This window comes from Streptomyces olindensis (genome assembly GCF_040645895.1).
In the GTDB taxonomy this organism is placed as follows: domain Bacteria; phylum Actinomycetota; class Actinomycetes; order Streptomycetales; family Streptomycetaceae; genus Streptomyces; species Streptomyces olindensis.
Map to the genome: position 1 here is coordinate 1 of NZ_JBEYZD010000057.1, position 57,376 is coordinate 57,376.

Genomic DNA, 57,376 nt, shown 5'->3' on the forward strand with positions numbered 1-57,376 from the left:
AAGGCGATGGGGTAGATGTCCTGGTACTTCTTCGGCGGGTTCTCCGCGTAGGCGATGGTGCCGTCGGGGCGGTGGTGGAACCACTCGGGGTGTTTGTGCACCCAGGGGTGGTCCGGGGAGCACTGCAGGGCGAAGTCCAGGGCGATCTCCAGGCCCAGTTCGCGGGCCCTGCCGACGAACCAGGTGAAGTCCTCCAGGGTGCCCAGGTCGGGGTGGACCGCGTCGTGGCCGCCCTCCGGCGAGCCGATCGCCCAGGGCACGCCGACGTCGTCGGGGCCGGGGGAGAGGGTGTTGTTCCTGCCCTTGCGGAAGGTGGTGCCGATGGGGTGGATCGGCGGCAGGTACACCACGTCGAAACCCATCGCGGCGATCTCCGGCAGCCGCCGGGCGGCGGTGCGGAACGTACCGTGCGGCCGCTCGGGAGTGCCCTCCGAGCGCGGGAAGAACTCGTACCAGGAGCCGTACAGGGCCCGCTCCCGCTCCACCAGCAGGGGCAGTGGCTCGGAGGTGCTGACCAGGTCCCGCAGGGGATGCCGGGCCAGGACCGCGTCCACCTCCGGCGTCAACGCCGCCGCCAGGCGGGACGCCGCCGGGCGGTTCTCGTCCCGCAGGGCGTCGACGGCGGCCAGGACCACGTCCCGCAGGCCCTCCTCCGTGGGCACGCCCTCGGCCGCCCGCTCGTACAGGCGCGCGCCCTCCTCCAGGACGACGTCCGTGTCCATGCCCGCCGGGATCTTGATCTGCGCGTGGTGGCGCCAGGTGCCGACCGGGTCGCCCCACGCCTCCACGGTGAACGTCCACAGGCCGGGCTCACCGGCGGTCACCGTGGCGCCCCAGCGGTCGGTTCCGGGCGCCAGCTCCCGCATCGGCGTCCACGGGCCGGGACGGCCGCCGGGGTCCCTCAGGACGACATTGGCGGCGACCGCGTCGTGCCCCTCCCGGAACACGGTCGCCGAGATCTCGAAGGTCTCGCCGGTCACGGCCTTGGCCGGCCGGCGCCCGTGCTGGACGACCGGGCGGACATCGAGAACGGGTATCCGCCCGACGGCGGTCGCCCCGCCCGCGGGGGATGGTGGGGGGACCGGCGGACCGGTGTCGGCCGGGCGCACGGGGTGTGCTTCGCCGCTGGGGGCGTGCGCCCCGGTGGTGCGGCGGTTGGGGGGTGCTGGCGAATGGTGCTTGGCGGGCATGACCGCTCCTGTCCGCGTCAACGTGGGTAGGCGGATGTGTGTGGGGAGGTGGGTCCTGCTTGGTGCTCCTGAGAGGGGTACCCGGAGGAGCCTTCCCACCCTATTCGGGTGGGCAATCCGGCACTTTGTTAACTACTCACGCGTATGTCGACACACAAGACCGGCCTCGTCCGCGACGGACGAGGCCGGCCCCGGGCGTGGCGGCTCCTTCGCCCTACTCGCGCGGCACCCGCAGTAACTTGTCCGGCGAACCGACTCCCCGCCCGGAGACCTTCCCGGTCGCCGCCGAGGCGACCAGGGCCCTCGTGACCTGGGCCGGAGTCGCCTTCGGATGGTCGGCCAGATGGAGCGCGGCCGCGCCCGCGGCGTGCGGGGACGCCATCGAGGTGCCCGAGAACACGGCCCGCGCGGTGTCGCTCGCGGCGGTCGCGGAGGTGATGCCGACGCCCGGGGCGAACAGATCGAGCGCCGGGCCGTGGTTGGAGAAGGCCGGTTTCGCATCCCCGCGGTCGGTCGCGCCGACCGTGAGCGCCTCCTTGACGCTCCCCGGGGAGTACAGACCGGCCGGCCTGCCGTCGTTGCCCGCGGCGACCGTGTAGGTGACGCCGGAGGCGATGGACGTGCGGACGGCGGCGTCCAGCTGCGCGTTGCGGGGTCCGCCCAGACTGAGGTTGGCGACCGCCGGCTTCTTCGCGTGCCGGGTCACCCAGTCGATCCCGGCGATCACCCGGCCCGTGGTGCCCGCGCCCGCGGCGTCGAGGACCCGCACGGCGACGATCCGCGCCTTCTTCGCGACGCCGTACCTCTCGCCGGCGACCGTGGCGGCGACGTGGGTGCCGTGGCCGTTGGCGTCCGCCGCGGTCCTGTCGTTCCCGACGAAGTCCCAGCCGTGGCCGGCCCGGCCGCCGAAGTCCCGGTGGGTGGTCCGGACGCCGGTGTCGATCACGTACACCGTCACCCCCGCGCCCGCCGAACCGGGCCAGGTGTAGCCGCCGTCCAGGGGCAGTTCCGGCTGGTCGACGCGGTCCAGCCCCCAGGACGGCGGCTTCCGCTGCGTCTCGTCCAGCCGCACACGGGTGTCCTGGACGACCGAGGCCACCCGCGGGTCGGCGGCGAGCCGCCGGGCCCGTCTCTCGTCCGCCCGGACCGCGTAGCCGTTCAGGACGCTGCCGTAGGTGTGGCTGATCTCCACCCCGTACTGCTCGGCGAGGCCCCTTCCGGCCGCCGACGCCGCCCGCGTGCCCTCCTCCAGTGTCACCAGGTAACTGCCGTGCACGGAGCCGGGTCCTCCGGCGCCGAGTATCCGCCCCTCCGGTACGGCGTGCGCGGGCAGGGTGATGGCCGAAAACGCCACGGCGGAGATCGCCGCGGCCAGGCACCCCGTCCGGCGCAGACGCCGCTGTCGCGTCCGTGCCATGGTCCGAGTTCCCCTCCTCGACTCGGCGTACGGCTGCCGCGCTGCACCGCGTGCGGCCGGCGCGGGCCGGTACGCCAGGGGCAGCCTCTCGTGGCGCGTGAAGCACCACAAGGACGCCTATGGGGGCGGAATCGGCCATATCCGCGGACGGTCCTGTTCAGGCCGATCGAGGGCGCGGTGGCGGAGCGTCCGCGGAGGCGGCACCGACGCCGGTACTGTCGTAGGAGACGTCGATGAAGCCCTGCGTCATCCAGCAACGCGCCGAGGTGGAACCCGTGAAGGCGATCCGTCGATTCACCGTCCGACCCGTGCTCCCCGAACCCCTCCGGCCGCTCAGCGATCTGGCCCGCAATCTGCGCTGGTCGTGGCATGCGGAGACCCGTGACCTGTTCCAGTCCGTCGACCCCGGGCGCTGGGCCGCCTCGGGCGGCGACCCGGTCCGGCTGCTGGGCAGCGTGCCGCCCGCGCGGCTCGCCGAGCTGTCCCAGGACCGCCGTTTCCTGCGCCGCCTCGCCGCGGTCGCGGGCGACCTGAACGACTACACGACCGGCGACCGCTGGTACCAGACCCAGCAGGAGGAACTGCCCGCCGCGATCGCCTACTTCTCACCCGAGTTCGGCATCACGGCCGCCCTGCCGCAGTACTCCGGCGGCCTCGGCATCCTCGCCGGCGACCACCTGAAGGCGGCCAGCGACCTCGGCGTCCCGCTGATCGGCGTCGGCCTGCTCTACCGCCACGGCTACTTCCGCCAGACCCTGTCCCGGGACGGCTGGCAGCAGGAGCACTACCCGGTCCTCGACCCCAACGAGCTGCCCGTCGTCCAGCTGGAGGAGCCCGACGGCACGCCCGCCCAGGTCGCCCTCGCCCTGCCCGGCGGCAAACAGCTGCACGCCCGGATCTGGCAGGCGCAGGTCGGCCGCGTCCCGCTGCTGATGCTGGACTCGGACGTCGAGGAGAACGACCTCGGCGAGCGCGGCGTGACCGACCGGCTCTACGGCGGCGGCAGCGAGCACCGGCTGCTCCAGGAGATGCTGCTCGGCATAGGAGGGGTCCGGGCGGTGCGGACGTACTGCCGGCTGACCGGTCACCCCGAGCCGGAGGTGTTCCACACGAACGAGGGACACGCCGGGTTCCTCGGTCTGGAACGCATCGCCGAACTCTGCGCGCAGGGCCTCGACTTCGACTCCGCGCTGGAGGCGGTCCGCGCGGGCACGGTCTTCACCACCCACACCCCCGTCCCGGCCGGCATCGACCGCTTCGACCGCGAGCTGGTCGCCCGGCACTTCGGCCCCGACGCCGAGCTGCCCCGCATCGACGTCGAGCGCGTGCTGCGGCTCGGCATGGAGACCTACCCCGGCGGGGAGCCCAACCTGTTCAACATGGCCGTGATGGGCCTGCGCCTGGCCCAGCGCGCCAACGGCGTCTCCCTGCTGCACGGCAACGTCAGCCGTGAGATGTTCTCCGGCCTGTGGCCGGGCTTCGACGCCGACGAGGTGCCGATCACGTCCGTGACGAACGGCGTGCACGCGCCGACCTGGGTCGCCCCCGAGGTGTTCCGGCTCGGCGCCCGGCAGATCGGCCTGCAGCGCGCCGAGGACGCGCTGACCGTCGGCGGCTCGGACCGCTGGGACACGGTCGCGGACATCCCCGACCAGGACATCTGGGAGCTGCGGCGGGTGCTGCGCGAGCAGCTCGTCGAGGAGGTGCGCGAGCGGCTGCGGGCCTCCTGGCGGCAGCGCGGGGCGGGCACGGCCGAGCTGGGCTGGATCGACGGCGTGCTCGACCCGGACGTCCTCACCATCGGCTTCGCCCGTCGCGTCCCCTCGTACAAGCGCCTGACGCTGATGCTGCGCGACCGCGACCGGCTGATGGAGCTGCTGCTGCACCCCGAGCGGCCGGTCCAGATCGTCGTCGCGGGCAAGGCGCACCCCGCGGACGACGGCGGGAAGCGGCTGGTGCAGGAGCTGGTGCGGTTCGCGGACGACCCGCGGGTACGGCACCGGATCGTGTTCCTGCCCGACTACGGCATGGGCATGGCGCAGAAGCTCTACCCGGGCTGTGACATCTGGCTGAACAACCCGCTCAGGCCGCTGGAGGCCTGCGGCACGTCCGGCATGAAGGCCGCGCTCAACGGCTGCCTCAACCTGTCGGTGCTGGACGGCTGGTGGGACGAGTGGTTCCAGCCCGACTTCGGCTGGGCGATCCCCACGGCCGACGGGGTCGGCACCGACCCGGACCACCGCGACGACATGGAGGCCGCGGCGCTGTACGACCTGCTGGAGCAGCGGGTGACGCCCCGCTTCTACGAGCGGGGGCAGAGCGGACTGCCCGACCGGTGGATCGAGATGGTCCGCCAGACGCTGAGCCTGCTCGGGCCGAAGGTGCTGGCCGGGCGGATGGTCCGGGAGTACGTCGAGCGGCTCTACGCGCCGGCGGCGCTCGCGCACCGCTCGATGGACCCGGACGCGGCGCGGGACCTCGCCGAGTGGAAGGCGCGGGTGCGGGGGGCCTGGCCGGCCGTCACCGTCGACCATGTGGAGACGTCCGCGTCCGAGACTCTGGCGGAGCTGGGTACGACGCTGGGGCTTCGGGTGCGGGTCGGGCTCGGGGACCTCGGGCCGGACGACGTGGAGGTGCAGGTCGTCTCGGGGCGGGTGGACGAGGAGGACCGGATCGGTGACGCGACGGTTGTTCCCCTGAAGCCGGTGGGCTCCGCCGAGCAGGATGGGCGGTGGGTTTACGAAGGGGCCCTGTCCCTGGACCGCACCGGGCCTTTTGGGTATACGGTGCGGATCCTTCCGGCGCATCGGCTGTTGGCTTCCAGCGCGGAGTTGGGGCTTGTGGCCGGGCCGAGCGAGGAGTTGGTGGCGGCTGGGGGGTTGTTGATGCGTTGAGTGTCGGCTGCGGGTGCGTGGGGGTTGCTCGCGCAGTTCCCCGCGCCCCTAGGTACCCGCACCCCCGGGCGTCGCGAGGTTCCGCAGGACGCTGCCGCAGCGTCGTGCGTACGCGTGCTGGAACCCCCTGGTCGCCGGGCCGCCCGCCCTCGCGTACCACTTGGCGGCGCGGCTGAACGCGTTCACCGTCAGCCACACCGTGCCGTCTCCCGTGCGGTCGACCACGAAGGACTCCTCGCCGCTCTCCGGGTGGCCGGGCAGCGTGCCGTAGGCCCAGCCGATGCGGCGGGGTTCCTCGACCGTCCAGACCACGCGGCAGGGGGCCTTGATCATGCCGGCGAGGGTGACGGTGACGTCGACGCCGGGGGCGGCCCGGTCCGCGGTCGCGTCGATGCCGACGCCCATGGCCCGGTGCATCTCCCAGGTGAGCACGGCCTCCGAGGCCCGGCGGAAGACGTCCTCGCCCTCGCCGAGGCGGGTACGGACGTTCATGGGATGGAAGCCCGGCGGGCAGAAGCCCTGGTCGCGGGTGGCGCCGACGTCGGCGTAGGTGAAGTCCTTGGGATCCGGATGAGACACGGTCACCAAGAGTAGGGCGGTACCCGGGTCTGCCTTCGGTCCGGGTACCGCCCTGGGGACGTGCTTCGGTCAGCCGACGTTGACGGCGGACCAGGCGGCCGCGACCGCCTTGTACTCGGTGCTGGACGCGCCGTACAGCGCCGAGGCCGCGTTCAGGGTCGCCGTGCGGGCGGCCGCGTACTTGGTCGTCGACGTCATGTACGTGGTCAGCGCCTTGTACCAGATCTGCAGCGCCTTGGTGCGGCCGATGCCGGTGACCGTGGAGCCGTTGGACGTGGGCGAGTCGTAGGTCACGCCGTTGATCGTCTTCGAGCCGCTGCCCTCCGACAGCAGGTAGAAGAAGTGGTTGGCGGGGCCCGAGGAGTAGTGCACGTCCAGGCCGCCGAGGCTCGCGGACCAGGCGTCCTTGGACGAGCCGTCCTTGCTGGGCTTGTCCATGTAGCGCAGCGGGGAGCCGTCGCCGTTGATGTCGATCTCCTCGCCGATGAGGTAGTCACCGGCGTCGGAGGCGTTGTTCGCGAAGAACTCCGCGCCCGCGCCGAAGATGTCGGAGGTCGCCTCGTTCAGACCGCCCGACTCACCGCTGTAGTTCAGGCCCGCCGTGGCCGACGTCAGGCCGTGGCTCATCTCGTGCGCGGCCACGTCGAGCGAGGTCAGCGGGTGGGTGTTGCCCGAGCCGTCGCCGTAGGTCATGCAGAAGCAGCTGTCGGACCAGAAGGCGTTGACGTAGTTGTTGCCGTAGTGGACGCGCGAGTAGGCCGCCTTGCCGTCGTTGCGGATGCCGCTGCGGCCGAAGGTGCTCTTGTAGAAGTCCCAGGTGACCTGGGCGCCGTAGTGGGCGTCGGCGGCGGCCGTCTCCAGGTTGGAGGGGTTGCCGGTGCCCCAGACGTCGTCGGCGCCGGAGAAGAGGGTGCCCGTGCCGGAGGTGCCGCGGTTGAGGTTGTACGTCTTGTGGCCGCCGCGCGTGCCGTCCGTCAGGGTGTAGGACGATCCGGACTTCGTGGTGGTGAGGTCGACCTTGCCGCTGTACGTGGTGTTGCCGGTGCCGGTCTCGATGCCCTGGTACTCGTAGAGCTTCTCGCCGGTGGCGGCGTTCGTGATCACGTGCAGCTCGTTCGGCGTGCCGTCCTCCTGGAGGCCGCCGACGACCGTCTCGTAGGCGAGGACGGGCTTGCCGTCGGCCGCCCAGATCACCTTGCGGGGCGCGGAGTTCGCCTCGGTCTTCTCCGAGCCGGCCGCCTTGGCGAGCGTCACGGCCTGCTTCTCCGCCTTGGCGGCGGTGACCGCCGGCTTGAGGGAGGCGACCTTGATCGCGGCCTTCGTGGCTCTGGTGACGCCCTGGGGCTCGCCGGACTTCGACTCGTGCACGACGAGGTCGCCGCCGAGGACCGGCAGGCCCGCGTAGGTGCGCTCGTAGCGGGTGTGCACGGCGCCGTCGGCGTCCTTCACGACGTCCTTGACGACCAGCTTCTCCTGCTCGCCGAGGCCTATCTCGTCGGCGGTGGCGGCGGCGTCCGCCTGCTGCTCCTGGATGAGGGCGGTGCGGGCGGGCGCGGTGAGCAGGACGGGGGCGGCGGCGAGCACCGGCTTGCCCGCGGAGTCGGCGGCGACACTGCTGCCGGAGGTCAGGCCGGTGGTGAGCAGGGCGCCGGCCGCGACCGCGGTGGCGATGGCCAGGGTGGTGCGCTTGTGACGCGCGTAGCGTGGGGTGGTCACACGAGCTCCTTGGTGTGGGGGAACTGCTGTGGTGCTGTGCGGCGGGTGGGGGAAGAGTGGCACCTGGGGCGTGTGCATGTCAGGAGCGGGCTGTGATGTTGGCCGGAAATCGACGACCAGGCGGACGTCCGGAACGTGAAACGGGCGCCGCCCCGGGGGATTCGAACCCGCCGGGGCGACGCCCTGCCGTGGGGGCCTACGGGAAGGTGAGCTTCCAGCTGTTGATGTAGCCGGTGTCACGGGCCGCGTTGTCCTGGACCCGCAGCTGCCAGACGCCGTTGGCGGCCTCGGAGGAGGCGTTCACCGTGTAGGTCGTGGCGATGTTGTCCGCGCTGCCGCCGGTGCCGTAGCCCTTCAGCGTGTAGGCCGTGCCGTCGGGGGCCACCAACTGCACCTGGAGGTCGCCGATGTAGGTGTGGACGATGTCCACGGTGACCTGGAGGTTGGACGGCGCGTTGCCCGTCCGCCCGGAGACGGTGACCGGCGAGGTGACCGCCGCGCCCCGGTCCGGGATCGCCACGTCGGCGGTGTTCTCGAAGGAGGTGCCGCCGCCCCCTCCGCCGCCGGAGCGGGTGCCGACGTTCACGCCCGCCCACGCGTCCTGGACCGCCTTGTACTCGGCGCTGTCGGTGCCGTAGAGCTCACCGGTCGCCGCGAGGGTGCCGGTCCGGGCGCCCGCGTAGTTGGTGGTCGAGGTGAACTTCGTGGTCAGCGCGCGGAACCAGATCTTCTCCGCCTTGTCCCGGCCGATGCCGGTGACCGGGAGGCCGTCCGAGGTGGGCGAGTCGTAGCTGACACCGTTGATGGTCTTGGTGCCGCTGCCCTCGCTCAGCAGGTAGAAGAAGTGGTTGGCGGGGCCCGAGGAGTAGTGCACGTCGATCGAGCCGATGCCGGAGTACCAGGCGTCCTTGGAGTCGCCGTCCTTGCTGGGCTTGTCCATGTAGCGCAGCGGCGTGCCGTCGCCGTTGATGTCGATCTCCTCGCCGATGAGGTAGTCACCGACGTCGGAGGAGTTCTTGGCGTGGAACTCGACGGTCGCGCCGAAGATGTCGGAGGTCGCCTCGTTGAGGCCGCCGGACTCGCCGGAGTAGACGAGCTTGGCCGTGTTCGACGTGAGCCCGTGGGTCATCTCGTGGGCGGCCACGTCGATCGACGTCAGCGGGTTGGCGTTGCCGGAGCCGTCGCCGTACGTCATGCAGAAGCAGCTGTCCGACCAGAAGGCGTTGACGTAGTTGTTGCCGTAGTGGACCCGGGAGTACGCGCCCACGCCGTCGCCGCGGATGCCGGAGCGGCCGTGCACGTTCTTGTAGTAGTCCCAGGTGAGCGCCGCGCCGTAGTGGGCGTCGGCGGCGGCCGACTCCAGGTTCGACGGGCTGCCGTTGCCCCAGACGTCGTCGGAGCCGGAGAAGAGGGTGCCGGTGCCGGAGGTGCCGCGGTTGAGGTTGTACGTCTTGTGGTTGCCGCGGGCGCCGTCGGTGAGGTTGTACGTCGACCCGGACTGGGTGGTGGTCAGGTCGACCGTGCCGGAGTACACCGTGTTGCCGGTGCCGGTCTCGATGGCCTCCCACGCGTACAGCTTCGCGCCGCTCGTGGCGTCCGTGATCACGTGCAGTTCCTGCGGGGTGCCGTCGTGCTGGAAGCCGCCGACGACCGTCTCGTACGCCACGACGGGCTTGCCGCTCGCGGCCCAGATCACCTTGCGGGGCTCGCGGTTGACGCCCGGGTTCCTGGCCTCCTCGGCCTTCCCGGCGGCCAGGGCCTGCTGCCGGGCCTTCGCCGCGGGCACCGCCGTCTTCGTCGTGGCCGGCTTGATGGCGGCGCGGGTGGCCTTCACGACGGCGGCGGTCTCGTCCGCCTTCGTGCTCTCCACGACCAGGTCGCCGCCGAGGACCGGCAGGCCGTCGTAGGTGCGCTCGTAGCGGGTGTGCACGGTGCCGTCGCGGTCCTTCAGGACGTCGCGGACGACCAGCTTCTCCTTGGCGCCGAGGCCGAGGTCCTTCGCGGTCTCCGCCTTGGCCGCGTCGGCCTCGCGGATCAGCGCGGCGCGCTGGGCGGGGGTGAGCCTGACCGGCTCGGAGCCGGAGTTCGCCTTGCTCGCGGCCTGCGGTGCCTTCTCCGGGGCTGCGGTGGCGGTGCCGCTCTGCACGGCGGCGGCGATCAGCGCGGCGACGCCGGCGAGGGCCACGGCCGCGGTGCGGCGGGGAGTGCGGGGAGTGCGTCTGTGGGAGGTGCCTCTGTCAGAGGAACTGCTACTCAACACGGACTCCTTCTGCGGGACCGGGGATCGCCCGGCCTGGGGAGGTGGAGGTGTTGCTGTGGGGTTGCTGTGGAGCAGTCGTGGGAAGCGTGGCAGGGGACCGCGCTTTCTGTCAGGGGCGTGTCAATACAATGGCCGGAAACGGTTCGTTGACCGGAAGTTCATGTTCGCTATACGGACGCACAGGAGTCCCTTGAAGATCCGTTTCACGCCCGACAGCAGCCGTGACATCGACTCCGGCTGGGAACGGGCCTGGCAGGCCGGCCGGGTCGACCTGGCGGCTCTTACGGCGACCGACCTGCGCTACGGATTCTTCGACTACCCGGTCGACTTCACCGTGGACGGCCACGCTTTCCTCGCGGGCACGCGGACTCCCCTGGTCGACCTCATGTTCACCGTGGGGCGCTCGCTGCACGGCCTGCGGACCGAGGGGTCGGCGGAGATCGACTTCACGGAGAACACCTACGTCATCCGGCTGGAACGCGCGGGCGATCAGGTGCGGTTCACCGCTTCGTACGGCTCTCCGCCGCCACCTCCCCGCTGCCCGCTCGACGCGTACACCGCCGAGGCCCGGTCCTTCGTCACCGGCGGTGTGGAGTACCTCGAACGTCACCATCCGGCACTGGCCCGGAACCCTGCGATGGCCTCCCTGCGGGAACTGGCGGGCGTCCGGCCTACGCCAGACTGTCCCGCCACGCCCGGTGCAGATCGGCGAACCGGCCCGTGCCCGCGATGAGTTCCGCCGGTCCGCCGTCCTCCACGATCCGGCCGCCCTCCATCACGAGGACGCGGTCCGCGATCTCCACGGTCGACAGGCGGTGCGCGATGACGACCGCCGTACGGCCCCTCAGCACCGTCGCCATCGCCCGCTGCACCGCGCGCTCGCCCGGGATGTCCAGCGAGCTGGTCGCCTCGTCGAGGATCAGCACTGCCGGGTCCGCCAGCAACGCCCGGGCGAACGCGACCAGTTGGCGCTGCCCGGCCGAGATGCGGCCGCCGCGCCTGCGGACGTCCGTGTCGTAGCCGTCGGGCAGGGCGCTGATGAAGTCGTGCGCCCCGATCTCCTTCGCCGCCTGTTCCATCTCCGCACGGGTGGCGTCCGGGCGGCCGATCGCGATGTTGTCGGCGACCGTGCCCGAGAAGAGGAACGCCTCCTGCGTCACCATCACCACCCCGCGCCGCAGCTCCGGCACGGCCAGGTCGCGCAGGTCGACGCCGTCCAGCAGCACCCGGCCGTCGGAGGGGTCGTAGAACCGGGCCAGCAGCTTGGCCAGGGTCGACTTGCCGGCGCCCGTGGAGCCGACGACCGCGACCGTCTGCCCGGCGGGGAGCGTGAGGTCGAAGCGGGGCAGCACCTCGCCGCCGGTGCGGTAGGCGAAGCGGACGCCGTCGAAGACGACCTCGCGGCCCGGGTGCTCGCTCCGGAGCGGCGGGAGCTGCCGCGGACTCGACGGCTCGGGCACGGACGGGGTCTGGGCGAGCAGGCCGGCGATCTTCTCCAGCGAGGCCGCCGCCGACTGGTAGGAGTTGAGGAACACCCCGAGCCGGTCGATGGGGTCGTACAGCCGCCGCAGGTACAGCACGGCCGCCGCCAGCACGCCGAGGGCCAGCGTGCCGTCCGCGACCCGGTAGGCGCCCCACAGCACGATCGCCGCGACCGCCGTGTTGGCGATCAGCCGCGAGCCGGTGACGTAGCGGGCCATCTCCAGCAGCCCGTCGCCGTTGGTCCGTTCGTGCCGCTGGTTCAGCGCCTCGAAGTCCGCGTCGTTGGCGGCTTCGCGGCGGAAGGCGCGCACCGGGCGGATGCCGTTCATGGTCTCGACGAACTTGACGATGACGGCCGCGATCGCGGTGGACCGCGCCCGGTACACCCGCCCGGCCCGCCGCTGGTACAGCCGCACCAGCCCGAAGAGCGGCACCAGGGACGCCACCGCCAGGCCTCCGAGCCCCAGGTCGAGCCAGAGCAGCATCGCCGAGATGTAGACGAAGGACAGGATGACCGTCACGAGTTCCTGGAGGCCCTCGTCCAGCAGTTCGCGCAGCGACTCCACGTCCGCCGTGGAGCGGGAGATGAGTCGGCCCGAGGTGTAGCGCTCGTGGAAGTCGACGCTGAGCGCCTGCGCGTGGCGGAAGATCCGGCCGCGCAGGTCCAGCAGCACGTCCTGGTTGACGCGGGCCGCCGCGGCGATGAACGCCCACTGCAGTCCCCCCGCGGCCAGCGCACACCCCAGATAGCCGGCGCCCACCGCGATCAGCGGCCCGTGGTCCTGCGCCCGGAACGCCGGCACGGCACGGTCGATGGCGTACGCCACGAGCAGCGGGCCCGCCTGCACGACCGCCTGCTGCAGCAGCAGGAGCAGCGTCGTGACCGCGACGCGGGCCTTCATCGGCGCGAGCAGGGAGCGCAGCAGGGCGGCCGTGGCACCCGGCGGTGTGGGCAGGACGTCCCGGTCGAAGGGGTCGCCGGCCTCGCCGGTGCCGGAGGACCGGTCGTCGGGCTTGTCGTCGGCCGGTGCCGTGGTGGCCGCCGTCATCGTGCGTCCTCCTGTTCCCCTGACTCTTCCCCCGGCTGCGCCCCGGACATCAGGTGCGCGTACTCGGCGTTCGTCCGCAGCAGTTCCTGGTGGGTGCCGACCGCGGCGATCCGGCCGCCGGACAGCAGCGCGACCCGGTCGGCGAGCAGCACCGTGGACGGGCGGTGCGCCACGATCAGGGCCGTCGTGTCCGCGAGGACCTGCCGCAGGGCGGCCTCCACGGCGGCCTCGGTGTGCACGTCCAGGGCCGACAGCGGGTCGTCCAGGACGAGGAACTCCGGCTGTCCGACCACGGCCCTGGCGAGGGCGAGGCGCTGCCGCTGTCCCCCGGAGAGGCTGAGGCCCTGCTCGCCCACCTGGGTGTCCGTGCCCTGCGGCAGCGCGTGCGCGAAGTCGGCCTGGGCGACGGCCAGGGCGCGCTCCAGCTCGGCCGGACCGGCCGTCTCTCCGGCGCCCATGGACACGTTGTCGCCGACCGACGCCGAGAAGAGCGTGGGCTCCTCGAACGCGACGGCGACCTTGGCGCGGAGCACCTCACGGGACAGGGCGGTGATGTCGACGCCGTCGAGCGTGATACGTCCCGAGGTCACCTCGTAGAGGCGGGGGATGAGCGCCGTCAGCGTGGTCTTGCCGCTGCCGGTCGCGCCGACCAGGGCCATGGACTCGCCCGGGCGGATGTGCAGGTCGACGTCCCGGAGCACCGGCGGGGTGCCGGGCGGGGCGTCCGGGTAGCGGAAGGTGACGCCGTCGAAGCGAAGTCCCTTGTCCTGGACGGGTGTCGGGGCGGCGCCGGGGGTGGTGGACGCCTCCTCGGTCTTCTCGTCCATCACCTCGAAGTACCGCTCCGTCGCCGTCGCAGCCTCCTGGCTCATCGCCAGCAGGAAACCGATCGACTCCACGGGCCACCGCAACGCCAGCGCCGTCGACAGGAACGCCACCAGGGTCCCCGCCGACAGCGCCCCGTCGGCCACCTGGACGACCCCCACCACCAGCGCCGCCCCGATCGCCACCTCCGGCAGCGTCACGATGACGCCCCAGATCGTCGCCAGCAGCCGCGCCTTGCGCAGTTCCGTGCCGCGCAGCTTCAGCGACAGCTCCCGGAACGCCCGCGCCTGGCTCCGGTGCCGGCCGAAGCCCTTGATGATGCGGATGCCGAGCACGCTCTCCTCGACGACCGTCGTCAGATCGCCGACCTGGTCCTGGGCGCGCCGTGCGGCCTGGGCGTAACGCTTCTCGAAGACCACGCAGGTGACCATGACGGGCACGGCGGGACCGAGGATGACCAGTCCCAGCGTCCAGTCCTGCAGCAGCATGATGACCACGCCGACGACGATCGTCACGCCGTTGACCAGCAGGAACGTCAGCGGGAAGGCGAGGAACATGCGCAGCAGCGACAAATCCGCCGTCCCCCGGGACAGCAGCTGTCCCGAGGCCCACCGGTCGTGGAAGGACACCGGCAGCCGCTGGAGGTGCCGGTACAGGGCCGCCCGCATCGACGCCTCGACGTGCGACAGCGGACGCGCCACCAGCCAGCGCCTGAGGCCGAACAGCAGGGCCTCCGCGAAGCCGAGCAGCAGCAGGTACAGCGCGCCGAGCCACACCCCCGCCGGGTCCCGGTCGGCGACCGGCCCGTCCACCATCCACTTCAGCACGAGCGGGATCACCAGGCCCGTGCAGGAGGCCAGTATCGCCACGAACGCGGCGGTGAACAGCCGCGTCCGCACGGGCCGCACGTAGGGCCACAGGCGCAGCAGCGTACGCACGACGGAACGGTCCTGGGCGGGGGCGGGTGTGGTGGCCATCAGCAGCGAGCCTACGGATCGCCACTGACACTGCCCACCGGGTTTTCGCCCGATCGCGGCTCGGCCGTTGGTCCTACGACTTGCATGTTCGAGCAGTCGTACGGCGGCATCGGCCAGGTCGTACAGCGGCATCAACCGATCGGTCGATGCCCGTTCGAGCGCGACGGCCGATGTGCGCGGACCCGCCGCCCCGGGACCCTTTGTTCATGTCCGTCATCGAAGTCACCGACCTGCGCAAGGCCTATGCGGGCCGCCCAGCCGTGGACGGCGTCTCCTTCGCTGTCGAGGAGGGCGAGATCTTCGGCATCCTCGGCCCGAACGGCGCCGGCAAGACCACCACCGTGGAGTGCGTCGAGGGCCTGCGCGTCCCCGACGCGGGCCGCGTCCGTGTCACCGGCCTCGACCCCGTCACCGACCACGAGCAGGTCGCCCGCGTCCTCGGCGCCCAGCTCCAGCAGAGCGAAGTGCAGCCCAAACTCACCGTCCGTGAGGCGCTGGAACTGTACGCCGCGTTCTACGAGAGGCCGGCCGACTGGCGCCCCCTCGCCGAACGCCTCGGCCTCACCGCCAAGCTGTCCACCCGGTTCGCCAAGCTCTCCGGCGGCCAGAAGCAACGCCTGTTCATCGCGCTCGCCCTGATCGGCAACCCCCGGATCGTCGTCCTGGACGAGCTCACCACCGGCCTCGACCCGCGCGCCCGCCGCGACACCTGGGAGTTGATCGAGGACATCCGCGCGAACGGCGTCACCGTCCTGCTCGTCACCCACTTCATGGAGGAGGCGCAACGGCTCTGCGACCGGATCGCCGTCATCGACAAGGGGCGCGTCGCCGCCCTGGACACCCCGGCCGGCCTGATCCGCCGCTCGGCAGGCGCCACCGTCATCAGCTTCACCCCGTCCGCCCCGCTCGACGACCGCGACCTGAACGCGCTGCCCGCGCTCGCGTCGATCGAGCACAAGGACGGCCGCGTCACCCTCTCCGGCACCGACGAGACGGTCAACGCCGTCATCACCCTCCTCGCCCGCAGCCGCGTCACCGCCCACCAGCTCCGCGTCAGCGACGCCACGCTCGACGACGCGTTCCTCGACCTGACGAAGGAGGCCGCGGCATGAGCACCGCCGTGCTGAGGACCGAGACCCGCCTGTTGCGCAGGGAGCCCGGCAGCGTCTTCTGGATCCTGTTGTTCCCGACCCTGCTGCTGGTGATCCTCGGCTCCCTCCCGAGCTTCAGGCAGCCCGACGCCGATTTCGGCGGGCTGCGCCCGGTCGACGGCTACGTCCCTGTGGCCGTGCTGCTCGGCCTGATCGTCGGCGGGATCCAGGCGATGCCGCAGACGCTCACCGGCTACCGCGAGCGCGGCATCCTGCGGCGGATGTCCACCACCCCCGTCCGGCCCTCGGCCCTGCTGTCCGCGCAGATGGTGGTGTACGGCGGTGCCGCCCTGGCGTCGGCGCTGCTCGCCCTCGCCGTCGGCCGGACCGCCTTCGCAGTACGCCTGCCCGAGCAGCCCTTCGGATACGGCCTCGCGCTCCTCCTGACCGTCCTGGCGGCCCTCGCGCTCGGCGCGGTGATCTCCTCCCTGTCCCGGACGACGAAGATCGCCGGCGCGATTGGGACCGCCGTGTTCTTCCCGGCGATGTTCTGCGCGGGGGTGTGGTTGCCGGTGCAGACCATGCCGGACGTGCTGGCCAGGGCGGTCGGTTTCACGCCCTTCGGCGCGGCCGCGGAGGCCCTGAACCAAGCGGCGGCCGGGGACTGGCCCGGCTGGGACCACCTGGGGGTCGTCGCCGCCTGGACGGTGCTGCTCACGGCCGCCGCCGCGCGCTGGTTCCGCTGGGAGTAGGAGCGGGGCCGTGCAGACTGTGGGCATGACCGCGGCGGACACACAGCTCGACCGGCGCATGGAACAACTGCACACCTGGGGGCCGTACGGGCTGCTCGGCGTCAGCGTCGTCCTCGCGTCGGTCGCCGCCGAGCTGATGGACGGCCCCGTCGAATGGCAGGCCGCCGGGGCCTTGGTCGCCGCCGCGCTCGCGCTCCAGCTCTGGTGGCACGGCACCCGCTCCCGCCGGCCGGGCCGCGGCCGGATCCCGTCCCGGGCCGGGACGGCGTACTACGTCGTCCGCTGGGCGATCGCCTTCGGGCTCACCTGGATCAACCCGTTCTTCGCGTTCTACGCGGCCACCGGTTACATGGACGCCGACGAGCTGATCCCGGGCCTGTGGCGGCGGCTCGGGCTGTTCGCCAGCGCGGTCACCGTGGCCGCCGCGCAGGCCGGCGGACTGCCGTTCAGCGGAGTCCAGTGGGCCGGGTTCGCCGGGCTCCTGGCCGTCAACTTCGGCGTGCAGGCGGTGGTCGCCCACATCACCGAAGAGGCGGAGCAGCGCTCCCGCGAGCGGGTCGAGACGATCGCCGAACTCGAGCGCACCAACACGGCGTTGCAGCAGGCCCTCGACGAGAACGCCGCCCTGCACGCCCAACTCCTCGTCCAGGCACGGGAGGCGGGCGTCGCCGACGAGCGGCGGCGGCTGGCCGCCGAGATCCACGACACCATCGCCCAGGGTCTGACCGGGATCATCGCCCAGCTCCGGATCGTGACGAACACCCCGGACCCGGCCGCGGCGCGTGAGCACGCGGCCCGCGCGATGGACCTGGCCCGCGAGAGCCTCGGCGAGGCCCGCCGCTCCGTGCACAACCTCGCCCCGGTCGCGCTGGCCGACGGCGGACTGCCCGAAGCCCTGCGGAAGACCGTCACCGAGTGGGGCGAACGCACCGGGATCCGCGCCGAGTTCACCCTCACCGGCACCGCCGAGCACCTCCACGACGAGGTCGCCGCCACGCTCCTGCGCATCGCCCAGGAGGCCCTGTCCAACACCAACCGCCACGCGTCCGCCACCCGCGCCGGCGTCACCCTCTCCTACATGGGCGACGAGGTCACCCTCGACATCCGCGACGACGGCCACGGCTTCGACCCGGCCGCCACGCGCGCACGCACCCGCACCGGCGGCTTCGGCCTCGACGGCATGCGCGCCCGCGCCGAGCGCATCGCCGGGTCCCTCACCGTCGAGTCCGGTCCGGGCCACGGTACGGCCGTCTCGGCTCGCGTACCGTTGGTCCGCCATGACTGAAGACGCCGGGATCAGCCTGCTCATCGTCGACGACCACCCCGTCGTACGGGACGGTCTGCGCGGCATGTTCGACTCCGCGCCGGGCTTCCGTGTCCTGGGGGAGGCGTCGAACGGCGTCGAGGCGGTCTCGCTCGCCGCGGCCCTGGACCCGGACGTGATTCTCATGGATCTGCGCATGCCGGGCGGCGGGGGAGTGGACGCCATCCGCGAACTGACCCGCACCGGCGCCCGCGCCAAGGTCCTCGTCCTCACCACCTACGACACCGACTCCGACACCCTCCCCGCGATCGAGGCGGGCGCGACGGGCTACCTCCTGAAGGACGCCCCACGCGAGGAGCTGTTCACGGCGGTCCGGGCGGCGGCGGAAGGCCGCACGGTCCTCTCCCCGGCGGTGGCCTCCCGCCTGGTCTCCGCGGTCCGCACCCCCAAGGCCCCCGGCAACGAACCCCTCTCCGCACGCGAACGCGAGGTCCTGGCCCTGGTCGCCAAGGGCACCTCCAACCGCGAGATCGCCCGCGACCTGTTCATCAGCGAGGCCACCGTGAAGACCCACCTCACGCACCTGTACGCGAAGCTGGGCGTCAACGACCGCGCGGCAGCGGTCGCCACGGCGTACAGACGGGGGATCCTCGGCTAGCCCGGGTACGGCAGCAGCGTGCGGTCGACCTCCTCCCACGCGGCCCTCAGCCCGGCCAGCAGCTCCGGCCGGTCCGGGGCGAGGTCGGCCTGCTCGCGCTGGTCCTCGGCGAGGTCGTACAGGTGGTCGGTGCCCTTGTCGTCCCGGTAGTACTTCCAGTTGCCGCGGCGCAGCGCCCGGTTGTCCCGCACCCGCCAGAACAGGTCCCGCTCGGGCGGCTCCTCGCCCCGCAGCAGGTAGCCGGCGAGGCTGGTGCCGTCCAGCGGGTACGCCGGGTCGGGACGGGCGGCGCCCAGCTCCAGCAGGGTCGCGGTCCAGTCTGGGGAGAAGTTCGGCACGTGGCTGACCTGGCGGCCGCCGACGCGGGCGGGCCAGCGCAGGATCGTGGGCACCCGGATGCCGCCCTCCAGCAGCACGAACTTCTCGCCGCTGAGCGGCCAGTTGTAGGAGAACCGCTCACCGCCGTTGTCGCTGGCGAACAGCACGACGGTGTTCTCCTCCTGCCCGGAGCGGCGCAGCGCCGAGAGCACCTCGCCGACGGCCGCGTCCAGGCTCTCCACCATCTGCGCGTACTTGGCGACCGAGCCGCCGTCGTAGTGGTTGAGCGCGGTCACGACCTCCGACTTGCTCTTCGCCGACCGGATCCTCGCCTCGATCCGCGCCCCGGTCTCCTCGTCGCCCTCCGCGAGCCACGGCCAGTGCGGGGTGGTGAAGTTGAGGTTGAGCAGCCACGGCCGGTCGTGGTCCCGGCCGACGTACTCCGCCGCCCGCTCGGTGAGGACCGTCGTGTAGTAGCGCAGGTCCTGGTACTCGGCGTCGCCCTCGTACAGGTCGTACTCGCCGAGCTGGCCCAGCTTGGAGAAGTACTCCAGGACGCCCCCGAAGTTGCCGAAGAACTCGTCCCAGCCCGACTTGGTGGGGCTGTGGTCGGGCAGCCAGCCGCAGTGCCACTTGCCGATCAGGGCGGTCGCGTAACCGGCCTTCTTCAGCAGGGAGGCAAGCGTGGGGTGGTCCGGGTCGAGCCCCTGACCGCGGTCCCCGACGGGCTCGGCCAGTCCGCCCTTCGTACGGCCCGGGTACCGGCCGGTGTAGAGGCTGAACCGGGTCGGGGAGCAGGTCGCGGAGCCGGCGTACGCGTCGGTGAAGCGCACGCCCTGGCGGGCGAGCCGGTCCAGGTTCGGCGTCCTGATGTGCGGGGCGCCGTAGGAGGACAGGTCGGCCCAGCCGAGGTCGTCGCCCAGGATGACGAGGAAGTTGGGGCGCCGGCCGGACGCGCCACCGGGGCGGGCCCTGAACGGCCGCTCGACTGGGGCGGCTTCGGCGGCACCGGCCGCACCGGCGACGGCGCCCACGGCACCGCCGCCGACGAGAGCACCGAGGGCACGACGGGATATTTCGGGCATGCGGAATCCTGGAGGGTTCGGAGGGGGGGGAAGACCGGAAGGGGAGCAGACCGGAGGCGGAGAAGGGCGGAGGCGGAGAAGGGCGGAGGCGGAGAAGGGCGGAGGCGGAGAAGGGCGAGGCCGGGGCGGCCGGGGCTCAGCGACAGACGGCGCTCGACTGGCGGCACAGATCGACGTGGCGCCGCTCGACGAGCGGGACACGTGCGCACGCAAGATCAGCGCTCGGCCTCATGACCGTGGACGCTGCCAGCGTGCGGACGGCCGGGTCAAGAAGATCCCGGCCGATTTCACGGACCCGCAACGAGAGCCGCAACGAGAGCCGCACCGACCGCCGAGACGAGAGCCGAAACGGGAGCCGCACCGAGCGCCGAAACGAGCCGCCGAAACGAGCCGCCGAAACGATGCCTCAGCCCGCCACCCGCAGCAGCAGCACCGCCCGCGCCGGCACCGTGATCTCCGTCCCCGCCCGGTGCTCCACCCCCGGCGCCTCCGCCTGCTCCTCCAGCCCGGTGTCGACGACGACCTCGTACCGCTCCGCCCACGGCGGCCCGGGCAGCACGAAGCTCACCGGCCCCTCGCCCGCGTGCAGCACGGCGAGGAAGCTGTCGTCGAGGATCTGCTCCCCGCGCTCGTCCCGGCCCGGGATGTCCCGGCCGGAGAGGTACATGCCCAGCGTGGCGGCGGGCGCGTACCAGTCCTGCTCGGTCATCTCCGTGCCCCGGGAGGTGAACCAGGCCAGGTCGCGCAGGCCGTCCGCGGTCTGGGCCCGGCCGGAGAAGAAGGCCCGGCGCCGGAGCACCGGGTGCCGGTGGCGCAGCGCGATCAGCCGGGAGGTCAGCTCGAACAGGGCCTTCCAGCCGGGGTCCTCCAGCAGCCCCCAGTCCACCCAGCTGGTCTCGTTGTCCTGGCAGTAGGCGTTGTTGTTGCCGCCCTGCGTGCGGCCCAGCTCGTCGCCCGCGACCAGCATGGGCACGCCCGTGGACAGCAGCAGTGTGGTCAGCAGGTTCCGCAGCTGCCGGCGCCGCAGGGCCAGCACGTCCGCGTCGTCCGTCTCGCCCTCGGCGCCGCAGTTCCAGGCACGGTTGTCGTCCGTGCCGTCCCGGTTGCCCTCGCCGTTGGCCTCGTTGTGCTTGCGCTCGTACGACACCAGGTCGCGCAGGGTGAAACCGTCGTGCGCGGTGATGAAGTTGACGGAGGCGTAGGGCCTGCGCCCGCCCCAGGCGTACAGGTCGCTGGAGCCCGACAGGCGGTAGCCCATCTCCCTGACGTCCGGCAGCGCGTGCCGCCAGAAGTCCCGGACGGCGTTGCGGTACCGGTCGTTCCACTCCGTCCACAGCGGCGGGAACGCCCCCACCTGGTAGCCGCCCGACCCCACGTCCCACGGCTCGGCGATCAGCTTCACCCGGCGCAGCACCGGGTCCTGGGCGATGACCGCCAGGAACGGGGAGAGCATGTCGACGTCGTGCATCGAGCGGGCCAGCGCCGCCGCCAGATCGAAGCGGAAGCCGTCCACGCCCATCTCGGTGACCCAGTAGCGCAGCGAGTCCGTGATCAGGCGCAGCACGTGCGGCTGGACCACGTGCAGGGTGTTGCCGCAGCCGGTGTAGTCGGCGTAGCGGCGGGCGTCGTCCTGGAGGCGGTAGTAGCCGCGGTTGTCGATGCCCTTCAGGGACAGCGTCGGACCGAGCTCGCCCGCCTCGGCGGTGTGGTTGTAGACCACGTCGAGGATGACCTCGATCCCGGCCGCGTGCAGGGCGCGCACCATCCGTTTGAACTCGCCGACCTGCTGGCCGGTCGTCCCCGAGGCCGCGTAGGCCGCGTGCGGGGCGAAGTAGCCGATGGAGTTGTAGCCCCAGTAGTTCCTCAGGCCTCTGCGCAGCAGGTGGTCCTCGTGCGCGAACTGGTGCACCGGCAGCAGCTCCACCGCCGTCACGCCCAGCTTCACCAGGTGCTCGATCGCCGCCGGATGGGCGAGACCGGCGTAGGTGCCGCGCAGCTCCTCCGGGATGCCCGGGTGCCGCCGGGTGAAGCCCTTGACGTGCAGCTCGTAGATGACCGAGTCCGCCCAGGGAGTCTTCGGCCGGCGGTCGTCGGCCCAGTCGTCGTCATCGTGGACGACGACGCCCTTCGGCACGAACGGCGCCGAGTCCCGCTCGTCGCGCACGGTGTCGGCGACGTGCTGCTGCGGCCAGTCGCGGACGTGCCCGTACACCTCCGGCGGCAGGCTGCCGTAGTCGTTCCCCGCACCCGCGTCGACCGCACGCGCGTAGGGGTCGAGCAGCAGTTTCGCCGGGTTCCAGCGGGCGCCCGTCCAGGGGTCCCAGCGGCCGTGCACCCGGTAGCCGTAGCGCTGCCCGGGCAGCACGCCCGGGACGAAGCCGTGCCAGATCTCGTGGGTCAGCTCGGCGAGCCGGACCCGCGACTCCTTGCCCGCCTCGTCGAAGAGGCACAGCTCGACCCCCTCGGCGCCGCCCGCCCACAGGGCGAAGTTGGTTCCCGCCACGCCGTCCGGGCCGACCCGGAACCGGGCTCCCAGGGGAGTCGGCGTGCCCGGCCGGGCGGGCACCGTGGGCGGCGGCGTGGCCCGCCGTGCGCCGTTCACGGCGGCGGCCTGGCGCCCGTTCCCGGTGGCCTGAGGACCGGCCACCGCCTCCTGCTCGGCTGCGCTGGACACCTGTCAGCCTCCCGCGGCTCGTGGGACGACGGGGGACAGAGGGGTGCGGCCCTGCTGCGGCCCGGGTCGCGGCTCCCCTGCGCGTCGTCCTCCCCACTGTTCTGCCCAGAGGGTGGGTCGCACTCACGTTTCCCCGGGGGCGGGCATGGTCGTTTCCCGGGGACGCGGCCGGTCGTTGGGCACCTCGTGAGGCACGTACAAGGGCGCGCGCGGCGCGCGAGGGCCGCGCTGGCCGCCGTAGTGACATGGGCAGGGCTCCTGGCCGGGGCCACGGGCTGTACCTCGGACGACGCGGGCGGGCTCGCCGGGGCGTTCGGCGCGCCCCCGGCGCCCGAGGACGTCATCAAGGTCTCGCCCGGCGACGGCAGCAGGGGTGTGCGCCCCGGGAAGAAGCTGCGGGTGCGCGTGCCCGACGGCCGGCTGGAGTCGGTGAAGGTCGTCAGGTCGCAGGACGCCCAGGAGTCACCCGTGCCCGGGCGGATCTCCGCCGACGGCCTGACCTGGGAGCCCGAGGAGGAACGGCTGGCGCTGGCCGCCGAGTACACGGTCGACGCGGTCGCCGTCGGCGGCGACGGACGTCGCTCGGCCCGGCACACCACGTTCACGACGTACGTCCCCGAGGAGCGCTTCATCGGCTACGTCGCCCCGGAGAACCGCGCCACGGTCGGCACCGGCATGATCGTCTCCCTGGAGTTCAACCGGGAGATCAGGCACCGCGCCGCCGTCGAACGCGCGGTGCGGGTCAGCGCCCGCCCGGCCGTCGAGATCCGCCCGCACTGGTTCGGCCGGACCCGCCTGGACTTCCGTCCCGAGCACTACTGGAAGCCCGGCACCCAGGTCACCGTCGCCCTGCGCCTGCGGGACGTCGAGGGAGCGCCCGGCGTCTACGGCCTGCAGCACAAGACGTTCTCCTTCACCGTCGGCCGCAGCCAGGTCTCCGTCGTCGACGCCGCCCGGCACTCCATGGAGGTGCGGCGCGACGGCGAGCCGCTCGCCACCGTGCCCATCACGGCCGGCGCCCCGAAGACCACCACGTACAACGGCAAGATGGTGGTGACGGAGATGCTCGAGGTCACCCGGATGAACGGCGCCACGGTCGGCTTCAAGAAGCGCAACGGCAAGGGCGAGTACGACATCCCGGACGTCCCGCACGCCATGCGCCTGACCGACTCCGGCACCTTCCTGCACGGCAACTACTGGGCCCACCACTCCGTCTTCGGCCGTACCAACGTCAGCCACGGCTGCGTCGGACTGCGCGATGTGAAGGGCGGCGGTTCCGACACCCCGGCCGGCTGGTTCTTCGACCGCAGCCTCGTCGGAGACGTCGTCGAGGTGGTCAACAGCAATGACAAAAAGGTCGCTCCCGACAACGGGCTCGGAGGATGGAATATGGGCTGGAATGCATGGAAGGCGGGCAGTGCGGTGAAGTAGCCGGACAGGGGGGCGGGTTGACCCGGTGTTCCGTTGGGACCGAACAGTGACAATCGCGGGCCGCCGGTGCCCCGCACCCTGTGGTTACTATTCGCCGGTGCGCGGGGGACGCGCAGGGGTGCGGGCCTGACCAGGCCCGGGGAGGGGAGAACGACTTGAACGGGCGACCGATATCGGGGGCGTCGGTTGGGGGCGGGAAGGGACTGCTCGCGCTGATCCTGGGCGCGCTGCTCCTCGCCGTCACGGCGTGCGGCGGCGGGGGGACCGGCTCCGGTTCCGGCGCGGGCGGCGGCAAGGGCAAGGACGCGGACACCGCGCAGAGCAAGCAGTCCGAGGCCGTCGTCGGCATCACCCCCAAGGACGGCGCCAAGTCCGTCGACACCAGCGGCGCGCTGAAGGTCACCGCCGCCAAGGGCAAGCTGACCGAGGTCGAGGTCAAGGACGGCGAGGGCAAGAAGGTCGACGGCGAGATATCCGGCGACGGCGCCACCTGGACGCCGTCCACGCACCTGGCCGCCGCCACCAAGTACACGGTGCACGCGGTCGCCAAGGACTCCGAGGGCCGCACGGCCGCGGAGGACGCCGGCTTCACGACGCTGACCCCGAAGAACACCTTCATCGGCACCTTCACTCCCGAGGACGGCTCCAAGGTCGGCGTCGGCATGCCGTTCTCGATCCGCTTCTCCCGGGGCATCACCAGCCCGGACGACGTCGAGAAGGCCATCCGCATCAGGACGGAACCGGCCGTCGACGTCGAGGGCCACTGGTTCGGCAACGACCGCCTCGACTTCCGCCCCGAGAAGTACTGGAAGCCGGGCACCAAGGTGACCGTCGACCTGAACCTCGACGGCGTCGAGGGACGGCCCGGGGTCTACGGCGAGCAGGACAAGACCATCGACTTCACCATCGGCCGCAACCAGGTCTCCGTCGTCGACGCCAAGAAGCTGACGATGAAGGTCATGCGCGACGGCAAGGTCTTCAAGACCATCCCGGTCACCACCGGAAAGCCCGGCATGGAGACCTGGAACGGCCAGATGGTCATCAGCGAGATGCTCACGGTGACCCGGATGAACGGCGAGACCGTCGGCTACGGCGGCGAGTACGACATCAAGGACGTCCCGCACGCCATCCGGCTGACCACCTCCGGCACGTTCCTGCACGGCAACTACTGGGCGAGCGGCGCCTTCGGCAACTACAACGCCAGCCACGGCTGTGTCGGCCTGCGCGACGTGCGCGGCGGCTGGGACAAGAAGGCGCCGGCCGCGTGGTTCTTCAACCACTCGATGATCGGCGACGTGGTGATCGTCAAGAACTCCGAGGACAGGATCGTCGACCCGGACAACGGGCTCAACGGCTGGAACATGTCGTGGGAGAAGTGGAAGAAGTAATTCCACGCCGCTGACAGGAGGGCCCCGGTGTGACGGACCGCACCGGGGCCCTACCCGTTAGCCCCCGTTAACCTGCTCCCTATGACCGTCTCTCTCGAAGTCGCTGAAGGCGTCGGCACGCTCCGGCTCGACCGACCGCCCATGAACGCGCTGGACATCGCCACGCAGGACCGGCTGAAGGAACTCGCCGAGGAGGCCGCGCGCCGCGAGGACGTGCGGGCCGTGGTGGTCTACGGCGGTGAGAAGGTGTTCGCGGCGGGCGCGGACATCAAGGAGATGCAAGCGATGGACCACACCGCGATGGTCCTGCGCGCCCGCGCCCTGCAGGACTCGTTCACGGCGGTGGCCCGTATCCCCAAGCCGGTCGTCGCGGCCGTGACGGGCTACGCGCTGGGCGGCGGCTGCGAACTCGCGCTCTGCGCCGACTACCGGATCGCCGGCGAGAACGCCAAGCTCGGCCAGCCGGAGATCCTGCTCGGCCTGATCCCCGGCGCGGGCGGCACCCAGCGCCTGGCCCGGCTGGTCGGCCCCTCCAAGGCCAAGGACCTGATCTTCACCGGCCGGATGGTCAAGGCCGACGAGGCCGAGAGGATCGGCCTGGTCGACCGGGTCGTGCCCGCCGACGAGGTGTACGCGCAGGCGCACGCCTGGGCCGCGAAACTGGCGCACGGCCCCGCCCTCGCGCTGCGCGCGGCCAAGGAGGCGGTCGACACCGGCCTGGAGGCGGACATCGACACGGGCCTCGCGATCGAACGGAACTGGTTCGCGGGCCTGTTCGCCACCGAGGACCGCGAGCGCGGGATGCGCAGCTTCGTGGAGGAGGGGCCGGGCAAGGCGAAGTTCCTCTGAACCTCCTCCCGGGGTCTTGCAATTGACGCGGTGTCTGATCCGGGTCCCTCGATGGGGCGGTTTATGGCAGCCTTAAGGCAGCCTTAAGCGTGCTCGGCCGAGGGAGTCCGTCGATTGCCCCGAAATGGGTCGTTCCGGCAGGTCGGAGGGGGTGCGGACGACTCCGAAGTGCCGTTGGCATATGACGGTGGACCGTCGGTTCACGGGCCGCACCCGGGGGCGTATTCCCCGGGAACGGCCCCGTCGGGCGCTCCCGGCGGCCATGATGGGGGCATGGCGGGGCTGGAGGGTATGGAACAGCCGCGGGGAGACGCACATGCGGCCGCGGCGCGCTGGTCGCCGACCGTCGAGGACGAACACGCGCTGAAGGCGCTGGAGTTGTACGGCAACCCGACGGAGGCAGAGGTCCCCCTGCCGTCCCGCCCCGAGTCCGCGGCCACCGCCAGACGCCTCACCCAGGTCGTGGTCCTGCGCCACTGGGGACTCACCCCCAAGACCACGGAGGACGCCGTCCTGCTCGTCTCCGAACTGGTCGGCAACGCCGTACGCCACACCGGCGCCCGCGTCTTCGGGCTCCGGCTGCACCGGCGCCGCGGCTGGATCCGCGTCGAGGTCCGCGACCCCTCCCGGGGGCTGCCGTGCCTGATGCCGGTGCAGGAGATGGACGTCAGCGGCCGGGGCCTGTTCCTGGTCGACAAGCTGGCGGACCGCTGGGGCGTCGATCTGCTGCCCCGGGGGAAGACCACGTGGTTCGAGATGCGGGTCACCGACCGCTGAGGGCCGGGGCCGACTGTCTGCGCGGCGGCTCACCCGGCCGCCGATCGGGCGAATAGCCGGATTCCGGTTGCGGCGCACCTTAAATGGTGCAATGCACCGTCACCTCCTCAAGAGCACCCTCGTCGCGGGTGCCGCCCTCGCCGTCCTCGCCGCCTGTGGCACCCAGAGCGGGGAACGGACCTCCGAGTCGCGCGGCACCAAGGCCGCCGTGCCCGCCCCGCCCGAGAAGAAGCCCGTCGAGGGCCTGCCCGGCATGCCGCCCGTCCTCGACCCCGAGGACGTGTACGCGGCCGACCGCCCGAACAAGCTGTCCCCCGTGGTCAAGGACTTCCCGTCCCGGGTCTACGTCCCCAACACCGAGTCCGACACGGTCTCCGTCATCGACCCGAAGACGTACGAGATCATCGAGACGATCCCCGTGGGCCGGCAGCCCCAGCACGTCGTGCCCTCCTGGGACCTGAAGACGCTCTGGGTCAACAACAACCGCGGCCACACCCTCACCCCGATCGACCCGAAGACCGGCAAGGCGGGCAAGGAGGTCGAGGTCCACGACCCGTACAACCTCTACTTCACGCCCAACGGCAGATACGCCGTCGTCATGGCCTCCCTCGACCGGGAACTGGTCTTCCGCGACCCGCACACCATGGAGCGCAAGAAGACCGTCCCGGTCTCCTGCTACGGCGTCAACCACGCCGACTTCTCCCTCGACGGCCGCTACTTCATCGTCTCCTGCGAGTTCAGCGGCGAACTGCTCAAGGTCGACACCGAGAAGATGAAGGTCGTCGGGCAGCAGCGGCTGCCGTTCGAAGGCGCCATGCCGCAGGACGTGAAGGTCTCGCCCGACGGCAAGAAGTTCTACATCGCCGACATGATGGCCCATGGCATGTGGGTCCTGGACGGCGACACCTTCGCCGAGCCCACCCTGCTGCCCACCGGCAAGGGCTGCCACGGCCTGTACGTCAGCCGCGACTCCCGCGAGATGTACGTGTCCAACCGCGGCGAGGGCACGATCTCCGTCTTCGACTTCACCCAGGACAAGCTGACCAAGAAGTGGCAGCTGCCCGACGGCGGCAGCCCCGACATGGGCGGTGTCTCCGCCGACGGCAAGGTGCTGTGGCTGTCCGGCCGCTACGACGCCGAGGTGTACGCCATCGACACCCGCACCGGCACCCAGCTCGCCCGCATCCCCGTCGGCAGCGGCCCGCACGGCCTCGCGGTCTACCCCCAGCCCGGCCGCTACTCCCTCGGCCACACCGGCATCTTCCGGTGACGCCCATCCGCCGTCCACGCGGCAGCAGTTGACACGCCCCTGATCGGGTGAGGGTCCCCGGCCCGCCGCAGCGGAACCGCGATCGTGCTCCGCATGATCACTCTTCGTCTGCGGCGGCGCACCACCGCCGCCGCCCTCTGCCTCACGGCCGTCCTCACGACCACGGCCGCCGCGCCCGCCCAGGCGCCCGCCAAGCCCGCCGCCCCCGCGCCGGCCGCCTGTCCCGTCCAGTACGACGACGAGATCAAAGCCGCCGCCGACCGCCGCGTCGACGTCGGCCGCATCACCCCCGACCCGTCCTGGCGCACCACCTGCGGCACGCTCTACCGCGCCGACGGCCGCGCCCCGTCCGTCGTCTTCGAACAGGGCTTCCACCCCAAGGACGTCGTCAACGGCCAGTACGACCTGGAGAAGTACGTCCTGGTCAACCAGCCGTCCCCGTACGTGTCCACGACGTACGACCACGACCTCTACAAGAAGTGGAAGTCCGGCTACAACTACTACGTCGACGCCCCGGGCGGCATCGACGTCAACAAGACCATCGGCGACACCCACAAGTGGGCCGACCAGCAGGAGGTCGCCTTCCCCGGCGGCATCGCCCGGCAGTACATCATCGGCGTCTGCCCGGTGGACAAGCAGACCAAGACGGAGATCATGAGCGAGTGCGAGAGCAACCCGCACTACGAGCCGTGGCACTGAGCAGCACCTCCGAGCCCACGGGCCGGTAGCCGGCCGCCTGGAACGCCCGCAGCCCACGCGCGTTCCCGGCGGCCACCTGGGCCCACACCGCCGCCCCGTCGACCAGGTGCCGCGCCGACTCCACCAACCGCCGCCCCAGCCCCCGGTGCCGCGCCCCCTCGTCGACCTCCACCGCGACCTCCCACCGGCCGGCCGGCCCACGGCCGAGGACGAGCACCCCGCCGTCCGCCGTCCACACGCGCACGTCGTCACGCCGGCCCTGGGCGGAGAGCACCCGCGGATGGCGGGAGCCCTCGGTCTCCGTCAGCCGGAGCGGCGGCTCCCCGGGCAGCGCCGCGCCGGTCAGCAGCACGTCGACCGTGTCGGACGTACGCCCCGTCCGGTCCATGAGGGCCGTCAGGAAGCGGGCGTTCATCGTGGCCGCGAGCCGGTCGCAGTCCGTGCGGGCCAGCGTCCGGCGCACCCAGTCCGGATCCTCGTCGGTGAAGACCACCGAGTGCGCCGTGAAGGCGAGGACCCCCGCGTCCCGGGGCGAGGGCTGCGGCACGATCGTCGTACCACCGTCGGCCGGCGGGAAGACGCCCCGCGCCGCCGCGTCGAGAATGTCCCGCAGCGTGTCCGGCACCGGCCCGCTCCTTGAGTCTCCACCCGCTGGAGGGTCCAGACTCCCAGACATGACCGACGACGGCACCGGACTGCTCACCATCGGCGCACTGGCCCGGGCCACCGGCCTGACCGTACGCACCATCCGCTACTGGTCCGACGAGGGCGCCCTGCCCCCGGTGGCCCGGTCCGAGGGCGGATACCGGCTGTACGACGCCGCCTGCGTGGCCCGCCTGGAGCTGATCCGGACCCTGCGCGAGCTCGGCCTCGGGCTCGCGGACGTCCGCCGGGTGCTGGCCGGCGAGACGACGGTGGCGCAGGTGGCGGCCGCCCACGTGGTCGCCCTGGACGCGCAGATCCGGTCCCTGAAGGTGACGCGCGCCGTGCTGTCGACGGTCGCGAAGCGGGATTCCGACGCGGAGGAGATGACCCTGGTGAACAGACTGGCACGGCTGTCGGCGGCCGAGCGGCGGCGGATCCTGGAGGAGTTCGTGGACGAGGTGTTCCACGGGCTGGACACGGCGGACCCGGTGATCCGCGACCGCATGCGGAACACCGCCGCCGACCTGCCCGAGGAGCCCACGCCCGAGCAGGTGGACGCCTGGCTGGAGCTGGCCGAGATGCTCCAGGACCCGGACTTCCGGGCCGAGATGCGCAAGGTCGCCGAGTTCAACGCGGCGGACCACGGTCACGGCACGCCCCCCGGGGCGTCCCTGTGGTTCTCCCGCCGACTGGTGCAGCTGGGGGCCTCGGCCCGCGAGCGCGGCATCGCCCCCGACTCGCCGGAGGCGGCCGGGGTGCTGCGCGAGCTGCTGGGCGACGCCGACCCCGCGACCGTGCTCGACCGGCTGCGGTCGCACGCCACCGACCGGGTCGCCCGTTACCGCGAGTTGCTGGCCGTCGTGAAGGGGACCGGGCCCGAGGCGGCGTACCGCGAGGAGTTCGCCTGGGTGGTCGCCGCGCTGGAGGTGCGGGCGGGCAGTTAATCTGACCTGCGTCAGTACGACGTACAGCACGAGATGAGGGGCGGATCGGTGGCGGACATCGAGGAAGCACGCAAGCAGTTCGAGCGGATCGATACGGACGGTGACGGATACATCACCGCTGCCGAGTTCAAGACCGCCCTGGCCCGGTCGGGCGACTGGAACGTCACCGAGTCGGTCGCCGAGGTCGTCATCAAGACCCGCGACCTCGACGGCGACAAGCAGCTGAGCTTCGACGAGTTCTGGGCCTACCTGAACAAGTAGTCGCCCGACGCGCCCGCAGCTGAGCGAAGGGGCCCGGTCCCGCACGGACCGGGCCCCTCGTCACGCCCGGCGGGCCGTGCGCACACTCCACCGGCCCTCGTGCCGCTCCAGCGCCAGCGGCAGGTCGAAGCACTTGCCCAGCTGGTCGGCCGTGAGCACCTCGGCCACCGGGCCGCCCGCGAGCGGACGGCCCTCGCGCAGCAGCAGGGCGTGCGTGGTGTGCGCCGGCAACTCCTCCAGATGGTGCGTGACCAGGACCGTCGCCAGCCGCGGATGCTCCCGGCCCAGCTCCTCCAGCGCACCGAGCAACTGTTCCCGGCCCGGCAGGTCCAGGCCGGTCGCCGGCTCGTCCAGGAGCAGCAGCCGGGGTTCCGGCATCAGCGCCCGGGCGATCAGGGCCCGGCCGCGCTGCCCCTGGCTGAGCGTGGGCCAGCGCGCCGCACGGTGCCCGGCCAGGCCCAGCGTCGCCATCAGCCGCTCGGCCCGTTCGGCCTGCTCGGGCGTCGGCCGCCACCGGGGCAGCGGCTCCACCGAGTTGGTCAGGCCGGTCAGGACGACGTCCCGCACCCGCAGCGGCGACGCCAGCGGATGCCGCGGGTCGACGTGCCCCACGTGCGCCCGCAGCTCCCGCAGGTCGACCCGGCCCAGCCGGTGGCCCAGCACCTCCACGGTGCCCCGGGTGGGGTGGACCAGCGCGCCCAGCAGCCTCAGCAGCGTGGACTTGCCCGCGCCGTTGGCCCCCAGCAGCGCCCAGTGCTCCCCGGCCCGGACGGTCAGCGACACCTCCGCCAGGATCGGCCGGCCGTCGCGCACCACCTGCACGTCGTCGGCGCTCAGGACGACCGGCGTCACCGCAGGGCCCTGTTGACCGCGGACAGCACCGCCCGCACGGACGCGGCCAGGGCCGAGGCGTCCCGGCCCGCGCCCCAGCAGGACACGGAGCCGACCCGGCACTCGGCGAAGGCGTCCGTGTCCTCGTCCCCGCCCCGCTCGCAGAAGTCGAGGACCTCCACGGCGATCCCGGCCCCCGCCAGCGCGTCGACGAACGCGGAGACGGGGCCGCCGCCCGTGCCCTCGTAGTCGCCGGTGCGCTCGCCGGTCCGCAGGGTGCACACGAAGCGGTGCCCGCCGGTGGCCTCGTCCGGGTGCACGGACCAGGCGTCCAGCGCCACCTCCCCGTCGGCCGCCTCGTACGTGGCCCGGAACAGCGCGTACAGCTCCTTCGTCGTCATCTCCCGCCCGCTGTCGTCCGTCGCCCGCTGCACCACCTGGGAGAAGTCCGGCCGCATGCGCTCGGGGAGGTCCACGCCGTGGGCGGTGCGCAGCACATAGGCCGCGCCGCCCTTGCCCGACTGCGAGTTCACACGGATCACCGCCTCGTAGGAACGGCCCACGTCCGCCGGGTCGATCGGCAGGTACGGCACCGACCACGGCGCCTCGCGCTCCGGCACCCCCAGCTCCCGGGCCCGCTCGGCGTGCCGGGCCAGTCCCTTGCCGATGGCGTCCTGGTGGGTGCCCGAGAAGGCCGTGTGGACCAGGTCCCCGGCATAGGGGTGGCGCGGGTGCACCGGCAGCCGGTTGCACTGCTCGACCGTCTCCCGTACGGCGTCGAGGTCCCGGAAGTCGAGCATCGGGTCGACGCCCTGGGCGTACAGGTTCAGCGCGAGGGTCACCAGGTCGACGTTGCCGGTGCGCTCCCCGTTGCCGAACAGGCAGCCCTCGACGCGCTGGGCGCCGGCCAGCACGGCCAGTTCGGCGCAGGCGACGCCGGTGCCGCGGTCGTTGTGCGGGTGCACGGAGAGGATGACGCTGTCGCGGCGGGACAGATTCCGGTGGACGTACTCGATCTGGTCGGCGTAGACGTTCGGCGTCGCGATCTCCACCGTCGCGGGGAGGTTGTGGGTGACCGGCCGGTCCGGGCTCGCGTCCCACAGCGCGGTCAGCCCGTCGCACAGTTCGAGCACGAAGTCCGGCTCGGTCAGGTTGAAGGTCTCCGGGGAGAACTGGAACCGGACGCAGGAGGCCCGGTCCGCCCGGCGGGCCATGTGCTCGGCGGCCTCCCGCACGGTCCGCCACACCTCGGCCCGGTCCCGGCCCAGGACGACGTCGCGCCACACCGGCGAGGTCGCGATGTACAGATGGACGACGGCCCTCGGCAGGCCCTCGATCGCCTCGAAGGTGCGGTCGATCAGGTCCCGCCGGGCCGGGGTGAACACCACGGGGGTGACGTCGTCCGGTACGGCGCCACCGGTCGCCAGGTGCCGGACGAAGTCGAAGTCGGTGCGGCTGGCCGACGGGTAGCCGACCTCGATCTCCTTGAAGCCCATGCCGGTCAGCAGATCGAAGAAGCGGCGCTTGCGGGGCGTGTCCATCGGCTCGGCGAGGGCCTGGTTGCCGTCGCGCAGGTCGACGGGGGCCCAGAGGGGAGCGCGTTCGAGGCGGGCGGCGGGCCAGTCGCGGCCGGCGGCGGGGACGCGCACGCGTTCCTGGAAGGGGCGGTAGCGGTGGTACGGCATGGGGCCCGGACGCTGGGGGTTCCAGACCGGGGTGGGGGCGGGGGTGGGGGTCATCGTCGGCTGTCGCCTTCTGCTCGGTCGGACGCCGACCGGCAGCACGGCGTCCCGCGGCGGGGCGCCGGTCGCGTCAAACCCCGCCGCGGCAGCCGAGAAGAAGGAGACCGCGAAGCGTCATGCGCAGTACGCTAGTCACACCTCAGCTCCTCAGACAAGTTGAATCCCGCTGATCCTCAGACAGGTTGGTGACCCGCATGCCGCTCGGCGCCGTCCGCCCCAGCCCCTTGGTCGAGCAGGCCATCGCCCGGCTGCGCGAGCAGATCACGGGCGGCCACTGGCCGGTCGGCACGAAACTGCCCGGCGAGACGACCCTCGCGAAGGAGCTGGGGGTCGGCCGCTCCACCGTCCGCGAGGCGCTGCGCGCGCTCGCCGGTGCCGGGCTGGTGCGGCCCCGCCAGGGGGCCGGTGTCTTCGTCATCGCGACCGAGCCGGTCGAGGACTGGCCCGCCCGGCTGCGCCGGGCGGCCGTGAGCGACGTCTACGAGGTCCGCATGGCGGTGGAGGTGCACGCGGCCCGGCTGGCGGCGCGCCGGCGCACACCCGAGGACGTCACGGCCCTGTGGGCGGCACTCGAGACGCGCCGGGCCGCCACCCCCGCCGATGACGCCGGCTTCGTCGACGCGGACATCGCCTTCCACGCCGCCGTGGTCGCCGCCGCCCACAATCCCGTGCTCGCCGACCTGTTCACCGAGTTCGCGCCCGTCCTGCGCGAGGGCCTGATCGAGCTGCTGACCCTGACGGGCCTGCGCGCCCACGCCCCGGACACCGGCGACGCGGCCCACGAGGCGCTGGTCCGCGCGGTGGCGCGGGGGGACGCGGAGGGGGCGGCGGAGGTGCTGCGCGGAGAACTGGAGGACCCGTTCGCGCCCGCCACCGACCCGGAATAGCCCGTCCGCCCCTGAGGTTGCCCTCGTCACCAAGGCTCCGCGAGGCGCCGTCCACATCGAGAAGGGCGAGGCGAGGACATGAGGATCGGCATCATCGGCGCGGGCAACATCGGCGGCAACCTGACGCGGCGGCTCACCGCCCTCGGTCACGAGGTGTCCGTCGCCAACTCCCGCGGCCCGCACACGCTCACGGCCCTGGCCGAGGAGACGGGGGCCACGCCCGTGACGGTCGAGGAGGCGGCACGGGGAGCGGAGGTGGTCGTGGTGACCATCCCCCTGAAGGCGGTCCCGGACCTGCCGTCCGGTCTCTTCGCCGGGGCGGCGGACGGGGTCGCCGTCATCGACACCGGCAACTACTACCCCCGCCAGCGGGACGGCAGGATCGCCGCGATCGAGGACGAGGGCCTCACCGAGAGCCGCTGGACGGAACGGCGGCTCGGCCACCCGGTGATCAAGGCCTTCAACGGCACCTACGCCCAGGACATCCTGGACCGCCCGCTCCCGGCCGGCGACCCCGACCGCATGGCCCTCCCGGTGGCCGGCGACGACGAGGCGGCCAAGCGCACGGTACGCGGCCTGATCGACGAACTCGGCTTCGACACCGTCGACGCGGGCGGCATCGACGACTCCTGGCGCCAGCAGCCCGGCACCCCGGTCTACGGTCTGCGCGCCGGTGCGGACGCGGTCACGAAGGCCCTGGCCGAGGCGTCCCCGGAACGCCCGGCGGACTTCCGCGGATAGGCCACCGGGGCTCAGGCGTCCTCGGCCCACTTCCGCAGCGCCGCCCTGCTCTCGAAGGCGGCCACGTTCTTGTCCAGCGGGTCGTCGGTGTACTGGTGGAAGCGCCACTTGGCCTTGATGCGGGGCTTGCCCGCCGAGACGTAGTCCGCTATCCACAGCCCGTCGCCCGCGTAGGACGTCGTGTCGACGTTGAGCCAGAAGTCGCGGTTGCAGTAGAGCACCACCGGGTTGTCCGGCCGCAGGTCCTTCAGCTTCCGTATGAACAGGTCCTTCTCGGCGTTGCTCGCGCGCGTGCCGTTGCTGGTGGTCTCCCAGTCGACGGCGAGGATGTCGCCCGCCCGGTCCGGGGCCTTGCCGGCGAAGTACTGGGCCTGGGCGGTGAGGTTCCCGGGCCACAGGAAGTGGTAGAAGCCGACGACCAGTCCGGCGTCCCGCGCCCGCTTCGTCTGGGCGGCGAGCTTGGGGTTGACGTAGGAACGGCCCTCGGTCGCCTTGACGAAGACGAAGGAGAGGCCCTCGGTGCTGTAGGAGGAGGACTGGTACGCGCTCACGTCGATACCGCGCAGCATGGGGGGCTCCCTGAAGTGCTGGTGGGGGAGGGGGAGTTGGTGCCCACCACCATGGCACGGGCTGCTGTGGCCTGACGTGGAAATGTCAACTTCGGTGTCGCGCGGGACCGGTGCGGACGCGTGGTGGCTGAAACAGCCGTGTGAACGGATCTTTGACGGCATGTAAAAAGATCTTTCGGGCGGCGCTCGTTCCTTGAGTTCAGCCGCGTGCCGGGCATCTCGCACCGTCCGTGACCAGCGGCGAGTTCCCGCCCCGACGCGGATTGTCCAAAAATGGTTCTCGGGTCAATCAAAACCGGAGTGACGGTTGGCACTACCTGGACCCCGTGGTAGCGTCGAGTGTCGTTTGTGGCAAAGGATGAGCGTGGCTGCTACCGGGACGATGATTTCCGCCCGGCCCCGGCTGCGAATTCAGGTGTGCGCAACGATAAAGGCGAACGGGGAGCGCGTAACAAAGATGAGCCGACCAGCCGCGACGTCCGATTGTTTCTCGTCACGTGCCAGCGATCCGGCCTCCGTCATGTGTAACAGCCACCCACTGAGAAGCATCTGTCGATAAGCTCTTGCTGGGGCGATCCTCTTGATCGCGCTGGGGGCTGTTCTGTAGCGCCACTTCGAGTCGGCGCTCCGCATGACTGCAGAATTCCGTCAGATGGTCAGTAGCGTCAGTGCTGGGAGTGTGTTAGCGCTGTGGAAAAATCTTCCGCGAAAAGCAGTACACGCACCACCGAAAGCAGTTCGCCGTACTACCGCTGTCTGGGCATCGGGGTCGGGCCGGCCAATCTGAGTCTGGCGTCGCTGCTGCACGACCGACCCGGGGTCCCCAACCTCTTCCTCGACCAGAAGGACCAGTTCGGCTGGCACGACGGGCAGCAGATGCCCGGCGCATCGCTGCAGGTCTCGCTGCTGAAGGACCTCGTCCTGCTGTCCGACCCCACGAACGGGTTCTCGTTCCTGTCGTATCTGCACGAGCAGGGGAAGATCTACCACTTCATCAACGCACAGTACGACGCCGTGCCGCGCATGGAGTTCCGCAACTACCTGGAGTGGGCCAGCCGCCGCAACAAGAACGTCGTTTTCGGCGAGAAGGTCCTCGCCGTGGAATTCGACGACGACTTCGTCGTGCACACCAGCCGGCGGACCCTGCAGGCGGAGAACATCGTCGTCGGTGTCGGAACCAGCCCATGGGTTCCGAAAGCGGCTCAGGGGAAGCTCGGAGATACCCAGTTCCACGTCTCCGACTTCACCCTCGAAACACAGAACCTGGCCGGAAAGAGAGTCGCTGTCGTAGGCGGCGGCCAGTCCGGCGCCGAGGCGTTCCTGGATCTGATCCAGCGGCCACCGCGAGAGTTACCCAGGCGGGTGACGTGGATATCGCGACGGGGGAACTACTTTCCCATCGACGACTCCCCGTTCACCAACGAGTACTACGTCCCGAGTTACTCCGAGTACTTCTTCGGACTGGACCGGGTGACCCGGGACTCGCTCAACAGAAAAAACGTGCTGAGCAGCGACGGCATTTCCGGATCGACGCTGCGGGAGATCTACCAGCGCTGCTACGAACACCGGTTCATCCACGGTGCCGAGGACCTCGTGGCGCTGCTGCCGAACCGGGGAGTCACCGACGTGACCGGCAATCCGGCCGGCGGATGGACCATCAAGATGGCACACAATGACCGGCCCGAGGCCGTCGAGCACGTCGACGTGGACGTCATCGTGTGGGCCACCGGCTTCCGTCCCGCCCCGACGGACTTCCTGGAGCCGATCGCCGACCGCCTGGAGCGCGAGGGCGACGAGTACCACATCGACCAGGACTTCGCCGTCCGATGGGACGGACCCCCGAACCGCATGATCTTCATGCAGAACGCCGCACGCGGGCAGCGCGGCCTGGCCGACCCCAATCTGAGCCTCACCGCCTGGCGGAGCCGCCGCATCCTCGACCGGATCGTCGGCGTGGGCTCCGACGAGCAACTGCCGTCCTTCGTCGAATGGTCGGCCAAACCCTCGGGTGACGAGCCGGGCGGGCTCTGATGCCGCCCGGAGCCGACGTCGCCGTCGTCGGCGGAGGGATCGTCGGCTGCCTCATCGCCCGGCACATCACCGCCCGCGCACCCGGCACATCCGTCGTCGTCCTCGACCGCGACACCGTCGGAAGCGGGGCGAGCCGCCGCTCGGCCGGCCTGCACTGCCCCCGCGGAGCCACCGAGCGCGTACGGCGCATGGCCCGCTACAGCCAGGACTACTACGACAAACTCAGGGACCTCGACCCCGCGTTGCCGATCCATCCGGTCGCCCTGTCCGTCGTCGCGGCGGCGAGCGAGGCGAAGCTCCGCGAGACCTACCTCGACAGCGCTCGGCTGACACGGACCGACGGCCCGTCCGGCGGCCCGCCCGGCATCCGCCACCCGGAGCGGTCCAGGGTCTTCGCATGCGAGGGCGCCCACCACACCGACGTGTACGCCCTCGTTCAGGCCCTGGTGCGCGAGCTGCGCCACCTGGTGACCTTCCGCGAAGGCGTGGAGGTCGAGGCCGTCGACCCCGACGCCCCCGGCCCGGCCCGCGACGGCCGGCGCGTGGCGCTGCGGCTCGGCACCGGCGAGACACTGACGGCACGCCAGGTCGTCCTCGCCCCGGGGCCCTGGCTCCACGCACCCGCCTGGCGGGACCTCGTCGCCCCGCTCGGCGCCCGGATCAAGAAGATCATCGCCCTGCACATCGACCGTGCGCCGGCCACCGGCGATCGCGCCGTCGTCTTCCAGGACGAGGACGCCTTCCTGCTGCCCCTGAAGGACCGGGGCCACTGGCTGTTCAGCTACACCTGTCAGGAATGGGACGTCGACCCCGCGGCGACAGCGAGCGGACTGTCCCCCGACAACGCCGGCGAAGCACGGGAGAGCCTGCGCCGGTACGCACCGGAACTCGCCGAACGGGCCCTGTCCGCCCGGGTGTTCTGCGACGCCTACAGCAGCACCGGCGAACCGGAAGTACGAGCCCTCGACGCCGACGGGCGCGTCGTCTTCGCCGGCGCGGCGAGCGGATCCGGCTACCGCCTCGCCCCGGCCATCGCGTCGCAGGCCGCCGACCTGCTGGCGCTGCCCGACCCGCGGCCCCGCCCGGCACAGAACCGAAGGAGCCACCCGTGAAGATCAGCACCTACAGCGCGGACGAGTTACAGAAGTCCTACGGAATCGACGTCACGTCCCTCGACACCGGAGCCGCGGCACGGCTGGGCGTCGCCGCCGCCTGGGTCGACATCGAACCCGGCGCCCGGTCGGAGGCCCACCAGCACGACGAGACCGAGACCTGGGTGGTCGCCTCGGGCACCGGCGAACTGACCGTCGGCGTCGGGAAACACCCGGTGCGGGCGGGCACGGTCGTCCAGTTCGAGCCCTTCGAGACGCACTCCGTCGAGAACACCGGCGACACCCCGCTGGTGCTGCTCAGCCTGTACTGGCGCGATGCCGACCGGGCCGCGCACGCGGCGGGCGGGCCCGGCGACCGCCGCTTCGGGGCCCGCCCGCTGTTCGTGTTCTCCTCCGCGCCGACCCCCAACGGAGACCTCCACCTGGGCCATCTGTCCGGGCCGTTCTTCGGCGCGGACGTCTTCGTCCGCTACCAGCGCATGAACGGTGCCGACGCCTGGCATCTCACCGGCAGCGACGACTACCAGAACTACGTCGTGGCCGCCGCTCGCCGGGAGGGACGCGAGCCGGCGGAGACCGCCGCCCACTACAGTGCCGAGATCCTCGCCACGCTGCGGCTGATGGACATCGATGTCCACCAGTACACGGCGACCAGCCGGGACGACGCCTACCCGGACGCCCTGCGGGCGTTCTTCTCCCGCCTCACGGACTCCGGCACGGTCGCCCCCCGCGCGGGCGCCGCCCTCTTCGACGCCGTGACCGGCACGTATCTGTTCGAGTCCGGCGTCACCGGGCGCTGCCCCACCTGCCAGGCGGAAACCGGCGGGAACGTCTGCGAGGCCTGCCTGGAACCCAACGTCTGCACCGACCTCGTCGACCCGCGTTCCACCGCCTCCGACGCCCCGCCCCGCGAAGGCACCGTCACCCGCTACACCCTGCCGCTGCACCGGCTGGCCGAGGACATCGCCGCCCACCACCGACTGGGCCGGGTGCCGGCCCCGGTGAAGGAACTGGCCGAACGGCTCCTCCGCCGCGAGCACCTCGACATCCCCGTCACCCACCCCGCCACCTGGGGCGTGCGGCCCGCCGGCACGGAGGCGGAGGGCCAGGTCATCTGGTCGTGGCTGGACTACGCCTACAGCATCCTCCACGGCATCGAGTCGCTCGGCCGCGGCCTCGGCCGGTCCTGGCGGGCGGACGCACCCGAGCAGGACTGGAAGATCGTCCACTTCCTGGGCTCGGACGGCAGCTTCTTCCACCCGATGTTCGTCCCCGCGCTCTACCGGATCGCCCATCCGGACTGGACCCCGGACATCGACTACCACATCAACGAGTTCTACCTGCTCGACAACAGCAAGTTCTCCACCAGCCGCCGCCACGTCATCTGGGGCAAGGACGTCCTGAGCCCCCGCACGGTCGACTCCATACGCTTCTACCTGGCGCTCACCCGTCCCGAAGGCCGCCGCACCAACTTCGAGCACGACGCGTACGAGACGTACGTGCGGCAGACCCTCATCGGGTCCTGGCAGGGCTGGCTGAACGGACTCGGCGACCGCATCGAGAAGCGCTACGGCGGCGCCGCCCCGGACGCCGGCACCTGGACGCCCGAGCACACCGCCTTCCTGGCCCGCCTGGACACGCGGCTCAGGCTCCTGACCGGCAGTCTCGGACCCGACGGGTTCTCCCTCAACCAGGCGGCCGAGACCCTGAACGGCATCGTCGAGGACGTCACCTCCTTCGCCCGGCTCCAGGCCCCCGCCGCGGACGTCGACAGCTGCAAGGACGAGGCCCGGACCGCCATCGCCCTCGAACTCGCCGCCGCCCGCCTGCTCGCCGCCTGCGCCGCCCCCGTCATGCCGCGGTTCGCGGCGCGCCTCGCCGCCGCCCTCGGCGGGCCCCCGCCCACCGAATGGCCCCGCACCGTCACCCTGGTGCCCGCCGGGACCCCGATCGACCTGACCCGGCAGGAGTTCTTCGCCACCCCGGGGACCCCGGAGCAGAACCCCGCGCCCCAGGCCGAAGCCGCTCCGCAGCCCGGGCCCGAGGGCACCGGCCCGCTGCTGCTTCCCTGGCTGAGCGACCTGGTCCGCCACACCCTGCGGCTGCCGTCCGACGCGCCCGTGCGGGACAGCACGCTCGTCCAGATGGGCATGGAATCGCTGCAGGTCATCGCCCTGCAGTACCAGATCACCGAGCAGGTCGGCGCCGACGTGTCCATCGAGGACCTGCTCGGCGACAAGAGCGTCGCCGAACTGGCCGCCCTCATCGCCGACGGCGCGGAGCCCGACGCCCTCGCCGCCCACCTGGAGGTGACGGCATGAGCCACGTACAGGTGCTCCGCGAGATCGAGGCGCGCGGCCTCACCCTCACCGCCGCCGGCGCCGACCTCAAACTGCAGGGCCCGCGCGACCGCATGGACGCCGAACTCCTCGGCCGCATCAGGGAACACAAGGCCGCGCTGATCGCCCACCTCGACGCGCCCGAGGGCTTCCCGCTGACCGGCCTGCAGCAGAGCTACCTCGTCGGCCGCGGCGAGCACGTGGAGATCGGCAACGTGGCCAGCCACGTCTACCACGAGATCGAGGGCGCCTGGGATCTCGACCGGCTGGAGAGCGCCCTGGCCGCGGTCGTCGCCCGCCACGGAGCCCTGCGCACCCGCTTCACCGCCGACGGCAGGCAGGTGCGGGAGGACTCCGTCGAGGTGCGCATCGGGCGCTTCGACCTGCGCGGCCGGAGCGAGGAGGCGCAGCGGGAGCACCGGCTCGCCCTGCGCGAGCAGCGCTCGCACCGCGTCCTCCCCGCCGACCGGGCGCCGCTGCTGGCTGCGGACGTCACGATCCTGGCCGACGACCGCATGGTCCTGCACGTCGACCACGACGGCTTGGTCATGGACGCCACCAGCATGTTCCTGTTCTTCCGCGACTGGTGGTCCGCCTACCGCGCGTCCGAAACCCCCGGCACCGAGGCCCCCGGCACCGAGACACCGGAGAGCGAAGAGGCCTCGTTCGAGGCGTACGTCGCCGCCCTGGAGGCCGCCCGCACCCGCGCCCCGGCCCGGCGCTCCCGCGCCCACTGGCTGGAGCGGCTCGACGATCTCGCCCCGCGCCCCGCCCTGCCGATGCGCAAGAGCCCGTCGTCGATCGACGAACCCCGGTTCACCGCGCGCTTCGCACGGCTGGCCGAAGCGCCGTGGGCCGCACTCAAGGCCCGCGCCGCGGACGCCGGACTCACCCCGTCCGCCGTGCTGTTCGCGGTCTACGCCGACACGCTCGCCGCCTGGGGCGCCGGATCGCGCTTCACGATCAACACCACGGTGGCCAACCGCCCGCCGATCCACCCGCGCATCTTCGACGCGGTCGGCAACTTCTGCGAGACCATGCTCGTCGAGGTCGACGTCGACCGCGGCACCACGTTCGCCGAGCGGGCCCGCGCCCTGCAGAGCCGGCTCCGCCAGGGCCTGGACAACCGGCACTTCACCGGCATCGAGGTGATGCGGGAGCTCGCCCGGCGCGGGGGCGACACCGCCCAGAGCCGGATGCCGTACACCTTCAACAGCGCCCTGGGGTACGTGCACGCCGACGTCGACGGCTCGACGCTGGAACTGTTCGGCCCGGAGGTGTACACCTCCAGCCAGACCCCGCAGGTCTGGCTGGACGTCTCCGCGTTCGAACAACACGGCGGCGTGGTGGTCCAGTTCGACAGCGTGGACGAACTCTTCCCCGAGGGACTGATCGAGGACCTGGTCGCCGGGTACCAGCGGCTCCTCGAAGCCCTCGGCACGGACGGAGCCTGGCAGGCGACGACGTTCGACCTGCTCCCCGAAGCGCAGCGCCGCCGGCGCCGGGCCGCCAACGACACGGCGGCCCCGCGGCCCGCCCCCGGCATGCTGACGGACGCCTTCCTGGCCCACGTCGAAGCGGCGCCCGACGCACCGGCTGTGATGACCAGCGCGGGAACCCTGAGCTACGCGGACCTCTACGGGCACGCCGCGCACGCCGCCGCCTGGCTGCGCGAGCGCGACGCGGCCCCCGACGAACTGGTCGGCCTCGTCATGAACCGGGGGCCCGAGCAGATCATCGGCATCCTCGCCACCCTGCTCGCCGGCGCCGCCTACCTGCCCGTCGACGCCGCACTGCCCGCGGAACGCCGCGCCTACATGCTGGCCGACGGCCGGGTGCGCCATGTCCTGACCAACGCCGACGGCATCACCGGCGAGCAGGACGGCCACGACGTCCTCACCCTCGACGCGACGCGGCCCCTGCCGCCCGGCACGCCGCCCGACCCGCGCCCGGTCCCCGGGGCGGACGACGACGACCATCTCGCGTACGTCCTCTACACCTCGGGCACGACGGGCGAGCCCAAGGGCGTCATGGTCAGCCGCGCCTCCGTCGCCAACGTCGTCGCCGACTGCACCGCCCGCTTCCACGTCGGGCCCGCGGACAGACTGTTCGGCATCAGCGCCTTCAACTTCGACCTGTCCGTCTACGACGTCTTCGGCGCCCTGTGCACAGGAGCCGCCGTGGTCCTGCCCGACGCCGACAAGGCGGCCGACCCCGCGCACTGGCTGCGGCGGTGCGACGAGACCGGCGTGACCGTCTGGAACTCCGTCCCCGCCATCGTGTCCCTGCTCCACGACGAGGCCGTGGCCGAGGGCCCCGACGGATCCGGGGCACTGGCCGCGCTGCGCCTGGTGATGATGAGCGGCGACCGCATTCCCCCCGCGCTCCCCGCCGCCCTGCGCGGGCTCAAGCCCGACCTGGAGGTCGTCTCGCTCGGGGGACCGACGGAGACCACCATCTGGAACATCCTGCACCCGGTCGGCAAGGAGGAGGACGGTTCGCACAGCATCCCCTACGGCCGGCCCAACGCGAACAACCGGACCTACGTCCTGGACGAGTACCGCTGTGACGTGCCCGACTGGGTGACCGGTGAGATCTGGGCCGCGGGCACCGGCCTCGCCCGGGGCTACTGGGGCGACGAGGCGCGGACGGCGGAGCGCTTCGTCCACGACCCCGTGCGGGGCGAACGGCTCTACCGGACCGGCGACCTGGGCCGCTACCTGCCCAGCGGCGAGATCGACATCCTCGGCCGGAGCGATTTCCAGATCAAGGTGAACGGCTACCGCGTCGAGGCCGGAGAGGTCGAGACGAGGCTGACCGCCCTGGACGGCGTGGCACGAGCGGTCGTCGTACGGCAGGACGGGGAGCACGGCAGCCGGCTCGTCGCCCACCTCGTACCGGCCTCGGAAGACCGCCCGGGGGCCGAGACGATCCGTGAGGCACTGCGCCGCCACCTGCCGCCCTACATGGTCCCCGCCGCCGTCCACTGGCACGACAGCCTGCCGCTGACGAGGAACGGCAAGGTGGACCGGGCCCGGCTGGTGGCCGTCGCCGGCGCCGCCGAACCCTCCGCCGCCGGCGCCGCGCCCGACACGGAGCTGGAACGCGAGGTCGCCGCCCTGTGGACGAGGGTGCTCCGGATCGCGGACGTGGACCTGGACGTCACCCGCACCCTGTACGACCTCGGCGGCGACTCCCTCGCGGCCGCGCGCATCCTCACCGACGTCCGCAAGCGGTTCGGTCTGACGATCACGCTGGACCGGCTGCCCGAGGTCGACACCGTACGGGCCATGGCGGGCCGGATCGGCGCGTGGCTGACCGAGCGGGAGGGGAACGCGACATGACCGGACCGTCGGTGATCAACCACATCGTCGCCCGTCCCCCCGCCCCCGGACACCGGATCTCCTTCGTCCGGCTCGGCGGCACCGAGACCCTGGAACTCACCGAGCTGTACGAACGCGCCGGGCGGCTCGCGCTGTCCCTGCGCGACCTCGGCCTCGCCCGCGGCGACCGGGTCGGCATCCTCGCCGCCAACTGCCTCGAATGGGTGCTGCTCGATCTCGCCGCCCTGCGGCTCGGTGTCCTGACCGTCGGATTCGACCCAGCCAAGTTCGCCACCCCCGAGCCCGCCCTCCTGGACCGCTACCGGCTCCGGCTGCTGTTCACCGACAGAACCGGCGTGATGGCGCCGGACGCCCCCGGCATCAGGCCTCTCGGCGACGTCGTGCGCATGGCGGCCGACCAGGAGGCGGACCCCGCACGGGAGTTGCCGCCGGTGGTCTACGGGCCCGAGGACGCGACCTCGCTCAAGCTCACCTCCGGCAGCACCGGCGAGCCCAAGTCCCTCACGGCGAGCGTCGGAAGCATCGACAGCGACCTGCTCGCCGTGCAGGAGATGTTCGCGCACGGGCCCGACGACGACCTCTTCGTCTTCCTCCCGCTGTCGGTGCTCCAGCAGCGCTACTGGACGTACTCCGCGCTCCGGTTCGGCCATGACGTCACCATCAGCACCTACGAGGCCGCCTTCCCCGCCCTGCGGCAGACCCGGCCGACGGTGGTCATGGGCGTGCCGGGCTTCTTCGAGACCGCCAAGAAGCACATCGAAGCGCAGGCGGGCCGCGCGGAGCCCGGGTCCGGCGAACCGGAGCGGGCCGCCGCCCGGAGACTGTTCGGGAACCGCGTCCGCTACCTGTGGACGGGCTCGGCCCCGGCGGGCACCGGCACGCTGAGGTTCTTCCGTCGCCTCGGGCTGCCGATCTTCGAGGGCTACGGCCTCAACGAGACCTGCATCGTGGCGAAGAACCACCCGGGCGCCCACCGCGAGGGCAGCGTCGGGCGCGTCCTGCCGGGCAAGCAGGTGCTCCTGGACGCCGACGGCGTGATCCACGTCCGCAGCGAGCACCCGGTGTGCCGGGGCTACGAGCAGGCACCCCCGGGCGTGTCGGACAGCGTCTTCACGGCGGACGGGATCGTGCGGACCAACGACATCGGCCACCTCGACGAGGACGGCTTCCTCTACATCCGCGGCCGCGCCGACGACGTCATCGTGCTGGACAACGGCCGGAAGATCGCCGTGCGGCCGCTGGAGGAGCACATGCGGACCCACCCGGCCATTGAGGAGTGCGTGGTGTTCTGCCCCGACCAGACGCACCTCGTGGCCGTGGTCTCACCGGCCGGCGACACCGTCGGAGCGGAGAAGGAGCAGGCCATCGCGGAGCAACTGGCGCACACCAACGCGGCGTTCGGCGCGGACGAGCAGATCCGCAAGGTCGTGGTGGCGCGCGGCCGGTTCACCGTCGAGAACGGCTTGCTGACCTCACAACTCAAACCCAGACGAGGCCGGATCCTCGACACCTACCGTTCGGCGATCCACGACACCCGGGGAAGTGTCCATGCAGTCTGAGACCGATTCCAAGATCGAGACCGTGGCCAGGACGAACCTGGCCCGGGTGCTGGAAACCGACGTCGCGCCCGAGGACCTCGACCTCGACACCGACCTCGCCGACGGCTACGGGCTGACCTCCCTCAACAAGGTTCTGTTCCTGATGTCGGCCTGCGACGAGGCCGGGGTGAGCCTGGCGAGCTTCACCGAACCCGACGTCGCCGGCATGACCACACTGCGCGACGTGACCGAGGCGCTGACGCGCCACACCGGAGAGGTGGCCTGACATGACCTGGGCACAGACCGCGAGGACGGTCCTGGAGAACGAGCACGTCCTGCTCCGCCCGATCGTCCCCGAGGACCGCGAGGCGCTGCGCGAGCCGGCCATGAGCCCGGAGATCTGGCGCTACTTCGTGATGCTGATCGAGACCGACGCGGATTTCGACGCGTTCTTCGACGCGGCCCTCGCCGACCAGGACGCCGGCCGGCGGGTCGTCCACCACATCATCGACAAGCCGACCGGCCGTACGGCGGGCAGCATGAGCTTCTGCAACATGGCCGAGGCGGACGGCCGGCTGGAGATCGGCTGGTCCTGGCTCGGCACGAAGTTCCAGGGGCAGGGCATCAACCGCTGGGCGAAGTTCCTCATGCTGGAGCAGGCCTTCGAAAAACTCGGCGCCGAGCGGGTCGAGTTCAAGACGGACGTCCTCAACGAACAGGCCCGCCGCGGCCTGCTCAACATCGGCGCCACCGAGGAGGGGACGCTCCGCAGCTTCAACCCGATGCCCGGCGGGCGTCGCCGTGACGCCATCTACTACAGCGTCCTGCGGGGGGAGTGGCCCGGGGTCCGGGAGCAACTCCTGACCCGGGCCAAGGTCCGCCGGCCGGAGTCGGCATGATCCGCACGGAGCCCGGGGCCGGGCCGGAAACCGTGACGGAGCCCGGGGCCGGGCCGGAAAGCGGGACGGAGCTGAAGGTTCCGTTCGTCCGGATCCACGGCGACCCCTACACCTGTGGACACCGGCACGGCGCGGAACTGGGCGAGCGGCTGCGCGACTTCGTCGGTGACGGCCTGGCCCGGCTCGCCCGGATCATGCCGGACCCCGTCTCGATGCGGTCGCTGCGGGACACGCTGGCCGCCCACCGCGCGGAGATCGAGTCCCAGACGCCACGGCTGGCCGAGGAGATACGCGGCCTCGCGGCGGGGGCCGGACTGACCGAGGACGAGGCCCTGCTGCTGCAACTGCGGCGCGAGATCATGGGGTACCGGCGGATCCCGGTGGCGGGGGACTGCACGACCTACGCCCGGGCCGGGGACGGTCCGCCCGTGCTGGCGCAGACCGTCGACCTCAACGGCGATCTCGACGACCAGATCAGCGTCCTGCACGTCGCGCCCACCGGATCGCCCCGCCAGGCCCTCGTGCTGAGCTTCGGCGGCCTGCTCGGCTACCTCGGCGTCAACAGCGACGGGCTCGCCGTGGGGCTCAACCTCGTGCTGGGCGGCGCCTGGCGCCCCGGCCTGCCGCCCTACCTGGCCATCCGCCACGTGCTGGACACCGCTTCCGGCGTCGACGAGGCGGTGGAGATCCTGCGGGGCCTGAGACTGACCAGCTCACGCACCCTCGTCCTGTGCGACAGCAGGAAGACGGCGTGGCTGGAGTTCCTCGGGGACGACCTGCGGATCACCGAGGCCGACGTCACCACGCACACGAACCACTTCCTGCACCCGGACTTCGCCCCGCACGACGAACTCAACGTCTTCGCGAGGAACTTCTCCCGGCAGCGGCTGGACACCTGCCGCGGGGCACTGGCGGAACTGCCGTCCGACGCGGGCGTCGAGGACCACTTCGCGGTGCTCTCGGCGCCGCCCATCCGGGTCGAGGGAAACGGCGACATCCGGCGCGAACGGACGGTCGCGGCGGTCGTGCTGCGTCCCGGCCCCGGCGAACTCCACGTGCGGCCGGGCGATCCGGCACGCTCCCGCACCCACACCTTCCGGCTGCCCGGATCCGCGGAAGGGAGGGCGGCATGACCGCTCCCGAGCGCCCCTCCGACTGGTTCGTGACCGGCGGATCCGGTGGATCCGGCGCACCCGACGCGCCCCGCGTGTACTGCTTCGCCCACGCCGGCGGAGACCCCCGATCGTTCCTGGCCTGGGGGACCGAACTGGGTGACGAGGCGCAGCTCGTCGCCGTGTGCCCGCCCGGACGCGGCCACCGGGCGGCCGAGCCGCGCCCCACCCTGGAGGAGTTCGCCGAGGGCGCCGCGGCGGCCGTCCACGCCCGGGAGTCGGACACCGGCGGCGCCCGCCCCGTCTATCTCTTCGGACACAGCCTCGGCGGCCTGGTCGCCTTCGAGACCGCCCGCAGGCTGCGTGACCTGCCGGGCCTGCGCCACCTGTTCGTGTCCGGGATCTCCGCCCCCGCCCTCGCGCCCTCGCGGCGGGTGCTGGAGCTCGCCGCCCTGGACGGCAGGGAGTTCGCCGAGCAACTGCGCTTCTTCGACGGGTTCCCCCCGGAGATCATGGAGCACGAGGACGTCCTCGACCTCCTGCTCCCCGGCGTGATCGCGGACTTCCGGATGGCCGCCGGGTACCGCTACCGCCCGGCCGCTCCGCTGAACGTGAGCGTCTCCGTCATCGGCGGCCGCGACGACGCCTACCTGCACGCCGACAAGATGCGGAAGTGGACCGACGAGTGCCGCACCCCGCCCGCGCTCCACTGGGTCGACGGCGGCCACTTCTACTTCCGCGACAAGAGCCCCAAGGCCGTCACCGACCTGCTGCTCGACGCCGTGCGGGCCGACCGGCACATCGAAGTGATCTAGCGAAGCCACCTGGAGGAGAAGCGGTGCAGCTCGACCCGCAGGACCAGTACCGCAGAGCCGTCGCCTTCGCCCGGCTGCACGAGGGCGAGCGGGCCTTCGTCATGGCGAACGCCTGGGACGCCGGGAGCGCCCTGCTGCTGGGGCAGCTCGGTTTCCCGGCGCTCGGGACGACCAGCGCCGGCCTCGCCTTCTGTCTCGGCCGGGCGGACGGCGCGAACCTGGTGCGGCGCGACGAGGCGCTGGCCAACGCGCGGTCGATCGTGGCCGCCACCGCGCTGCCGGTCAGCGGCGACCTGGAGAGCTGCTACGCGGACTGTGCCGAGGAGGTGGCGCGGACCGTCCGGCTCGCCGCCGAAGCCGGGCTGGTGGGCGCCTCCATCGAGGACGCGACCGGCGACCCGGGCGACCCGGTCCGCCCCCTGCGCGAGGCCGCCGACCGGGTCGCCGCAGCCGTCGACGCGGCCAGGGCGCTGCCGTTCCCGTTCACGCTGACCGCGCGGGCGGAGAACCACCTCCACGGGCGGGACGACCTCAAGGACACCATCGCGCGGCTCCAGGCCTACGAGGAGGCGGGCGCGGACGTCCTGTACGCCCCCGCCCTGCCCGACGCCGACGCGATCCGTGCCGTCCGCGCGGCGGTGGGCAAGCCGCTGAACGTCCTCGCGGGCGGGCGCCCGCCGCTCTCGGTGGACGAACTGTCCGCCTGCGGCGCCACCCGGATCAGCGTCGGCTCGGCCTTCGCGCGGGCCGCGCTCGGCGGATTCCTCCAGGCGGCGCGCGAGGTCCGCGACCGGGGGACGTTCTCGTTCACCGGGCAGGCCCCCGCGCACCGCGAGATCAACCACCTGATGGCGGCCCGGCCGCCGGTCTGACCCCCGGACGAGCACCCGGGCCCCGGAGCGCGAAACCCCCCGGACAAGGAAGCGGAGAAGGTCATGGGCAAGTCCGAAGTCCGCCTGCACGGCCCCCGGTACACGCTCGGCGAGACCGAGGTGCACCACACCGAGATCGCCAACCTGCTGGACCGGGCGGCGGAGTTCCGCATGCCGCCGACGCCCGAACTGTGGGGCTGGGGGCACGTACGCCGCACCGAGCGGAGCCTGGAGGCCATGGCGGCCGACAGCGCCACGGCCACGCTGCGGGCGGCGGGCGCCGACCCGTCCTCGGTCGAAGCGGTCGTGCTGTGCTCCACCCGGATACCGGGCCCCTCGGAGGTCCACGGCCGGTTCATGGAGACCTTCCTCACCGGAGCCGGCCTCGGCGACATACCGTTCTACGGCCAGAACCTGAACCGCTGCGTCAACCTCCTGGCGGCGATCGACACGGCCACCGCCTTCGTCGCCGCGGGGCGGTACCGCAGGGTGCTGGTCGTCACGACCGACAGCGCGGCGCGCGAGTCGGACCGCATGGTCAGCTACGCCCTGTTCAGCGACGCGGCGGCCGGCTGCCTGATCGTGGCCGACGGCGAGAGCGACACCCTGGCCGACGGCGGCTACGAGGTCCTCGGCTGCGCGACCGCACAGGACAGGCGGACCCTCGACCACTCCAACGAGATCAGCGCCGACCTCGCCCGCACGGTCAACGACCGCCTCCTCACGCCGCTGGGCGGCAAGCTCGGCGATGTCGCCGGCCTGATGCACGCCAACATCTTCAAGCCCGTGGTCGTGATGAAGGAGCGCCAGGCCGGGTTCACGGCCGAGCAGCTCCACACCGACAACATCGCCCGCGTCGGGCACTGCTTCGCCGCCGACCCGCTCATCAACCTCGTCGACCGGGCCGCCCTGGGCGAGATCGAGCCCGGCCGTCTCTACATGCTCGCGGCCGGTGTCCCCGGGCAGCGCATCGGTGTCCTGCTGCGGAGCGCCGAGCGCGGATGACCGGCCGAGCGGCCCGAGGAACGCGAGAGTCCCGAGGAGAGGGAGCCCTGGAATGACCACCGCACAGAATCCGCGCGCATGGCGCCGCGAACGGACCTTCGTGCCCTTCCGCCTGCCCGACACCATCGCCGCCCTACCACGCCGCCCGTTCGAGTTCAGCCCGGCGGGCCGCGACGCGGCCGCGGCGGCGTCCCTGGAACCCCGGGCCCTGTTCCACCGGCTCCTGCGCGACCAGGAGTCCGAGGCGTCCTTGCTGCTCTCGCGGCGGATCCTGCACGCCTTCCTCCCGTCCGAGGGAGAGCACCCCGAGGACGGGCCGTACGCGGCGGCCGAGCCCGAAGCCGCGGCGGCGATCATCGCCGCCCAGGTCGCCGAGGTGCGCGCCGAGCTGGCCGGGACGGCCGACGCGCTCGGTCGTCCCGACCCCGAGCCCCGGGAGGCCGTCGTCCGGCAGCGCGCCCCCCTGGCGCTGCTGGGAGGCTGCTGGCTCGACCACGTCTCGCAGCCCGCCACCCAGCCGTCCGTCATCGTCAACCGGCTCTTCACCCACCACCTGACCCTGCGCGGACCGGGCAACGGCAAGCGCGGCCTGGCCCACCTGCGGCGGCAGGCGCTGGAGACGGAGGGCGTCCACCTGCCGTCGATCGCCGCCGTCGACTTCCTCGACAAGGCGCGGGCCCGCCCCCTGACCGCGCTGCACGGCTGCTTCTACCTCGCGCTCTCCCGGCTGCCCGCCAACTTCCTGCCCGAAGTCGTCGGTGTGCACTACGCCTTCTTCGCGCTCGGCACCGACGACCTGCTGACCGGTACCGCGCCGCCGCTGTCCGAGCAGCGGCTGCGGGAGGCACTCGTCGCGTACCTGGCCCTGGCCGGCCCGGACGAACGGCGACGGCTGCGCGCCGCCGTGCGGCTGACGCTGGACCTGGAGCGGGAGCACACCGCGATGCTCACCGAGCTGGCCTCCTTCCGCGCGGGTCTGAGCGTGGAGGCGAAGGTCGCCGAGATCATCGCCCGGCACGCTCCCCTGGCCGGAACCCAGCACGGCGGCGTCCGCGTCGGCGACCGTCTGCTCTCGGACATCTTCGGCGCCTCCGGGCCCGCCCGGGGCGAGGCCACGGCGCCCGGACTCGCCGCCTTCCTCACCGAGTTCCGCGACTCCCGGTACCTGCGCCCCACCGGATCGGGAGACGGCGGCTGCCGGTTCACCGACGCCATGAGGTTCGGCGGGCCGATGTTCGGGATCTTCGACGAACGGGAGGCGGCCACCTTCCGCGCCTGGGCGACGCGCGTCCACGCCGGGGAGCGCCCCGAGATCGAGATCCCGCCCGACACGGTGGGGGACGAGCAGGCCGCACGCTGGAGCACCGCCCTCGCGCGCAGCGCCCCCGCCGACGTCGTCGTGGCCGAGGCCGACCCCCGCGACCACCGCGCGTTGTTCCACCGGCTGGTCAACATCGAGAACTTCCCCAACACCCTGCCCCTGGCGGCCGAACGGGCCGAGCAGTGCTTCCAGGACGCGGAGATCCTCTTCGTCCACGGCAGCGGAGGCAGGTACACCGACGCCACCTGGTTCGACTACAGCCCGCAGGCGCTGTACGAGCGGGCCGAGCGGATCTACTGGGAGAAGCTCGTCGAGCCCTACCGGCCGCTGGAGGAGATACCCGACCGGGACGAGGTGCTCTTCCGGCAGAGCACCTACTACCTCACGTACCTCATCGACGGCGCCTGGCTGCACCGGCTGGCCACCCTCGGCCACGACGAACGCGAGAGCGACGGCATGCTCTTCTCGATCTACGCGGACGAGATGGGCAACGGAGACCTGCGCAAGAACCACATCACCCTGACCCACCGGGTCCTGGCCAGCGCCGGCATCGAGCTGCCGCACATCCGCGACGAGGCGTTCATGGAGCAGGACGAACTCCCCGACGACCTCTACGGGTTCGCGCTCCAGCAGCTGTGCATGTGCCTGTTCCCCGACCGCTTCTACAACGAGATCCTCGGCTACAACCTCGCCATCGAGATGTTCGGTTCCGGCGAGATGCGGCTGCACGAGATCCAGAAGCTGCGTCACCACGGCATCGACACCTGTTACGAACAGGCCCACCTGACCATCGACAACTTCTCCGCCGGGCACGCCAAGCAGGCCGCCGACATCATCGTCTCCCACCTCGACGGCGTCCGGCGCACCCTCGGCGAGGCGGCCGTGGCGGCGGAGTGGCGCCGGGTCTGGCGGGGCTACGCGTCGTTCGCGTACTTCCTCGAACAGCCGATGCTGAAGGAGATCGCCGCCGCGCCGGACACCGCGTCCCCGGCACCCCCGCCCCCGGGCGACGACACGGTCTCCGAGCTGGTCATCTGATCGTGACGCGGACCCCCATGACCGCCCCCGGCCCCGGAAGGCACCCCCGATGACCGGCACTGGCACGCAACCAGGAGAACACGCAGACATGCCCGAATCCGCATCCCCGTCCGGCCGTCCCGACGACAGGGCCGAGGCGTTCATCCTGACCGGCTCCTTCCCCGTGATCCGCCGCAACCCGCTGTACCTGACCGAGCTCTCCCGGCGCGGCCTCAAGGTCCTCGTCATCACGGCGGACTCCTACCGGGAACAGGCGGCCGAGGCGATGGCCGACACGTCGAACCCCGCCTCCCAGATCACCGACATCGCCTATGTCACCGGCGACTTCACCGTTCAGGGCGCCTTCGTCGCCGGCGCGGTCGCCCGCACCGCGGCCTGGCGCGACACCTACCGGATCGTGGGCGCGTACGCCGTCGGCGACTACCTCGCCGAGCCGACCGGTCTGCTCGCCGACGGCCTCGGCGTGCGTTCCCCCGGTCTGCGGGCCAGCCGCGCGAGCCGCGCCAAGTTCCTCCAGCGGTGGTACTCACCCGAGCTCAGCCCCGCCTCGCTGACCATCCCGGCCGGGGAGCGCGACACCGCCGACCTGGGCGCGGTGCGGTACCCGGCCGTGGTCAAACCCGCCTCGCGGGCCTCCAGCTCCGGAGTCACGACCGTCACCGGCCCGGGGGAGCTGCGCCGGCAGCTCGCCGGCTACCCGGACCACGAGGTCATCCTCGTCGAACAGAAGGTCATCGGCCCGGAGTTCTCCGTCGAGAGCCTCGTCCAGGACGGCCGGGTGATCTTCGCGTCGGTCACCGGCAAGGACACCACGGACAGCCACGACCGCACCTTCGTCGAACTCGCCCACAGCGTCCCCAGCCCCCGCGACGACCTGCGCGAGACCCTGCTGGACGCCAACCGGCGGCTGCTGGAAGGGCTGGCGTTCCAGGACGGGATCACCCACGCGGAGTGGCGGGTCGGCGAGGACGGCAGCCCCCGCCTGATGGAGGTGGCCGCCCGCACCCCCGGCGACGGCATCCTGGTCCTCTACCAGCTCGCCACCGGCCGCCCCCTCGAACCGGAGATCATCCGCATCGCGCTCGGCGAGCCGGCCGGCTATCCGGAACCCCGGCGCTGGACGCGGCAGGTCTACCTGGAGCACGAACCCGGGACACTCCAGGGCGTCACCGTCGACTGGCCCGGGATACGCCCCGAGTGGATCAGCGACAGCGGCGTCTGGCCGGAGATCAAGCCCGGCGCCGTGGACGACCCGCCGACCCTGCGCGCCGTACTGGTCCTCAAGGAGCGCGGCAGCGTGCTGGAACCGCTGTCCAGCTCCGACGACCGGTCCGTCACCTTCTTCATCGACGCGCCCACCCCCGACGCCCTGGACGCCCTCGAAGAGCAGGTCCGCGCCCGCGTCCGCGTCGTCACGGGCGGACGCCCATGAGCGGTGTCACCCAGGAGGCCACCGACGGGGACGAGAAGGTCACCGTAGGAGCCACCCTCCGACAGGCCCCGCTCGCCGCCAAGACCCTCCTCGTCGGCGTGTTCGTCAACCGGCTCAGCGGCTTCCTCAACATCTTCCTGGTGCTGTTCCTCTCCTCCAAGGGCTACTCCACCGGCCAGGCGGCCTTCGCCCTCGGCGTGTACGGCAGCGGCGCCATCGTCGGGGTGTTCTTCGGAGGGGCGCTCGCCACCAGGCTCGGCGCCCGCAACGCCAGCGTCATCAGCATGGCGAGCGCGAGCGTGCTCATGGCCTCGATGATCTATCTGCCCTCGTACGGCCTGATCCTGGTCACGGTGGCCCTGGTGAGCCTGGTGGGCCAGCTCTACCGCCCGGCGTCCGCCACCCTGCTGTCCGATCTCACCCCCGCCAACCGGCAGGTGATGATCTTCGCGATGTACCGCTTCGGCATCAACCTCGGCGCCACCATCGCACCGCTCCTGGGATTCGCGCTCTACAACCTCGGCGACAAGAGCTACGCCCTGGTCTTCTGGTGCGAAGGGCTGATCGCCCTGGCCTACGCGGCCCTGGCCTGGCGGACCCTGCCGCCGCGCTCCGCCCAAGCGGCGCTCACCGCGCCCCAGGCCGGTGAGGAGGCAGACGAGGAGGCCGCCGCGGAGGACAAGCCCCGGCGCGGCGGCTACGCGGCCATGATGCGCGACCGGCGGTACGTGCTGTACCTGGTGGCGATGCTGCTCTACGCCATGGTGTACGCCCAGTACCTCTCCACGCTGCCGCTCGACGTGGAGGCCCGGAACGTGGCGGTCCTCTGGTACACGCTGGCCGTCTCCCTCAACGGCTTCATCGTCATCTGCTTCGAACTGCTGCTCACGAAAGTCACCCAGGCCTGGCCGCACCGGCTGACGATCTCGCTGACGCTCGTCCTGCTGAGCGCCGGCGTCGCGCTCTACGGACTGCCGCTGGGGCCGGCCGTCATCCTGCTCGGCACGCTCATCTGGTCCCTCGGCGAGATCATCGGCGGACCGGCGTCCATGGCGTACCCGGGGATCGCCGGGCCGGCCCACCTCAAGGCCCACTACATCGGCGGCTTCCAGTTCACCTGGAGCCTGGGCACCGCCCTCGGCCCGGTCCTCGGCGGCTGGCTCTTCATCCAGCTGGAACACCTGGTGTGGCCGGTTGTCGCCGTCGGCTCCCTGGTCGCGACCATGCTGGTCCTCGCCGCGGTGCCGGGCAGGGCGCGGCCCGTGGCGGAGTGAACCGTGGGCTCGGTGACGGCACAGCAGCGCGCGGTCGCAAGGGGAGGGAGCGGTGCCATGACGGTCCGGACGCCGGCGGTACGGAGAGCCGACGAGCGCCGGGCGGTGGCCGCGGCCGGGGTCACGGTGCTGCTGTGGGCCTCCGCCTTCGTCGTCATCCGCGACACCGTGCCGCACTTCTCACCCGGTGCCCTCGCCCTCGGCAGGCTCCTGGTCGGCGCGGCGATCCTCGGCGCCTTCCTGGCCGTACGCGGCGAGGGGCTGCCGCCGCGCGCCGCGTGGCCGGGCATCCTCGGCTCCGGACTGCTGTGGTTCGGGGTGTACTTCGTCGCGCTGAACTGGGCCGAGCAGCGTGTCGACGCGGGCACCGCGGCACTCGTGATGAACATCGGCCCGATCCTGATCGCGCTGCTCGGCGCCCGGCTCCTGGGCGAGGGACTCCCGCGGCGGCTGCTGGCCGGGGTGGCACTGGCCTGCGCGGGCGCCGGCCTGGTGGGGCTCGCCGGCGCGGACGAGGACCGGGCACCGCTGCTCGGTGTGCTGCTCTGCCTGCTCGCCGCCGTCGGCTGCGCCACCGGGGTCCTGGCCCAGAAACCCGCTCTCGGCCATGCCTCCGCGCTGCAGGTCACCACCTTCGGCTGTGCCGTCGGCGCGGCGGCGTGCCTGCCGTTCGCCGGTGGGCTGGTCCACGACCTCGGCGCGGCCCCGGCGCGCGCGGTGCTCGGCGTCATCTACCTCGGCGTCTTCCCGACGGCCCTGGCCTTCTCCACCTGGGCCTACGCGCTGGCGCGCACCACGGCCGGGCGGATGGGCGCCACGACCTACCTGGTGCCGGTCGTCGTCGTGCTGATGTCGTGGCTGTTCCTCGGGGAGGTGCCCACCCTGACGGCCCTGGCGGGCGGAGCGCTGTGTCTGGTGGGTGTCGCGGTCTCGCGCAGCACCGCCCGCACCACTGCCGTCGACAACCAGGTCGACGACCATGAGGAGGAGAACCGCGATGGACTGCGTCGTTGAGGAATCGACAGGCCCTGCGGAAAGCCCTGCGGAAACCTTACGGGGCCTGCCGGAATGGGAGACGGCCTTCGTCGGGCGGGCGTCCGAACGCGCCGCTCTCCGGGCGGCGCTGGGCCGGGAACGGCTGGTGTCCCTCACCGGTCCCGCCGGAGTGGGCAAGACCAGGCTCGCCGCCGTCGTCGCCGCCGAGGCGGCGAATGAGTTCTCCGCCGGCGGGGGCTTCGCCGAACTGGCCCCGGTCCGGCCGGAGTTCCTCGCGCAGGCGCCGGCGGTGGCGCTGGGCGTGACCGAGCGGCCCGGGCAGCCCCTGGAACAGGCGCTGCAGGAACGGCTCGGCCAGGGCCGCTGTCTCCTCGTCGTCGACGGCTGTGAGCACGCTCCGGGCGCCGTCGCGGGCCTGATCGGCCGACTGCTCGACGGCTGCCCCGGCCTCGTCGTCCTGGCCACCGGCCGCGAACCGCTCGGGCTCCCCGGGGAGCGGGTGTTCCCCGTGGAGGCGCTGCCCGTGGCCGAGGACTCGGCGGACGGGGCGGTGGCGCTCTTCCTGGACCGCGTCCGCGAGCCCGGCTACGAGCGGGGGCGTGCCGCGCGGGTCTGCGCCCGCTGGGGCGGCACACCGCTGGCCGTCGAACTGCTCGCCTCCGACGCCACATCGCCCGAAGCGGCTTCCGCCGACCGCCCGGCGTCCGGCGATGGGCTGGCTTCCGGCGATGGGCTGGCGTCCGGCGATGGGCTGGCTTCCGGCGATGGGCTGGCGTCCGGCGATGGGCTGGCGTCCGGCGACGGGCTGGCGTCCGGCGACGGGCTGGCTTCCGCCGACCGCCCGGCGTCCGGCGATGGGCTGGCGTCCGGCGACGGGCTGGCGTCCGGCGACCGCCCGGCGTCCGCCGACGGGCTGGCGTCCGCCGACCGCCCGGCGTCCGCCGACGGGCTGGCGTCCGCCGACCGCCCGGCGTCCGCCGACG

General features: G+C 72.2%; 45 protein-coding genes and 1 pseudogene. 32 read left to right on the forward strand and 14 right to left on the reverse strand.

The genetic code is table 11. The features are described from left to right. Both ABZ948_RS29660 and ABZ948_RS29665 read right to left on the reverse strand, forming a co-directional pair. Positions 1-1,190: maltotransferase domain-containing protein (locus tag ABZ948_RS29660; protein ID WP_359764604.1), on the reverse strand; the 1,190-nt coding region annotated here is incomplete at its 3' end. Between the two features lie 214 nt (positions 1,191-1,404). Then, complete coding sequence (locus ABZ948_RS29665) at positions 1,405-2,607, reverse strand: S8 family peptidase (RefSeq protein ID WP_359764605.1); 1,203 nt, start codon at positions 2,605-2,607, stop codon at positions 1,405-1,407. A 275-nt stretch (positions 2,608-2,882) separates the two neighbouring features. Between ABZ948_RS29665 and ABZ948_RS29670 the strand changes: the two genes are divergently transcribed. Then, positions 2,883-5,501 carry a glycosyltransferase family 1 protein gene (locus ABZ948_RS29670; protein ID WP_359764689.1) on the forward strand — a complete coding sequence of 873 codons (2,619 nt, stop codon included), beginning with the start codon at positions 2,883-2,885 and terminating at the stop codon, positions 5,499-5,501. 48 nt (positions 5,502-5,549) lie between these two features. Here ABZ948_RS29670 and ABZ948_RS29675 read toward each other — a convergent pair whose 3' ends face one another. From ABZ948_RS29675 to ABZ948_RS29685, 3 genes are all read right to left on the reverse strand, one after another. After that, complete coding sequence (locus tag ABZ948_RS29675) at positions 5,550-6,086, reverse strand: DUF1990 domain-containing protein (protein WP_359764607.1); 537 nt, start codon at positions 6,084-6,086, stop codon at positions 5,550-5,552. A 63-nt stretch (positions 6,087-6,149) separates the two neighbouring features. Next, positions 6,150-7,796, reverse strand: a complete 1,647-nt coding sequence (locus ABZ948_RS29680) for a M4 family metallopeptidase (protein ID WP_359764609.1) — start codon at positions 7,794-7,796, stop codon at positions 6,150-6,152. Positions 7,797-7,992: 196 nt separating this feature from the next. Next, complete coding sequence (locus ABZ948_RS29685; RefSeq protein ID WP_359764611.1) at positions 7,993-10,053, reverse strand: M4 family metallopeptidase; 2,061 nt, start codon at positions 10,051-10,053, stop codon at positions 7,993-7,995. A gap of 193 nt (positions 10,054-10,246) precedes the next feature. Between ABZ948_RS29685 and ABZ948_RS29690 the strand changes: the two genes are divergently transcribed. Beyond that, positions 10,247-10,789, forward strand: a complete 543-nt coding sequence (locus tag ABZ948_RS29690; protein ID WP_359764613.1) for a hypothetical protein — start codon at positions 10,247-10,249, stop codon at positions 10,787-10,789. Here ABZ948_RS29690 and ABZ948_RS29695 read toward each other — a convergent pair. Together ABZ948_RS29695 and ABZ948_RS29700 are read right to left on the reverse strand one after the other, a co-directional pair. Further along, positions 10,728-12,587: an ABC transporter ATP-binding protein gene (locus tag ABZ948_RS29695; RefSeq protein WP_359764615.1), complete on the reverse strand. Its 1,860-nt coding sequence runs from the start codon at positions 12,585-12,587 to the stop codon at positions 10,728-10,730. The two genes, ABZ948_RS29690 and ABZ948_RS29695, sit on opposite strands and share 62 nt — an antisense overlap. Next, on the reverse strand, positions 12,584-14,389 hold the full coding sequence (locus ABZ948_RS29700) for an ABC transporter ATP-binding protein (protein WP_359764617.1): 1,806 nt from the start codon (positions 14,387-14,389) through the stop codon (positions 12,584-12,586). The genes ABZ948_RS29695 and ABZ948_RS29700 overlap by 4 nt, the downstream gene beginning before the upstream one ends. Positions 14,390-14,595: 206 nt before the next feature. Between ABZ948_RS29700 and ABZ948_RS29705 the strand changes: the two genes are divergently transcribed. The 4 genes from ABZ948_RS29705 to ABZ948_RS29720 are packed head-to-tail and all read left to right on the forward strand — an operon-like array spanning position 14,596 to position 18,154. Beyond that, positions 14,596-15,501 carry an ABC transporter ATP-binding protein gene (locus tag ABZ948_RS29705; protein WP_359764619.1) on the forward strand — a complete coding sequence of 302 codons (906 nt, stop codon included), beginning with the start codon at positions 14,596-14,598 and terminating at the stop codon, positions 15,499-15,501. Further along, the gene (locus ABZ948_RS29710; protein WP_359764621.1) at positions 15,498-16,232 is read left to right on the forward strand and encodes an ABC transporter permease; all 735 of its coding nucleotides are present in this window, start codon (positions 15,498-15,500) and stop codon (positions 16,230-16,232) included. Before ABZ948_RS29705 ends, ABZ948_RS29710 begins: the two co-directional genes overlap by 4 nt. 25 nt (positions 16,233-16,257) lie before the next feature. Further along, on the forward strand, positions 16,258-17,517 hold the full coding sequence (locus ABZ948_RS29715) for a sensor histidine kinase (RefSeq protein ID WP_359764623.1): 1,260 nt from the start codon (positions 16,258-16,260) through the stop codon (positions 17,515-17,517). Then, positions 17,510-18,154, forward strand: a complete 645-nt coding sequence (locus ABZ948_RS29720) for a response regulator (protein ID WP_359764625.1) — start codon at positions 17,510-17,512, stop codon at positions 18,152-18,154. The genes ABZ948_RS29715 and ABZ948_RS29720 overlap by 8 nt, the downstream gene beginning before the upstream one ends. On the opposite strand, the gene ABZ948_RS29725 is transcribed toward ABZ948_RS29720, so the two are convergent. From ABZ948_RS29725 to glgX, 3 genes are all read right to left on the reverse strand, one after another. Further along, positions 18,151-19,557, reverse strand: coding sequence for a sulfatase family protein (locus ABZ948_RS29725; protein ID WP_359764627.1), 1,407 nt, complete (start codon positions 19,555-19,557; stop codon positions 18,151-18,153). The genes ABZ948_RS29720 and ABZ948_RS29725 overlap by 4 nt on opposite strands. A 136-nt stretch (positions 19,558-19,693) precedes the next feature. Continuing rightward, the gene (locus tag ABZ948_RS29730; RefSeq protein WP_359764691.1) at positions 19,694-19,789 is read right to left on the reverse strand and encodes a putative leader peptide; all 96 of its coding nucleotides are present in this window, start codon (positions 19,787-19,789) and stop codon (positions 19,694-19,696) included. Positions 19,790-19,963: 174 nt separating this feature from the next. After that, positions 19,964-22,231, reverse strand: a complete 2,268-nt coding sequence (glgX, locus tag ABZ948_RS29735) for a glycogen debranching protein GlgX (protein ID WP_359764629.1) — start codon at positions 22,229-22,231, stop codon at positions 19,964-19,966. Between the two features lie 186 nt (positions 22,232-22,417). Here glgX and ABZ948_RS29740 point away from each other — a divergent pair, with 186 nt between their 5' ends. From ABZ948_RS29740 to ABZ948_RS29765, 6 genes are all read left to right on the forward strand, one after another. Continuing rightward, positions 22,418-23,662, forward strand: coding sequence for a L,D-transpeptidase (locus ABZ948_RS29740; RefSeq protein ID WP_359764631.1), 1,245 nt, complete (start codon positions 22,418-22,420; stop codon positions 23,660-23,662). Between the two features lie 155 nt (positions 23,663-23,817). Beyond that, positions 23,818-25,050 carry a L,D-transpeptidase gene (locus ABZ948_RS29745; protein WP_359764633.1) on the forward strand — a complete coding sequence of 411 codons (1,233 nt, stop codon included), beginning with the start codon at positions 23,818-23,820 and terminating at the stop codon, positions 25,048-25,050. An 81-nt stretch (positions 25,051-25,131) separates the two neighbouring features. After that, the gene (locus ABZ948_RS29750) at positions 25,132-25,899 is read left to right on the forward strand and encodes an enoyl-CoA hydratase/isomerase family protein (protein ID WP_359764635.1); all 768 of its coding nucleotides are present in this window, start codon (positions 25,132-25,134) and stop codon (positions 25,897-25,899) included. A 168-nt stretch (positions 25,900-26,067) separates the two neighbouring features. Then, complete coding sequence (locus ABZ948_RS29755) at positions 26,068-26,676, forward strand: ATP-binding protein (RefSeq protein WP_359764637.1); 609 nt, start codon at positions 26,068-26,070, stop codon at positions 26,674-26,676. 91 nt (positions 26,677-26,767) lie between these two features. Further along, a complete protein-coding gene (locus ABZ948_RS29760; protein ID WP_359764639.1) occupies positions 26,768-27,946 on the forward strand; it encodes a YncE family protein in 1,179 nt (392 codons plus the stop codon). 93 nt (positions 27,947-28,039) lie between these two features. Next, positions 28,040-28,645, forward strand: a complete 606-nt coding sequence (locus ABZ948_RS29765; RefSeq protein ID WP_359764642.1) for an ADP-ribosyltransferase — start codon at positions 28,040-28,042, stop codon at positions 28,643-28,645. On the opposite strand, the gene ABZ948_RS29770 is transcribed toward ABZ948_RS29765, so the two are convergent. Beyond that, on the reverse strand, positions 28,599-29,321 hold the full coding sequence (locus ABZ948_RS29770) for a GNAT family N-acetyltransferase (protein ID WP_435857644.1): 723 nt from the start codon (positions 29,319-29,321) through the stop codon (positions 28,599-28,601). The two genes, ABZ948_RS29765 and ABZ948_RS29770, sit on opposite strands and share 47 nt — an antisense overlap. On the opposite strand from ABZ948_RS29770, the gene ABZ948_RS29775 reads away from it, so the two are divergent. Then, positions 29,320-30,234 carry a MerR family transcriptional regulator gene (locus ABZ948_RS29775; RefSeq protein ID WP_359764646.1) on the forward strand — a complete coding sequence of 305 codons (915 nt, stop codon included), beginning with the start codon at positions 29,320-29,322 and terminating at the stop codon, positions 30,232-30,234. The two genes, ABZ948_RS29770 and ABZ948_RS29775, sit on opposite strands and share 2 nt — an antisense overlap. Positions 30,235-30,282: 48 nt before the next feature. Next, entirely contained in the window at positions 30,283-30,495 is a 213-nt protein-coding gene (locus ABZ948_RS29780) for an EF-hand domain-containing protein (protein ID WP_248512012.1), read from the forward strand. Positions 30,496-30,555: 60 nt separating this feature from the next. Here the strand turns inward: ABZ948_RS29780 and ABZ948_RS29785 are convergent, their stop codons facing one another. Then, positions 30,556-31,347: an ABC transporter ATP-binding protein gene (locus tag ABZ948_RS29785; protein ID WP_359764649.1), complete on the reverse strand. Its 792-nt coding sequence runs from the start codon at positions 31,345-31,347 to the stop codon at positions 30,556-30,558. Further along, positions 31,344-33,065 carry a 2-isopropylmalate synthase gene (locus ABZ948_RS29790; protein WP_359764651.1) on the reverse strand — a complete coding sequence of 574 codons (1,722 nt, stop codon included), beginning with the start codon at positions 33,063-33,065 and terminating at the stop codon, positions 31,344-31,346. Before ABZ948_RS29790 ends, ABZ948_RS29785 begins: the two co-directional genes overlap by 4 nt. Positions 33,066-33,262: 197 nt before the next feature. Between ABZ948_RS29790 and ABZ948_RS29795 the strand changes: the two genes are divergently transcribed. Together ABZ948_RS29795 and ABZ948_RS29800 are read left to right on the forward strand one after the other, a co-directional pair. Continuing rightward, positions 33,263-33,955 (forward strand): FadR/GntR family transcriptional regulator, encoded by a 693-nt coding sequence (locus ABZ948_RS29795; protein WP_359764653.1) that lies wholly within the window; start codon positions 33,263-33,265, stop codon positions 33,953-33,955. Between the two features lie 78 nt (positions 33,956-34,033). Then, the gene (locus tag ABZ948_RS29800; protein WP_359764655.1) at positions 34,034-34,696 is read left to right on the forward strand and encodes an NADPH-dependent F420 reductase; all 663 of its coding nucleotides are present in this window, start codon (positions 34,034-34,036) and stop codon (positions 34,694-34,696) included. An 11-nt stretch (positions 34,697-34,707) separates the two neighbouring features. Here ABZ948_RS29800 and ABZ948_RS29805 read toward each other — a convergent pair whose 3' ends face one another. Then, a complete protein-coding gene (locus ABZ948_RS29805) occupies positions 34,708-35,265 on the reverse strand; it encodes a GH25 family lysozyme (protein ID WP_359764658.1) in 558 nt (185 codons plus the stop codon). 690 nt (positions 35,266-35,955) lie between these two features. On the opposite strand from ABZ948_RS29805, the gene ABZ948_RS29810 reads away from it, so the two are divergent. The 16 genes and pseudogenes from ABZ948_RS29810 to ABZ948_RS29885 all read left to right on the forward strand — a co-directional run. Then, positions 35,956-37,296, forward strand: a complete 1,341-nt coding sequence (locus ABZ948_RS29810) for a lysine N(6)-hydroxylase/L-ornithine N(5)-oxygenase family protein (RefSeq protein WP_359764660.1) — start codon at positions 35,956-35,958, stop codon at positions 37,294-37,296. Beyond that, positions 37,296-38,408, forward strand: a complete 1,113-nt coding sequence (locus ABZ948_RS29815; RefSeq protein WP_359764662.1) for an NAD(P)/FAD-dependent oxidoreductase — start codon at positions 37,296-37,298, stop codon at positions 38,406-38,408. The genes ABZ948_RS29810 and ABZ948_RS29815 overlap by 1 nt, the downstream gene beginning before the upstream one ends. Further along, on the forward strand, positions 38,405-40,729 hold the full coding sequence (locus tag ABZ948_RS29820; protein ID WP_359764664.1) for a class I tRNA ligase family protein: 2,325 nt from the start codon (positions 38,405-38,407) through the stop codon (positions 40,727-40,729). The genes ABZ948_RS29815 and ABZ948_RS29820 overlap by 4 nt, the downstream gene beginning before the upstream one ends. Next, positions 40,726-44,091 (forward strand): non-ribosomal peptide synthetase, encoded by a 3,366-nt coding sequence (locus tag ABZ948_RS29825; RefSeq protein WP_359764666.1) that lies wholly within the window; start codon positions 40,726-40,728, stop codon positions 44,089-44,091. The genes ABZ948_RS29820 and ABZ948_RS29825 overlap by 4 nt, the downstream gene beginning before the upstream one ends. Continuing rightward, positions 44,088-45,650 (forward strand): AMP-binding protein, encoded by a 1,563-nt coding sequence (locus ABZ948_RS29830; RefSeq protein WP_359764667.1) that lies wholly within the window; start codon positions 44,088-44,090, stop codon positions 45,648-45,650. The genes ABZ948_RS29825 and ABZ948_RS29830 overlap by 4 nt, the downstream gene beginning before the upstream one ends. After that, a complete protein-coding gene (locus tag ABZ948_RS29835) occupies positions 45,640-45,915 on the forward strand; it encodes a phosphopantetheine-binding protein (protein WP_359764669.1) in 276 nt (91 codons plus the stop codon). Before ABZ948_RS29830 ends, ABZ948_RS29835 begins: the two co-directional genes overlap by 11 nt. 1 nt (position 45,916) lies before the next feature. Next, positions 45,917-46,528 (forward strand): GNAT family N-acetyltransferase, encoded by a 612-nt coding sequence (locus ABZ948_RS29840; protein ID WP_359764671.1) that lies wholly within the window; start codon positions 45,917-45,919, stop codon positions 46,526-46,528. Then, positions 46,525-47,661 carry a C45 family autoproteolytic acyltransferase/hydrolase gene (locus tag ABZ948_RS29845; RefSeq protein ID WP_359764673.1) on the forward strand — a complete coding sequence of 379 codons (1,137 nt, stop codon included), beginning with the start codon at positions 46,525-46,527 and terminating at the stop codon, positions 47,659-47,661. The genes ABZ948_RS29840 and ABZ948_RS29845 overlap by 4 nt, the downstream gene beginning before the upstream one ends. Then, positions 47,658-48,455, forward strand: a complete 798-nt coding sequence (locus tag ABZ948_RS29850; protein WP_359764675.1) for a thioesterase II family protein — start codon at positions 47,658-47,660, stop codon at positions 48,453-48,455. Before ABZ948_RS29845 ends, ABZ948_RS29850 begins: the two co-directional genes overlap by 4 nt. A gap of 23 nt (positions 48,456-48,478) precedes the next feature. Then, complete coding sequence (locus ABZ948_RS29855; RefSeq protein ID WP_359764677.1) at positions 48,479-49,327, forward strand: isocitrate lyase/PEP mutase family protein; 849 nt, start codon at positions 48,479-48,481, stop codon at positions 49,325-49,327. 63 nt (positions 49,328-49,390) lie between these two features. After that, the gene (locus tag ABZ948_RS29860) at positions 49,391-50,332 is read left to right on the forward strand and encodes a beta-ketoacyl-[acyl-carrier-protein] synthase family protein (protein WP_359764679.1); all 942 of its coding nucleotides are present in this window, start codon (positions 49,391-49,393) and stop codon (positions 50,330-50,332) included. 52 nt (positions 50,333-50,384) lie between these two features. Further along, on the forward strand, positions 50,385-52,691 hold the full coding sequence (locus ABZ948_RS29865) for an iron-containing redox enzyme family protein (protein ID WP_359764681.1): 2,307 nt from the start codon (positions 50,385-50,387) through the stop codon (positions 52,689-52,691). Positions 52,692-52,779: 88 nt separating this feature from the next. Beyond that, complete coding sequence (locus tag ABZ948_RS29870) at positions 52,780-54,123, forward strand: ATP-grasp domain-containing protein (RefSeq protein WP_359764683.1); 1,344 nt, start codon at positions 52,780-52,782, stop codon at positions 54,121-54,123. Continuing rightward, positions 54,120-55,397, forward strand: coding sequence for an MFS transporter (locus tag ABZ948_RS29875; protein ID WP_359764685.1), 1,278 nt, complete (start codon positions 54,120-54,122; stop codon positions 55,395-55,397). The genes ABZ948_RS29870 and ABZ948_RS29875 overlap by 4 nt, the downstream gene beginning before the upstream one ends. Before the next feature lie 57 nt (positions 55,398-55,454). After that, positions 55,455-56,411 carry a DMT family transporter gene (locus tag ABZ948_RS29880; protein WP_359764687.1) on the forward strand — a complete coding sequence of 319 codons (957 nt, stop codon included), beginning with the start codon at positions 55,455-55,457 and terminating at the stop codon, positions 56,409-56,411. Between the two features lie 127 nt (positions 56,412-56,538). After that, positions 56,539-57,376: pseudogene (locus ABZ948_RS29885) on the forward strand (hypothetical protein); the annotation flags it as partial.

Bases quoted from the DNA above. Each gene is read 5' to 3' on its own strand.
- ABZ948_RS29720 (WP_359764625.1), top strand. From the start codon at position 17,510: ATGACTGAAGACGCCGGGATCAGCCTGCTCATCGTCGACGACCACCCC.
- ABZ948_RS29875 (WP_359764685.1), top strand. From the start codon at position 54,120: ATGAGCGGTGTCACCCAGGAGGCCACCGACGGGGACGAGAAGGTCACC.
- ABZ948_RS29870 (WP_359764683.1), top strand. From the start codon at position 52,780: ATGCCCGAATCCGCATCCCCGTCCGGCCGTCCCGACGACAGGGCCGAG.
- ABZ948_RS29770 (WP_435857644.1), bottom strand. From the start codon at position 29,321: ATGTCTGGGAGTCTGGACCCTCCAGCGGGTGGAGACTCAAGGAGCGGG.
- ABZ948_RS29705 (WP_359764619.1), top strand. From the start codon at position 14,596: ATGTCCGTCATCGAAGTCACCGACCTGCGCAAGGCCTATGCGGGCCGC.
- ABZ948_RS29815 (WP_359764662.1), top strand. From the start codon at position 37,296: ATGCCGCCCGGAGCCGACGTCGCCGTCGTCGGCGGAGGGATCGTCGGC.
- ABZ948_RS29695 (WP_359764615.1), bottom strand. From the start codon at position 12,587: ATGACGGCGGCCACCACGGCACCGGCCGACGACAAGCCCGACGACCGG.
- ABZ948_RS29800 (WP_359764655.1), top strand. From the start codon at position 34,034: ATGAGGATCGGCATCATCGGCGCGGGCAACATCGGCGGCAACCTGACG.
- ABZ948_RS29840 (WP_359764671.1), top strand. From the start codon at position 45,917: ATGACCTGGGCACAGACCGCGAGGACGGTCCTGGAGAACGAGCACGTC.
- ABZ948_RS29845 (WP_359764673.1), top strand. From the start codon at position 46,525: ATGATCCGCACGGAGCCCGGGGCCGGGCCGGAAACCGTGACGGAGCCC.
- ABZ948_RS29710 (WP_359764621.1), top strand. From the start codon at position 15,498: ATGAGCACCGCCGTGCTGAGGACCGAGACCCGCCTGTTGCGCAGGGAG.
- ABZ948_RS29665 (WP_359764605.1), bottom strand. From the start codon at position 2,607: ATGGCACGGACGCGACAGCGGCGTCTGCGCCGGACGGGGTGCCTGGCC.
- ABZ948_RS29850 (WP_359764675.1), top strand. From the start codon at position 47,658: ATGACCGCTCCCGAGCGCCCCTCCGACTGGTTCGTGACCGGCGGATCC.
- ABZ948_RS29765 (WP_359764642.1), top strand. From the start codon at position 28,040: ATGATCACTCTTCGTCTGCGGCGGCGCACCACCGCCGCCGCCCTCTGC.
- ABZ948_RS29860 (WP_359764679.1), top strand. From the start codon at position 49,391: ATGGGCAAGTCCGAAGTCCGCCTGCACGGCCCCCGGTACACGCTCGGC.
- ABZ948_RS29865 (WP_359764681.1), top strand. From the start codon at position 50,385: ATGACCACCGCACAGAATCCGCGCGCATGGCGCCGCGAACGGACCTTC.
- ABZ948_RS29775 (WP_359764646.1), top strand. From the start codon at position 29,320: ATGACCGACGACGGCACCGGACTGCTCACCATCGGCGCACTGGCCCGG.
- ABZ948_RS29795 (WP_359764653.1), top strand. From the start codon at position 33,263: ATGCCGCTCGGCGCCGTCCGCCCCAGCCCCTTGGTCGAGCAGGCCATC.
- ABZ948_RS29750 (WP_359764635.1), top strand. From the start codon at position 25,132: ATGACCGTCTCTCTCGAAGTCGCTGAAGGCGTCGGCACGCTCCGGCTC.
- ABZ948_RS29725 (WP_359764627.1), bottom strand. From the start codon at position 19,557: ATGCCCGAAATATCCCGTCGTGCCCTCGGTGCTCTCGTCGGCGGCGGT.
- ABZ948_RS29790 (WP_359764651.1), bottom strand. From the start codon at position 33,065: ATGACCCCCACCCCCGCCCCCACCCCGGTCTGGAACCCCCAGCGTCCG.
- ABZ948_RS29805 (WP_359764658.1), bottom strand. From the start codon at position 35,265: ATGCTGCGCGGTATCGACGTGAGCGCGTACCAGTCCTCCTCCTACAGC.
- ABZ948_RS29700 (WP_359764617.1), bottom strand. From the start codon at position 14,389: ATGGCCACCACACCCGCCCCCGCCCAGGACCGTTCCGTCGTGCGTACG.
- ABZ948_RS29880 (WP_359764687.1), top strand. From the start codon at position 55,455: ATGACGGTCCGGACGCCGGCGGTACGGAGAGCCGACGAGCGCCGGGCG.
- ABZ948_RS29760 (WP_359764639.1), top strand. From the start codon at position 26,768: ATGCACCGTCACCTCCTCAAGAGCACCCTCGTCGCGGGTGCCGCCCTC.
- ABZ948_RS29835 (WP_359764669.1), top strand. From the start codon at position 45,640: ATGCAGTCTGAGACCGATTCCAAGATCGAGACCGTGGCCAGGACGAAC.
- ABZ948_RS29730 (WP_359764691.1), bottom strand. From the start codon at position 19,789: ATGAGGCCGAGCGCTGATCTTGCGTGCGCACGTGTCCCGCTCGTCGAG.
- ABZ948_RS29715 (WP_359764623.1), top strand. From the start codon at position 16,258: ATGACCGCGGCGGACACACAGCTCGACCGGCGCATGGAACAACTGCAC.
- ABZ948_RS29830 (WP_359764667.1), top strand. From the start codon at position 44,088: ATGACCGGACCGTCGGTGATCAACCACATCGTCGCCCGTCCCCCCGCC.
- ABZ948_RS29825 (WP_359764666.1), top strand. From the start codon at position 40,726: ATGAGCCACGTACAGGTGCTCCGCGAGATCGAGGCGCGCGGCCTCACC.